Source organism: Paenibacillus tyrphae (assembly GCF_024158745.1).
Lineage (GTDB): Bacteria > Bacillota > Bacilli > Paenibacillales > NBRC-103111 > Paenibacillus_G > Paenibacillus_G tyrfis_A.
The window spans coordinates 288358-345088 of record NZ_JAMZAW010000005.1 but is presented as its reverse complement, the minus strand read 5'-3'; the positions used below and the strand labels follow the sequence as shown (position 1 = coordinate 345088).

56 protein-coding genes, 1 pseudogene and 4 riboswitches (2 of these 61 running past the window's edge) are annotated in these 56731 nt (G+C 53.8%); of the genes and pseudogenes, 17 read left to right on the top strand and 40 right to left on the bottom strand.

All coding sequences use genetic code 11. The features are described from left to right. Both NI000_RS10365 and NI000_RS10360 read left to right on the top strand, forming a co-directional pair. Positions 1–523, top strand: the 3' portion of a protein-coding gene (locus NI000_RS10365) for an alkaline phosphatase family protein (RefSeq protein WP_253410141.1). 296 nt of this gene lie to the left of the window's left edge; only the last 523 of its 819 coding nucleotides appear in the window; the start codon falls outside the window, past its left edge; its stop codon occupies positions 521–523. Between the two features lie 495 nt (positions 524–1018). Then, positions 1019–2056 carry a glycosyl hydrolase family 18 protein gene (locus NI000_RS10360; protein ID WP_253410139.1) on the top strand — a complete coding sequence of 346 codons (1038 nt, stop codon included), beginning with the start codon at positions 1019–1021 and terminating at the stop codon, positions 2054–2056. Positions 2057–2117: 61 nt separating this feature from the next. Here NI000_RS10360 and NI000_RS10355 read toward each other — a convergent pair whose 3' ends face one another. Both NI000_RS10355 and tdh read right to left on the bottom strand, forming a co-directional pair. Then, the gene (locus NI000_RS10355) at positions 2118–3296 is read right to left on the bottom strand and encodes a glycine C-acetyltransferase (protein ID WP_253410137.1); all 1179 of its coding nucleotides are present in this window, start codon (positions 3294–3296) and stop codon (positions 2118–2120) included. Continuing rightward, a complete protein-coding gene (tdh, locus tag NI000_RS10350) occupies positions 3268–4374 on the bottom strand; it encodes an L-threonine 3-dehydrogenase (RefSeq protein WP_253410134.1) in 1107 nt (368 codons plus the stop codon). Before tdh ends, NI000_RS10355 begins: the two co-directional genes overlap by 29 nt. A gap of 216 nt (positions 4375–4590) precedes the next feature. Here tdh and NI000_RS10345 point away from each other — a divergent pair, with 216 nt between their 5' ends. After that, positions 4591–5151 carry a helix-turn-helix domain-containing protein gene (locus tag NI000_RS10345; protein WP_025849811.1) on the top strand — a complete coding sequence of 187 codons (561 nt, stop codon included), beginning with the start codon at positions 4591–4593 and terminating at the stop codon, positions 5149–5151. A gap of 107 nt (positions 5152–5258) precedes the next feature. Here the strand turns inward: NI000_RS10345 and NI000_RS10340 are convergent, their stop codons facing one another. From NI000_RS10340 to NI000_RS10325, 4 genes are all read right to left on the bottom strand, one after another. Continuing rightward, entirely contained in the window at positions 5259–6299 is a 1041-nt protein-coding gene (locus NI000_RS10340) for an NADH:flavin oxidoreductase (protein WP_253410132.1), read from the bottom strand. A 194-nt stretch (positions 6300–6493) separates the two neighbouring features. Next, positions 6494–7075: a TetR/AcrR family transcriptional regulator gene (locus NI000_RS10335; protein ID WP_253410130.1), complete on the bottom strand. Its 582-nt coding sequence runs from the start codon at positions 7073–7075 to the stop codon at positions 6494–6496. Positions 7076–7229: 154 nt separating this feature from the next. Then, the gene (locus NI000_RS10330; RefSeq protein WP_253410128.1) at positions 7230–7841 is read right to left on the bottom strand and encodes a DUF4304 domain-containing protein; all 612 of its coding nucleotides are present in this window, start codon (positions 7839–7841) and stop codon (positions 7230–7232) included. Between the two features lie 469 nt (positions 7842–8310). Continuing rightward, the gene (locus NI000_RS10325; RefSeq protein ID WP_253410126.1) at positions 8311–9270 is read right to left on the bottom strand and encodes an ABC transporter substrate-binding protein; all 960 of its coding nucleotides are present in this window, start codon (positions 9268–9270) and stop codon (positions 8311–8313) included. A 271-nt stretch (positions 9271–9541) separates the two neighbouring features. Between NI000_RS10325 and NI000_RS10320 the strand changes: the two genes are divergently transcribed. Beyond that, on the top strand, positions 9542–10102 hold the full coding sequence (locus NI000_RS10320; protein WP_253410124.1) for a TetR/AcrR family transcriptional regulator: 561 nt from the start codon (positions 9542–9544) through the stop codon (positions 10100–10102). Between the two features lie 8 nt (positions 10103–10110). On the opposite strand, the gene NI000_RS10315 is transcribed toward NI000_RS10320, so the two are convergent. From NI000_RS10315 to NI000_RS10250, 14 genes are all read right to left on the bottom strand, one after another. After that, positions 10111–10914, bottom strand: coding sequence for a carbohydrate ABC transporter permease (locus NI000_RS10315; RefSeq protein ID WP_253410122.1), 804 nt, complete (start codon positions 10912–10914; stop codon positions 10111–10113). 14 nt (positions 10915–10928) lie between these two features. Further along, positions 10929–11858 carry a carbohydrate ABC transporter permease gene (locus NI000_RS10310; protein WP_253410120.1) on the bottom strand — a complete coding sequence of 310 codons (930 nt, stop codon included), beginning with the start codon at positions 11856–11858 and terminating at the stop codon, positions 10929–10931. Between the two features lie 42 nt (positions 11859–11900). Further along, the gene (locus NI000_RS10305; RefSeq protein WP_253410118.1) at positions 11901–13268 is read right to left on the bottom strand and encodes an extracellular solute-binding protein; all 1368 of its coding nucleotides are present in this window, start codon (positions 13266–13268) and stop codon (positions 11901–11903) included. A 22-nt stretch (positions 13269–13290) separates the two neighbouring features. Continuing rightward, positions 13291–14202 (bottom strand): amidohydrolase family protein, encoded by a 912-nt coding sequence (locus NI000_RS10300; protein WP_253410116.1) that lies wholly within the window; start codon positions 14200–14202, stop codon positions 13291–13293. 25 nt (positions 14203–14227) lie between these two features. Next, complete coding sequence (locus NI000_RS10295; RefSeq protein ID WP_253410114.1) at positions 14228–14386, bottom strand: hypothetical protein; 159 nt, start codon at positions 14384–14386, stop codon at positions 14228–14230. Between the two features lie 189 nt (positions 14387–14575). After that, a complete protein-coding gene (locus NI000_RS10290) occupies positions 14576–15457 on the bottom strand; it encodes an ATP-binding cassette domain-containing protein (RefSeq protein ID WP_253410112.1) in 882 nt (293 codons plus the stop codon). Then, complete coding sequence (locus NI000_RS10285) at positions 15454–15804, bottom strand: GntR family transcriptional regulator (RefSeq protein ID WP_309247884.1); 351 nt, start codon at positions 15802–15804, stop codon at positions 15454–15456. The genes NI000_RS10290 and NI000_RS10285 overlap by 4 nt, the downstream gene beginning before the upstream one ends. Positions 15805–15920: 116 nt before the next feature. Continuing rightward, positions 15921–16667, bottom strand: coding sequence for a hypothetical protein (locus tag NI000_RS10280; protein ID WP_253410110.1), 747 nt, complete (start codon positions 16665–16667; stop codon positions 15921–15923). Then, the gene (locus NI000_RS10275; RefSeq protein ID WP_253410108.1) at positions 16668–17150 is read right to left on the bottom strand and encodes a small multi-drug export protein; all 483 of its coding nucleotides are present in this window, start codon (positions 17148–17150) and stop codon (positions 16668–16670) included. A 173-nt stretch (positions 17151–17323) separates the two neighbouring features. Further along, entirely contained in the window at positions 17324–18799 is a 1476-nt protein-coding gene (locus NI000_RS10270) for an alanine/glycine:cation symporter family protein (protein ID WP_253410107.1), read from the bottom strand. 510 nt (positions 18800–19309) lie between these two features. Then, entirely contained in the window at positions 19310–20221 is a 912-nt protein-coding gene (sdaAA, locus tag NI000_RS10265) for an L-serine ammonia-lyase, iron-sulfur-dependent, subunit alpha (protein WP_253410106.1), read from the bottom strand. Beyond that, complete coding sequence (gene sdaAB / locus NI000_RS10260; protein WP_253410105.1) at positions 20218–20901, bottom strand: L-serine ammonia-lyase, iron-sulfur-dependent subunit beta; 684 nt, start codon at positions 20899–20901, stop codon at positions 20218–20220. Before sdaAB ends, sdaAA begins: the two co-directional genes overlap by 4 nt. A gap of 81 nt (positions 20902–20982) precedes the next feature. Beyond that, positions 20983–21381 carry a glycine cleavage system protein GcvH gene (gene gcvH, locus NI000_RS10255; protein ID WP_253410104.1) on the bottom strand — a complete coding sequence of 133 codons (399 nt, stop codon included), beginning with the start codon at positions 21379–21381 and terminating at the stop codon, positions 20983–20985. Positions 21382–21416: 35 nt separating this feature from the next. Continuing rightward, a complete protein-coding gene (locus NI000_RS10250; protein ID WP_253410103.1) occupies positions 21417–21572 on the bottom strand; it encodes a hypothetical protein in 156 nt (51 codons plus the stop codon). 179 nt (positions 21573–21751) lie between these two features. Then, positions 21752–21871: riboswitch (glycine riboswitch) on the bottom strand. A 149-nt stretch (positions 21872–22020) separates the two neighbouring features. Continuing rightward, positions 22021–22121, top strand: a riboswitch (glycine riboswitch). A gap of 3 nt (positions 22122–22124) precedes the next feature. Then, positions 22125–22242, top strand: a riboswitch (glycine riboswitch). 113 nt (positions 22243–22355) lie between these two features. Between NI000_RS10250 and gcvT the strand changes: the two genes are divergently transcribed. From gcvT to gcvPB, 3 genes are read left to right on the top strand one after another with little or no spacing between them, the layout of a single operon-like run. Continuing rightward, on the top strand, positions 22356–23465 hold the full coding sequence (gene gcvT, locus NI000_RS10245; protein WP_253410207.1) for a glycine cleavage system aminomethyltransferase GcvT: 1110 nt from the start codon (positions 22356–22358) through the stop codon (positions 23463–23465). Positions 23466–23501: 36 nt separating this feature from the next. Beyond that, entirely contained in the window at positions 23502–24860 is a 1359-nt protein-coding gene (gene gcvPA / locus NI000_RS10240) for an aminomethyl-transferring glycine dehydrogenase subunit GcvPA (protein WP_253410102.1), read from the top strand. Then, on the top strand, positions 24857–26314 hold the full coding sequence (gene gcvPB / locus NI000_RS10235; protein WP_253410101.1) for an aminomethyl-transferring glycine dehydrogenase subunit GcvPB: 1458 nt from the start codon (positions 24857–24859) through the stop codon (positions 26312–26314). The genes gcvPA and gcvPB overlap by 4 nt, the downstream gene beginning before the upstream one ends. Before the next feature lie 281 nt (positions 26315–26595). On the opposite strand, the gene NI000_RS10230 is transcribed toward gcvPB, so the two are convergent. Both NI000_RS10230 and NI000_RS10225 read right to left on the bottom strand, forming a co-directional pair. Further along, on the bottom strand, positions 26596–27132 hold the full coding sequence (locus tag NI000_RS10230; RefSeq protein ID WP_253410100.1) for an RDD family protein: 537 nt from the start codon (positions 27130–27132) through the stop codon (positions 26596–26598). Positions 27133–27274: 142 nt separating this feature from the next. Continuing rightward, positions 27275–28465, bottom strand: coding sequence for an MFS transporter (locus tag NI000_RS10225; protein ID WP_253410099.1), 1191 nt, complete (start codon positions 28463–28465; stop codon positions 27275–27277). Positions 28466–28578: 113 nt separating this feature from the next. Between NI000_RS10225 and NI000_RS10220 the strand changes: the two genes are divergently transcribed. Then, positions 28579–28890, top strand: a complete 312-nt coding sequence (locus NI000_RS10220) for an ArsR/SmtB family transcription factor (RefSeq protein WP_253410098.1) — start codon at positions 28579–28581, stop codon at positions 28888–28890. Between the two features lie 76 nt (positions 28891–28966). On the opposite strand, the gene NI000_RS10215 is transcribed toward NI000_RS10220, so the two are convergent. Next, the gene (locus NI000_RS10215; RefSeq protein ID WP_253410097.1) at positions 28967–29314 is read right to left on the bottom strand and encodes a hypothetical protein; all 348 of its coding nucleotides are present in this window, start codon (positions 29312–29314) and stop codon (positions 28967–28969) included. 217 nt (positions 29315–29531) lie between these two features. Here NI000_RS10215 and NI000_RS10210 point away from each other — a divergent pair, with 217 nt between their 5' ends. The 4 genes from NI000_RS10210 (at position 29532) to NI000_RS10195 (ending at position 34289) form a co-directional block, all read left to right on the top strand. Then, positions 29532–31136, top strand: coding sequence for a LytS/YhcK type 5TM receptor domain-containing protein (locus NI000_RS10210; protein ID WP_253410096.1), 1605 nt, complete (start codon positions 29532–29534; stop codon positions 31134–31136). Between the two features lie 5 nt (positions 31137–31141). After that, entirely contained in the window at positions 31142–31885 is a 744-nt protein-coding gene (locus NI000_RS10205; RefSeq protein ID WP_253410095.1) for a LytR/AlgR family response regulator transcription factor, read from the top strand. Positions 31886–32005: 120 nt separating this feature from the next. Then, positions 32006–34093, top strand: coding sequence for a carbon starvation CstA family protein (locus NI000_RS10200; protein WP_253410094.1), 2088 nt, complete (start codon positions 32006–32008; stop codon positions 34091–34093). Further along, positions 34086–34289 carry a YbdD/YjiX family protein gene (locus NI000_RS10195; RefSeq protein ID WP_010493609.1) on the top strand — a complete coding sequence of 68 codons (204 nt, stop codon included), beginning with the start codon at positions 34086–34088 and terminating at the stop codon, positions 34287–34289. The genes NI000_RS10200 and NI000_RS10195 overlap by 8 nt, the downstream gene beginning before the upstream one ends. Before the next feature lie 37 nt (positions 34290–34326). Here the strand turns inward: NI000_RS10195 and NI000_RS10190 are convergent, their stop codons facing one another. From NI000_RS10190 to NI000_RS10180, 3 genes are read right to left on the bottom strand one after another with little or no spacing between them, the layout of a single operon-like run. Next, entirely contained in the window at positions 34327–35049 is a 723-nt protein-coding gene (locus NI000_RS10190; protein WP_253410093.1) for a DUF5643 domain-containing protein, read from the bottom strand. Continuing rightward, entirely contained in the window at positions 35009–35404 is a 396-nt protein-coding gene (locus NI000_RS10185; protein WP_253410092.1) for a DUF4179 domain-containing protein, read from the bottom strand. Before NI000_RS10185 ends, NI000_RS10190 begins: the two co-directional genes overlap by 41 nt. Further along, complete coding sequence (locus NI000_RS10180) at positions 35391–35939, bottom strand: sigma-70 family RNA polymerase sigma factor (protein ID WP_309247881.1); 549 nt, start codon at positions 35937–35939, stop codon at positions 35391–35393. Before NI000_RS10180 ends, NI000_RS10185 begins: the two co-directional genes overlap by 14 nt. 444 nt (positions 35940–36383) lie before the next feature. Between NI000_RS10180 and NI000_RS10175 the strand changes: the two genes are divergently transcribed. Next, entirely contained in the window at positions 36384–37361 is a 978-nt protein-coding gene (locus NI000_RS10175; protein ID WP_253410091.1) for a cation diffusion facilitator family transporter, read from the top strand. Positions 37362–37447: 86 nt separating this feature from the next. Here the strand turns inward: NI000_RS10175 and NI000_RS10170 are convergent, their stop codons facing one another. Together NI000_RS10170 and NI000_RS10165 are read right to left on the bottom strand one after the other, a co-directional pair. Continuing rightward, entirely contained in the window at positions 37448–38581 is a 1134-nt protein-coding gene (locus NI000_RS10170) for a glycoside hydrolase family 88 protein (protein WP_253410090.1), read from the bottom strand. Between the two features lie 51 nt (positions 38582–38632). Then, entirely contained in the window at positions 38633–39697 is a 1065-nt protein-coding gene (locus NI000_RS10165; protein ID WP_253410089.1) for a LacI family DNA-binding transcriptional regulator, read from the bottom strand. A gap of 247 nt (positions 39698–39944) precedes the next feature. Between NI000_RS10165 and NI000_RS10160 the strand changes: the two genes are divergently transcribed. After that, on the top strand, positions 39945–40346 hold the full coding sequence (locus tag NI000_RS10160; RefSeq protein WP_253410088.1) for a LytTR family transcriptional regulator DNA-binding domain-containing protein: 402 nt from the start codon (positions 39945–39947) through the stop codon (positions 40344–40346). A gap of 4 nt (positions 40347–40350) precedes the next feature. Here NI000_RS10160 and NI000_RS10155 read toward each other — a convergent pair whose 3' ends face one another. The 5 genes from NI000_RS10155 to NI000_RS10140 form a co-directional block, all read right to left on the bottom strand. Then, positions 40351–40692, bottom strand: coding sequence for a LytTR family transcriptional regulator DNA-binding domain-containing protein (locus NI000_RS10155; RefSeq protein ID WP_253410087.1), 342 nt, complete (start codon positions 40690–40692; stop codon positions 40351–40353). Between the two features lie 154 nt (positions 40693–40846). Next, positions 40847–41368 carry an accessory gene regulator ArgB-like protein gene (locus tag NI000_RS37085; RefSeq protein ID WP_369077324.1) on the bottom strand — a complete coding sequence of 174 codons (522 nt, stop codon included), beginning with the start codon at positions 41366–41368 and terminating at the stop codon, positions 40847–40849. Positions 41369–42204: 836 nt separating this feature from the next. Then, the gene (gene sdhB, locus NI000_RS10150; protein WP_054972867.1) at positions 42205–42972 is read right to left on the bottom strand and encodes a succinate dehydrogenase iron-sulfur subunit; all 768 of its coding nucleotides are present in this window, start codon (positions 42970–42972) and stop codon (positions 42205–42207) included. 2 nt (positions 42973–42974) lie between these two features. After that, on the bottom strand, positions 42975–44735 hold the full coding sequence (sdhA, locus tag NI000_RS10145) for a succinate dehydrogenase flavoprotein subunit (protein WP_253410086.1): 1761 nt from the start codon (positions 44733–44735) through the stop codon (positions 42975–42977). A 15-nt stretch (positions 44736–44750) separates the two neighbouring features. After that, positions 44751–45407 carry a succinate dehydrogenase cytochrome b558 subunit gene (locus tag NI000_RS10140; protein ID WP_054972865.1) on the bottom strand — a complete coding sequence of 219 codons (657 nt, stop codon included), beginning with the start codon at positions 45405–45407 and terminating at the stop codon, positions 44751–44753. Between the two features lie 262 nt (positions 45408–45669). Here NI000_RS10140 and NI000_RS10135 point away from each other — a divergent pair, with 262 nt between their 5' ends. Next, positions 45670–46578 (top strand): LysR family transcriptional regulator, encoded by a 909-nt coding sequence (locus tag NI000_RS10135; RefSeq protein ID WP_253410085.1) that lies wholly within the window; start codon positions 45670–45672, stop codon positions 46576–46578. 17 nt (positions 46579–46595) lie between these two features. Here NI000_RS10135 and NI000_RS10130 read toward each other — a convergent pair whose 3' ends face one another. The 3 genes from NI000_RS10130 to NI000_RS10120 are packed head-to-tail and all read right to left on the bottom strand — an operon-like array spanning position 46596 to position 49914. Then, positions 46596–47831 carry a cation:proton antiporter gene (locus tag NI000_RS10130; protein ID WP_253410084.1) on the bottom strand — a complete coding sequence of 412 codons (1236 nt, stop codon included), beginning with the start codon at positions 47829–47831 and terminating at the stop codon, positions 46596–46598. A gap of 54 nt (positions 47832–47885) precedes the next feature. After that, a complete protein-coding gene (locus NI000_RS10125; RefSeq protein WP_253410083.1) occupies positions 47886–48548 on the bottom strand; it encodes a potassium channel family protein in 663 nt (220 codons plus the stop codon). Between the two features lie 13 nt (positions 48549–48561). Beyond that, positions 48562–49914: a TrkH family potassium uptake protein gene (locus NI000_RS10120; protein WP_253410203.1), complete on the bottom strand. Its 1353-nt coding sequence runs from the start codon at positions 49912–49914 to the stop codon at positions 48562–48564. A gap of 67 nt (positions 49915–49981) precedes the next feature. Beyond that, positions 49982–50129: riboswitch (cyclic di-AMP (ydaO/yuaA leader) on the bottom strand. Positions 50130–50362: 233 nt separating this feature from the next. Between NI000_RS10120 and NI000_RS36925 the strand changes: the two are divergent. Continuing rightward, positions 50363–51829 (top strand): annotated as a pseudogene (locus NI000_RS36925) (CPBP family intramembrane glutamic endopeptidase); the annotation flags it as partial. A 130-nt stretch (positions 51830–51959) separates the two neighbouring features. On the opposite strand, the gene uvrC reads toward NI000_RS36925, so the two are convergent. Next, positions 51960–53915, bottom strand: a complete 1956-nt coding sequence (uvrC, locus tag NI000_RS10110; RefSeq protein WP_375540961.1) for an excinuclease ABC subunit UvrC — start codon at positions 53913–53915, stop codon at positions 51960–51962. Positions 53916–54110: 195 nt separating this feature from the next. After that, positions 54111–54428 carry a thioredoxin gene (gene trxA, locus NI000_RS10105; protein WP_253410081.1) on the bottom strand — a complete coding sequence of 106 codons (318 nt, stop codon included), beginning with the start codon at positions 54426–54428 and terminating at the stop codon, positions 54111–54113. Positions 54429–54645: 217 nt separating this feature from the next. On the opposite strand from trxA, the gene NI000_RS10100 reads away from it, so the two are divergent. Next, complete coding sequence (locus tag NI000_RS10100) at positions 54646–54795, top strand: hypothetical protein (RefSeq protein WP_010493655.1); 150 nt, start codon at positions 54646–54648, stop codon at positions 54793–54795. Between the two features lie 107 nt (positions 54796–54902). Here the strand turns inward: NI000_RS10100 and dnaI are convergent, their stop codons facing one another. Further along, on the bottom strand, positions 54903–55859 hold the full coding sequence (dnaI, locus tag NI000_RS10095; protein ID WP_253410079.1) for a primosomal protein DnaI: 957 nt from the start codon (positions 55857–55859) through the stop codon (positions 54903–54905). 88 nt (positions 55860–55947) lie between these two features. After that, positions 55948–56731 carry the 3' portion of a helicase DnaB gene (locus NI000_RS10090; protein ID WP_253410199.1) on the bottom strand. Its footprint extends 716 nt past the window's final position, so 784 of the gene's 1500 nt are visible here — the last part of the coding sequence; its start codon lies off the right edge, out of view; the stop codon is at positions 55948–55950.

The window sequence follows — 56731 nt, the reverse complement described above, 5'->3', positions numbered from 1 at the left end:
CGCATTCAGCGCGTGGTCCCCGATCAACGACGGCATTATCGAACCTTCCATCGGCGTCCATAAAATATCGATGAAGGACCGCGATCTGTCGCTAGCCGCAGCCGCTTATATCCGGGAGCACCCCGAACTGAAGCTGATGTATGTCCAGCTGGATTTGCCGGACGCGGCCGGTCACCGGCACGGTTACAATACGCCCGAACAGCTGCGGGCGATCGAAGAAGCGGATGAGCATACGGGATTTATCCTCGATGCGCTCGAACAAACGGGGCTTTTGGACGATAGCTTGCTGATCCTCGTATCCGACCATGGCGGCGGCGGAGCCGATCCGCGGGATCACGGCAGCGATCACCCGATGGACAAGACGATCTTCTGGGGCTGCGTCGGTCCGGGCATCGGGCGCGGCGCTTCGTTTCCGGGCACGATGACGATTACCGACACGGCGGCCGTCGTCGTCCGGGCGCTCGGCATCGAAGCTCCCGCATCGTGGGAAGCGAAGCTTCCGGAAGGACTTTTCGCGAAATAATTTCGTTTGCTTGATCACCGTTTCCAGGCTCGCCGTTTTGAAGGGCCCCCAAGGCTTGATCGCCTTTGCCACGGGGCCCTCAATCACAAGGAAATCCACATCGATTCCATGGAAAAGCGCCCGCCAGATGAGTTCGTCGCCAAAGGTCATTCCGCCCATAGTTTATCGATTCCATGTAATCCCATCCCCCCCCAAAAAAATTCCTGCTGAATAAAGCTCCGTTCTCTATAAAATTCTAGCATACCTGGATATCTAATAATTGCGACAAGACGCGAGGTGCAAATATAAGGAACATGTCGTTTTTGTGAAGCTATAAACTATTCGTCAGGTGCTGTCGAAATATATTTTAGAGTTAAAATAATGGATAATAAAGGAATTCGGTAAAAAGGTTAGTTTAACTTTAACAGGAGGTGATGTGCTATACATTTGTAGCAGAGCCCGTACGCCCCACATCTGAACAGCAAATCAAGCACGATAATAGAGGAGGAAAATGATATGAATTACAGAAAGGCGCTTAAGGCTCTTGCCGTCACGGCTTTATTAGCATCCACGCTCTCCGTCAGCGTGACAACATCTTACGCGGCGGCCCCAACGGTTCTCGGTTATTATACGGAGGATTCTACCGAAGCTTTTCCTAAGTTTCACAGCTACATGAATCAAATTTCCACAGACACGTTTAATACCGATATCAACGGAAATATTGTCGGCAAGGTACCGACGCAAGCCGTGAACTACGCCAATTCGGTGAAGGTGCTGCCTTACGCCCTGGTGTCCAATTACCGCGATCACGATTGGGACAGCAATATCGCGCACAATGTCCTGACGAACCCGACAGCCAAAAGCAACTTGATCAAAAATATGCTCAATCTGGTGAAAAAAAATAAATACAAAGGGATTAACATCGACTTCGAAGCGGTTTTGCCGGAGGATCGCGCGGCGATGACGAAATTCGTTCAAGAGGTTGCCGGCAAAATGAAGGCAAACGGATTCCTGACCATGGTCTCGGTTCCCGCCAAGTCGGAGGACGATCCGTCGGATTCGTGGACGGGCGCTTTTGATTTTGAGGAACTGGGCAAAGCGGCGGACGTCATCCAGGTGATGACCTACGACGAGCATGGCGTGTGGAGCGATCCGGGGTCGGTCGCGAGCAATCCGTGGATCGAAGCCTCCCTCCACTTCGCGATCACGTATGTTCCTTCGGAGAAGGTGCTAATGGGGATTCCGGCGTACGGCAATGACTGGAACTTGTCCGACCCGACGAACAAAAGCAATCGATTAATCGAATGGAAAGATATGCCCAAGCTGCTCGCTTCCACCAAAGCAACCCCGATACGGGATGCCGTTACGGGTTCAATGTATTTCAACTACACGGATACGGACGGAGCGAAGCATGTCGTTTGGTATGAGGACGAGGCATCGATCAAGCAAAAGACGCAATATACCAAAACCTACTGGCTTGCCGGCGTATCAATATACGCTATGGGAATGGAAGATCAAAGATTTTGGGAAGCCGTCTCGGCGGGACTGAAATAAAATAGCAAAATAGCAAGCGGCCGCTTCTCCTCTGAGAGACGGCCGCTTGCTATTTCCCCTTTTACCCCAGCAATCCCAACTGCTTGCCCGCGCGCTCCAGCGCGTTCAACGCGAAATCGAGATCCTCCTGCGTATGCCCTGCGGTTACGATAAACCGTACCCGGCCTTTGTCCATCGCAACAGTCGGATAGACGATGCCTTGTGCGAAGATGCCTTCCTCCAGCAGCAGGTCGGAGAAGCGCATCGTCTTCGCCGGGTCCCCCACGATGACCGGAACAATCGGTGTCTCGCTTCCGCCCGTATCGAATCCGAGCGCCTGCACCTTCGAGCGGAAATACGACGCGTTCGCCCACAGCTTCTTGATCAGCTCGTCGCTTTGCTTGAGCACTTGAATCGCCGCGAGGCAGGTGGCCGCCACCGCAGGCGTCTGCGACGTGCTGAACAGAAACGGACGGGCTTTATGAATCAGATAATCCTTCAATACCTGGTCGCACGCGACGTAACCCCCGACCGCGCCGACGGCTTTGGACAGCGTGCCCACCTGGATGTGTACCCGCCCGTGCAGCCCGAAGTGGTCGGTCGAGCCTTTGCCGTTCTTGCCGAGCACGCCGCTCGCATGGGCGTCGTCAACGTAAACGAAGGCGTCGTATTTCTCCGCCAGCTCCACAATGTGCGGCAGCGGGGCAATATCGCCGTCCATGCTGAATACTCCGTCCGTCACGACGACGCGCTTTTTAAACCCTGTGCTTTCCTTGAGCACGGCTTCCAGTTGGTCCATATCTTTGTGCGCGAATATTTTCCGGTGCGCTTTCGTCAGCCGGATGCCGTCGATGATGCTCGCATGGTTCAGCTCATCGCTGATGACGACATCGTCGGGACCGAGAATGGACGCGAGCACGCCTTGATTCGTCGTAAATCCGGATTGGAACACGAGCGCCGCTTCCGTCCCCTTAAACCGGGCCAGCTCCTGCTCCAGCCGGTCGTGAATGTCGAGCGTACCCGTAATGGTGCGCACCGAGCCGCTGCCGACGCCGTACTGCTCGATGGCCCGGATAGCCGCTTCCTTCAAGTCCGGGTGATCGGTCAGCCCCAGATAGTTGTTCGAAGACATCTGCAGCAGCCGGCGGCCGTTCAGCGTCATCCAAGTACCCGAGCGGCTCTCCCAGACCGTAATCGGACGATACCGTCCTTCCTGCTTCGCCTGCTCCAATTCATCCCGCAGTGAGTTCCAATTGACCATGAACGAGCTCCCCCTTATTGGTTGATTGTGTATCTGTGTCGTGGTGAAATACGATTTTGCCGCATTGACCGGAAGCCGCGAGCGCAAAAGCTTCCTCATACTGATCCAGTGTAAAAGTGTGCGAAATGAGCGGCTTCAGATCGATCCGCGCCCGGTCGAGCAAGCCCTTGAGCTGGTACCAGGTCTGGTACATGCGCCGGCCGGTGATGCCTTCCACGCGAATTCCCTTAAAAATAATATGCCGCGACAGGTCAAGCGAAACCTCCCGGGTCGGGATGCCCAGCAGCGAGACGCGGGCTGCCGGAGCTGCCGCTTCGAATCCGCCGCGGATCGCGTCTGGATGGCCGGACATTTCCAGCACTACCTCCGCCCCTTCCCCGCCGGTATGCTCCATTATCGCCTGCACCATGGACGTCTCCTTGCTGTTGATCGTTACGTCCGCTCCCATCGTTCGGGCCAGTCCCAAGCGGTAAGCGTTTACGTCCACCGCCATCACCGTGCCCGCTCCGCACGCTTTGGCCACCGCTACCGCCATCAAGCCGATCGGTCCGGTGCCGATGACTGCGACCGACTTTCCGACGATGTCGCCGGAAAGCACTGTCTGTACGGCGTTGCCCAGCGGGTCCTGCAAGCAAGCGAGCTCGAAGGGCAGCTGCAGGTCGTTGTGAATCACGTTGGTCGCTTTGACGACCGCATAGTCGGCGAAGCAACCCGGCGCCGTAATGCCGAAGCTTCTCGTGTTCGGGCAGACGTGCGCGTTGCCGGTCCGGCAGGCCTTGCAGACGCCGCAGACGATATGCCCTTCCGCCGAGATGCGGTCCCCGAGCTTCACGTTCGTGACCCGGCTGCCTACGGCTTCTACAACGCCCGCGAACTCATGGCCGAATACGTTAGGCGTGACCACCGTTTGCTCGGCCCAGGCGTCCCATTGGTAAATATGTAAATCCGTACCGCAGATTGAAGTCGTTTTCACCCGGACCAGCACTTCATCGGGACCGCACACCGGAACGGGAACCTCCTTCAATACCGCGCCGAACGCCCGCTTTTCCTTCACAAGCCCTATCATCGTTGTTCCCATCGTGCATCCCTCCGCCGGATGTTGTATAATATAATAAACCATTGTGCGCTATGATGTACTTACACTATATTATACATATGTACGTGATATTGTACATAGGTTAGATCGGCACCTTGGAAAAAAATTTTTCTTCCCTCCGGCAAGTCCACACGGAAACGTTGTGCGCAACCACCGTTCGTTTATAATGGAGAGAGTAAAGCAGCATGGGAGGATATCATGGAGCACGAACAAATTCATAAGAAAATCGGCAAAAGCCTTCAGGCCATCCGCAAGGCCCGCTCGCTGAGCCTCGACCAAGTAGCGGAGCTGACGGGGGTCAGCAAAGCGATGCTCGGACAAATCGAACGCGGGGACTCGAATCCGACGATCTCGATTCTGTGGAAAATCGTGAACGGGCTGCGCATTTCGTTTACGTCTCTGATCGAAGAAGAACCGGCCAAGGTGACGCATTTCCGCTTTGAGAATTTGGAGCCTTTTGTGGAGGAAGAGGGCCGGTACCGTGCGTTCCCGCTCGTTCCGTTCGACCAGCAGAAGCGCTTTGAAATTTATACGGTAGAGATGGAAGCGAACTGCACCCACATTTCGGAGCCGCATAACGAGGGGATCGAAGAGTACATTTTGATGATGCAGGGCGAGCTCGACATCACGATCCAGCAGAAGACGTACACGCTGAAGGTGGGGGACGCGCTGCGGTTTACGGCGGACCAAAGCCATATTTATACGAATAAAACGGATCAGAAGACGATGTACCATAACATCATCCTCTACCCTTCTTAATCCGTAGCAAATGAAAACGGCAGTCCGGGAAGCAGCGCCTCCTTCGGATTGCCGTTTTTGCTGCGCTATAGCAAGGACTCCTGCTCAGTATCTGTCAAAAATGTGTCTTAATGAAGTGTTTTCACTGCTTCAGTCGTAAAGGGGACCAATTCGGCTGTTCGGCCGTCGCGGATCTTGTTTGCCCAAAGAGGGTCCACCAATAATGCGCGACCTACGGCTACCAGATCAAATTCTTGTCGTTCCAGCCTCTCAATTAACCCGTCGATCTTCGCATTATTGGCTCCCTTTCCTTCGGTAAAGAGACTCATAAAATCGCCATCCAGACCAACCGATCCGACCGTAATCGTCGGTTTCCCTGTCAACTTTTTTGTCCACCCGGCAAGATTCAGATTGGAGCCTTCGAACTCCGGCTCCCAGAAACGGCGCGTTGAGCAGTGGAAAATATCAACACCCGCGTCGACCAAGGGCGCCAGGAACTGTTCCAGTAGCTCCGGCGTTTCAGCCAATTTCGCTGTGTAGTCACTCGCCTTCCATTGCGAGAAACGAAACACGATTGGGAATTCCGGTCCGACGGCACGGCGGCAAGCTTCGATAACCTCTACTGCAAAGCGGGTGCGCGCAACCATGTCGCCGCCATAGCTGTCGGTTCGCGTGTTGGTTTTCTCCCAGAAGAATTGGTCGATCAAATATCCATGCGCACCGTGGAGCTCGATGCCGTCGAAGCCAAGCCGCTTGGCTTCGGATGCTGCCTGTGCGAAGCCTTGGACGATTGCGGCGATTTCCGATTCCGAATAATCGCCTACATGGCCTCGCGCTCCCATATGCCAAATCTGCGGTATAATCCGTCCGCCCGCCTCGTGTACCTCAGTCACTACGTTTGCCCAACCGTTTAATGCAGCTTCGCCATAGAAATGCGGTACGTTGGCGGAATTGGACGAATCCGGATGATTGATCACCGTACCTTCCGTCACGATAAGTCCGACACCGTTTTCGGCCCTGCGGCGGTAATAGGCGGCCACCTCCGAGCCTGGCACACCGTCCGGCGAAAATTGCCGGGTCATCGGTGCCATCACGATACGATTAGACAGAGTCATTTTTCCGGCTGCGAACGGTTCGAACAAGGCTTGAACAGATTGAGAATTACTCATAACAACCTCCAAATTAAATTATATTTTGTTAAATTATGTTAATGTGTTAACATGTTGGCATCAGCGTTAATAAAGCTACAAACAGCATCTTGAATTCGGATTTTTATTCATGTATTTGGATAATCCCGGAGAACCACCTCCTTCAATCTCATTCCTTTATTGACTACGTAGTCAAAAACTTCGTAAAAAAAAGATCAAGGTTCGAGCATCGCAAAAGACGTACGCAAGATCGCATCGATCTGCTCTCGGGAAGCACCTGATCTCTCCATTATTTTCGCGCCGAGAAGAGCGTTGTTCAGATAAGCGGCTAGCTCTTGGCTGGTATGGCGGGTCGTAATGAGCCGCTGCTCCTGACCGCTGCTGATGATCTTCTCAAGTATTTGTTCGACCTTGGCGAACATCAACTCTACTTCGCGGGTTACTTCCTCGTCGTCGGTTCCGAATTCCAGCGCGGAATTGACCACGAGACATCCTCTATGAATGGTTTCGTTGCCTTGACATAACGCAGTATCGCGTATAGCCTCCAACTTTTTCAAGGGGGACACTTCCCGGGAGGCCAGCTCTTCCAGCATCGATATACTCTGTTCGCGATACAGCGCCAGCGCCTTTAAAAACAAGGCCCGCTTATCTTCAAATACGCAATACAAACTTTGCTTCTTAACCTGTGTCGTACGGGTCAAATCCTCAAAGGAAGTCGACTTAAAGCCTTTCGTCCAGAACACTTCCATGGACTGGTGCAGTGCACGATCGACATCAAATTCTCTAGGTCTGCTCATAGGGCCATGATATCAATTCTTGACCGCGAAGTCAACAATCGTTCGCCGGTGCACCTCTAACAACTCGAAGATCGTTCACCGCGCTTTACTGCTCGTCAGTTAATCAAGTTTTTTTGTCACCACATCATTTCTCACTTACGTTCACTATGCTGACTTATAGCTTATCAAATTCCACTCCATATTTATTGAAGATGGTCTTGTATTTATTTTCGAATATGGTCCACCGCTTTTCTGTTCCATACTTTTCCTGCAAAGCCTTCAAATAATGTTTAGCCGCTGTTACATCATTGGATTGTAATAGTAACTGAAAGCTCTCTTCGCCCAGATGTAAAAATGGACCTGAAGTATAATAATCAACAATGGATCTGGCACTGGTCATCGTATCATAGAAATGAATAACCTCTTCTAATCCACTTAGCAGCGTTTTTCTTAAATCATCCATATTCGTATCAGGAGTGATTAAAAATCGATCTGGAACAGACTCAACAATTTCCCCAATTCTTGCTCTGAAGTGACACTGCGCTTCTTGGGGTGCTGTCAGAATCTCTCTCGATTGTATCTGTGCCAACTCCGCTGCATAAATACCGCAGTTCACATAAAACATGACATTGTCCGCTGAATTGCCAGAGGATTTTTGGAAATTGAACATGTAGATGAGGCTTTCTGTTATCTTACTGAAATTCAAACTCTTCTTTGCGAAGCCACGCTTGGAAAGGAACGGCTTTACGTCCTGCTTAATCATATCGCTAAAGAGCTGCTGCAACATGATCCCTCCTGGAAGATTACTATAGATTTTTTTATTGGTACTTCTAAAACATACTAGCTCGCATTGCTTAGGAATATATGTTTCGTCCATATTATAACATTTATCCGGTAGCTTTCTCACTATCCTGCCCGTTCGCAATTGATCAAGACCATAGTTCATGGTGCGGTTAACCGTAATACAGGTTCTTTATTTCGACATCATGGTCCTTCTCTATAAGGTGCTTATTCCAAAACAAAAAAACTTGCCTGATGTTTGGCAAGTTTGGCTTTAGTGTTAAGGCAAAAGTGCAGTGCCATTAAAATGGAGTGCCCCAAATCTATAATCGAAGTCCAGGAATATGCCGGCTCCATGCCTACTACGGGGCTTCCCTAGAGGTCACTACACCAATAAATACTTCAACATCCATACGATGATTTCCTGCAATTTAAAAGAATGTGATCCAGTTTCCCATCAAAACTCCTGCGCAAACCTACAGACTGTCGAACCGCTTGCGAATGTCCTCAAGCAGCAGCTTGGCCGCTATAATGCCGCCGGACGTATTCCAGATCGGCTCGTTCACGACGAAGGCCCGTTTCGTTTTGACGACGTTCATGTTTTGCGCGAGCGGGCTGCCCAGCCATTCCTCGGCCGTTTTCTTGGCCCCGGTGTCCCCTTGACGGTCCGAGACGAAATAGAACATCACGTCTCCGTCGAGCACGGTCATTTGCTCCTGCGTAATGTCCGCGGAGAAATCGTCCTTGTTCTGAGCGTCCGGACGGGCAAAGCCGAGCTGGCTCAAAATAATTCCGGCGAAATTGTTCTTGTAATAGACGCGAACCTTGCCGGGCTGGAAGCGGGCCAGCGACACGCGCATTTTCGTTTTGTCGCCCAAGTGCGCTTTGGTCTGCTCGACCGCTTTGTTGTAATCGTCCAGCACGGCCTTGCCTTCGGCTTCTTTGTTCAGCGCCGCGGCATACAGCTTGAAGTTGTCGATCATGCTGTCGCCCAGATTTTCCGTAAAGACCGTAGGCGCGATGGCCGACAGCTGTTGGTAAATTTTCTCCTGGCGCACCTTCGTCCCGAGAATCAGATCCGGCTTCAGCGTCGCGATGACCTCGACATTCGGCTGCGTCTCGTCACCGATCATCTTCACGTCGGCCATCTGTTCCTTAATATGCTCAAACCACGGATCTCCAATCCAGGATTTCACAGCGGCTACCGGCTTAATGCCCAGCGCCAGCAGCGATTCGGTGCCCTGATTTGTCAGAACGACGACCCGCTGCGGGGTGCCCGTGATTTTCGTCTCCCCCATAGCGTGCTTAATCGTCCGGGACGCCGGTTCCTGCGAAGGCTGCTGCCCCGCCTCCGGCTTCCCGCTCCCTCCGCCGCCGCAAGCCGAAGCGACCAAAGCAAAAACCAAAACAACGGCGAGCGCGGAAATCTTTTTCAACCTGAATCCCCCAAATCCCTTGAACAACAACGATAACTACTCCTTTCAGCAATTCATAAGCTGCATTTTTTTTGATAATGATTATTATTATCAATCAAAGATTCAAAAAAAGCTCCCGTTCCGACGGGACCAAGCCGATAAACCAAACAAGCGTTACAATTGTTACTTGTGTTACACTTGTAACATTAAACGATATCGTCCGGTTATGCAATAACCTCGACGCTCTCCAGGGGCGAAAATGGACAGATGAAAGGAAGTGTCACACTTGGGCGTGGCTACGGGCAAACTCTCCTTGCGGTCGCAGGAATGGATTCAGACTGCGCTGTTTCAATTAATGGAAAAAAAGCCCTACTCTCTCATCTCCATTACGGAGATTGCAGATAAAGCAGGACTTGCACGCCAAACGGTTTACCGGAACTTTCAGGACAAAGACGAAATTTTATTGAATTATTTGACCCGGCTGATGAGCGGCGTGTGGCAACATATCGATGGCGGGCAGCCGTATACGGAAGCGATGTTCGTGCTGCTGTTCCGCACCTGGAAGGACAACATTCCCCCGTCGCTGATCCTGAACATCAAGGGCCAGGACCGCAAAATCCGGCAGCTTATTTTCCGCAGCATCTGCGATTACCACGATGAGCTGTTTATCGACGGAATCCGCAGCGGGAGCGGTACGCAGTCCGATATTTACCGCCTGTACGGGCAAAAATCGTTCTCGGCCCTCCTGCACATGATGCTGATCGAGTGGACGCTGCAGGAATTTCATCTGTCTCCCGAGGAGATCGGCAAGGTTGTCAGCGAGCTGTCCGCTTCGATGCGGAAGTTTCTGTGAGCTGCCGCCTATTTTAGCCCGGTGAGTGCGATGCCGCGGACAATCTGCTTCTGGAAGATGACAAACAGCAGAATCAGGGGCAGCACGGAAACGGTCGCTCCCGTCATGATCAGCACCCAACCGCTCGTATCCTTCAGCTCGCTCGAGAAGAACGCCACGCCGACCGGAATCGTGAAATGCGTCTCCGTCTGCGTCACGATCAACGGCCAGATGAACGCGTTCCAGCTGCCGAGAAACGACAGGATCGCCAACGTCGCAAGAGCGGGGCTCACCAGTGGTACGGCGATGCGCAGCATGATGCCCCATTCGTTCATGCCGTCGATCCGCGCCGCGTCCAGCAGGTCCGAGGGCAGCGATTCCATGAACTGCTTCATCAGGAAGATGCCGAAGGCGCTGACGAGCCCCGGAAACAGGACGCCGATGTACGTATCGACCCAGCCGAGCTTGGCGGACAGCAGATACCACGGAATGATCAGCATCTCGGTGGGCACCATCAGCGTGCTGAGAATGGCGATAAAAATGAGCCGTTTCCCGGCAAACGTAAATTTCGCCAGCACGTACCCCGTGACCGTATCGAACAAGCATACGCTTGCCGTCATAATTACCGCGATCATGAAACTGTTATACACCCAGTCCGTAAACGGCGTCGTGGCGAACAATTCCGCATAATTGGCCAGCGTCACGCGATCGGGCACGAGGCTAAGCGAGAAGACGTCCTGCGGCGTCTTGAGCGAAGTGGCGACCATCCATAAAAATGGAAATAGCATCGCGAGCATGCCCGCGGTAAGCAGCGCATAGCTTCCTAGCCTCATCGGTCATCCCCTCCTTAATATTCGATCTTCTTGCTCAGCACCTTGAGCTGCAGCAGCGACAGGACCAAGATCAACGCGAAAAGCACGACGGTAGCGGCCGCCGCCTGGCCCATGTTGAAGTGCTTGAACGCGAGATTGTAAATGTACAGCACGAGCGAGACGGTCGAGTTGAGCGGACCGCCGGACGTCATGTTGAGCACCTGCGTGAACGACTGCAAATAATCGATGCTGCCGATGACGACGGAAAACACAATCACCGGATTAAGCAGCGGCAGCGTGATGTGCACGAACCTCTGCCACGCTCCCGCGCCGTCGATGGCGGCCGCATCGTAGTACAGCCGCGGGATGCCCTCCAGCCCCGTCAGGAAGATCAGCATTTGAAACCCGACGCCCTGCCAGATCATGGCGGCTATGACCAGATAGATCGCCTGGGACGGCGAGCCGAGGAACAGCTGCGGATCGAGCCCGAGCGAGAGCAGAATGCCGTTGACAACGCCGTTCTTCATCAGCATCCAGCGGAACACCCAACTGACCGCTACCACGCTGGTGACGTACGGGATAAAATAGACCGTGCGGAACAAGCCGCGCAGCCGGCCGATGCGCTGCAGCAGCAGCGCAACAGCCAATCCGGCGGCGATCTGCCCCGGCACACCGGCCAGCACGTAGACGAGCGTATTTTTCAACGCCTGCAGGAACACTTCGTCCTGGAACAAGGCGATGTAATTGTCGAGCCCGACAAACGGCTTCTCTTCGGACAGCATATCCCATTCCCGGAAGCCGACGTTAAACGAATACAGGATCGGCAAAATACGGATGGAGACGAAAAAAAGCAGCGGCACCAGCAGGCAGGTGTACACGAACACATACCGCTGCTTTTTCACGCCGAGCCCCCGCCTCTGGGGAACCCGGCTTCTAGCGGCCGACAGCGCTTCGGCACGCTCCATAGGTTCTTCCCTCCTCGTCCTTCTTGCAGCGCGCACGCCGCCTTATTTTTTATCCTGCTTCGCCCAATAATCGTCGAACAGCTTCTGCGTCTTCCTCACCAGCTCGTCGTACGCCTTCTCGACCGGCACCTGCTTCAGTACCACTTGATCGACCGCTTCGACGAAGTAATCGCGCTCCAGCTTCTCGTCCACGAAGAAGTGCGCATGCGCATAAGGCAGCTGCTGGATGAACGGACCGAGCTTCTCGTCCTTCGCGTATTTGTCCTGCAGCGCGACCTCTCGCTTCGCCGGAAGCTCCCCAACCTTCTCCACCCACTGCTCCTGCACTTCCTTGCTGGTCAGAAACTTCAGGAATTCGGTCGCCGCCTCCAGCTTCTTGCCCTTCACACCCTTCGTAATCGAGTTGGCCCAGAAGGACACCTGCGTCGCCTTGTCCTTGTACGAAGGAAGCGGCGCAATCGCATACTGGAGGTCGGGCGCGTCCTTCTTGATCCCGCCGAGCTGGAACGATCCGTCGATATTCATCGCAGCTACGCCCTTCTTGAAGGCGGTAATGTCGTCGTTATAGAAATCCTTGGTGCCGACCTTATGTACCAGCGACAGGTCGATCAAATACTTGAACGCTTCCAGCCCGGCCGGGGAATCCGCCCACAAAATTTTGCGCCGGTCGTCGCTGATATCTTTGCCGCCCGCCTGGTACACAAGCGCGTCGCGGTACCAGTGGTGGAGCTGCGCGTTCGGCTGCCAAGCCAGCCCTTCGACGACGTATTGCCCGTTCTTGTCCTGCTGCGTCAGCTTCTTCGCGGTGTCGACCAGCTCGGTCCAAGTGGCCGGCGGCTTGCCCGGATCGAGCCCCGCTTTGGTGAACAAATCCTTGTTGTAAAACAAGGCGAGCGTCCGCACGGCGGTCGGGATCGCGTAATATTTGCCGTTCAACTTGGCCGTATCGACGAACGGGAAAAACTCCTTCTTGATCTGCTCCTCGGAGAAGACGCTCTCCGGCAGCGGCTGCAAATAGCCGGACGAGACGTATTTCGGCAGCCAGCCGTAATACAGGTTAATAATATCCGGTCCCTTCCCGGCGGGCACGAGCGTCGCCACCTTCTCGTTGTACTGGTCATACGGGAAGTTCGTCTGCTTGACGGTAATATTCGGATGCTTCTTCTGAAACTCGTCGATCAGCGCCGCGATCAGCTCGACCTTCGCCGGATACTGGTACTGCCAGTACTCGATGGTAATCTTCTCCTCTTGGCCGGATTCCGTCGTCTTCTGAGCGCCTTCTCCCGATTTGCCGTCTCCCGCCGGCGCCTTGGAGCCGCCGCAGGCGGACAGCCCCACGGCTAAGCTAAGCGCAAGCGCCACGGCGCTCCAAGGCGTATAACGATAACGCTGACGATAAGTGCTCTTCATGGTTTTCCAGTCCCCTTTTTTTCTATACTAAGTTCAACAGTCTTCTCGCGTTGTTCCCAAAAATGTTCTCGATCTCCGTCTCGTTCATCCGCAGCTCGCGGCAGGAGCGCACCTGATCCTGCAAGTAGCGGTAGACGAACCCCCGCGGGAAGCTGCTGGAATCCGTGCCGAATATAATCCGCTCGGGACCGATCAGCTCGTAGCATTTGCGGAACAGGATATCCAGGTTCAGCTCGTACGGCGTCCAGCGCATCCACTGATTCGACCCGGATGTATCGATGAAGATATTCTGGCAGCTCCAGCACAAGTGCAGCAGCTCTTGAAAATAGCCCGCACCGAAATGCGGAATGATGAACGGAATATCCGGGTATTCCCGGGCCACGTTAAAGATCGCCAGCGGATTGATGTTGAGGTGCGAGGCGATCCCGCCGGTATGTCCGAGCAGCCCGAAATGAATGAGCACCGGCAGCTTCCGCTCGGCGAGAAACCGCCACACCGGCGTCAGCTTCGGATCGTGAAACGGGATTTCCACGAGCGGGCCGAACAGCTTGTAGCCTTTCAGGCCAAGCGTGTCCACGGCTCTCTGCAGCTCCTCCGCCGCATTCGGCTCCTCGATGGAATGATGGGCGAAGCCGGTAAACCGGCTGGGGTATTTGCCGATCTGCTCGGCCAGATCGTCGTTGCTCCAGGCGGTCAGGAAATTGATTCCGCCAATGCCGTAGCGGTCCAATTCGTCTGCCCAACGGTCGATGAGCGGCCGGTCCGCATCCTGATCCTCCTCCGCCGGAGGCTCCGGGAAATCCCACGTCAACCGCATCCGTTCGGAACGCAGCGCGTTCTGGCTTCGGATCACCGGATTAGCCGACATAAACGGCAGCGGATAAGGCAAATGGGCATGAATGTCGAATACTTGAAAGCCTTCCTTGAACAGCATCGAGGTTCCACCTTCTGTCTTTAGGTTAGCAAGCTATAAGCAGATACGCCTTATTGACCTCAAGCATCGGCGCCAGCAGCTCCGCCTTGGTTTGCTCGTAGGCGGGCTCCAGCACGACTTCGGCATACGTTTTGCCCGGAAAGCGGTCCCCTTCCGCCCGCAGCCATTCGTCTTTTTGCGCCAAGCAGTACGCCCCCTTCGCCGGACGACCGTAAAAATAAAAAAGACACATTCCGCCCAGCAGGCGGTACGTGTCTCCGGTAGTCCGGTAGATTTCTTGACTATTCCCATAAAATTACTATGCTTTAATCGAAATCATACCCCCGAACCCCGGGAATGTCAATAGAAAAATCGGGGTTCGCGTATGATTCGTCTAGCGCTCGTTTTTCTCCAGAAGCCGGTCCAACAATTCGTCCAGCGGCAGCGGCTGCTCCTTCGTGACTTGGATTCCGTTTTCGGACAAGAAAATCAAGGTTGCCGTACGGTCGCAGGTGACCAGTTGAGGAAACGGGCTCTCACTCCAATCGACCGCGCCCGGGATATCCGCCAGACTGGGCAGCGCTTCTCCGGTTAACCAGAGCCGGCGCCACGAGGCGACCAAGGCATCTTTTTCGTAAGGGCCTTCCAAAGCGCCGTTTCTCAGCAAAAGAATGCAATCCGCAAACTGCCGAATATCTTCGACCGAATGGGTGGATAGCACGACGGTCCGTTCCACGCTCTCCGCATCCTCGACAAGCATCTGCTTCAGACGATTGCGGCTGGCGATATCCAGACCGTTCGTCGGCTCATCGAGCAGCAGCAGACGCGCATGCGTACTCAGCGCGAGCGTTAACGCCGCCTTTTTCCGCTCCCCCTGCGACATCTTGCCGTACCTTTTGTCCAGCGGAATACGAAAAGACGCCGCGCGCCGGACAAAATCGTCGTCGTCCCACGATGCGTACCAGCCGCCGATAAAATCCCTCATCTCCCGCAGCGTAAAGGGCTCGCAGCCGTCCAGCGGATCGGGGACAAAAGCGATCTGCGTCTTGATAGCCTGCTCCTCCCGCTCATACGTATGGCCGAAAATTTCCAGCTTGCCTGAGGTCGGCTTCATCAGATTCATAAGGCACTTGAGCAACGTCGTTTTGCCCGAGCCGTTCGGGCCTACCAACGCATACGTCAGGCCGGGCTCCAGAACGATATCGATCGGTCCCAGCCGGAAGTCATCTCGCTGTTTCACGAAGCGCTCCAGCCGAAGAGGACTTGGGGAAGTCATCCGCCTCGCCTCCTTTCTTGCAGCATTTCCGCCAGGATCTGCTCAAACGTCTGCCGCGTTTGCTCCGGATCGTTCTGCAGCCGAAAGCTCATTTCAATCGCCGCGCGGAACGCTTGGTGCAGACTGGCGTCCGCGACCTGCTTCTTCTCGCCCTCCTGCACATCCGCTACGAACGTTCCTTTTCCCTGCACGGTCTGAATGAATTTGCGCTGCTCCAAATTTTGATAAGCCCGGTTCACCGTAATGACGCTGCAGGCCAGATCGCTGGCGAGCGACCGGATCGAAGGAAGCGGCGTGCCCGGTTTAAGCTGACCGCTTACGATGAACGATATCAGCTGCTGTTCAATTTGATGATAAATCGGCTCCCGGCTATGTTCCGAGATGTGTATCGGTAGCTGTATCGCTGCCGCCTCCTTTCTGACAAGTCAGGTGAACCCCCGGCCGCTGTGCGGGCGGACCGACCCTAGGGAAGATCCTTGCGCGCAAGCCGGTAAATTAAGGCCCGGTAGAACCCCGCCACCCCAAGCACGGCCATAAGTACGGACAAGATCATGGCAACCGGCGGATTTCCCCGCGCCAATTCAAACACCCATAAATAAACCGGTTGTCCAAAATGCGAGTAGAACATTAAGATTCCCGCAACGATCAACATCAGGGCCGTAAAGGAGCCGATCAGAATCGCTTTGCCGTTCGTTCCGAATTCCAGATACGGATTGATGCCGCTGACCGCAAAGGCATAGCCGACCCAGACGAGCACAAAGGCGGCATACTCCGCCATGGACAGCACGCCAAGCAAAGCGGACCAACTTGACGCGACAAAGACGCCGACAAAGACGAGCAAGGACGTTCCCAGGCACATCATCATATACAGCATCCGGCTCCAGGCTACGACCTTGAGCGGAATGGCCCACATCCGGAAAAAGCGCAGCCGCTTCAAAAACGGATCCTCCGACACCAAGTAACTGAAAGATAGGTATTCTCTGGAAAAGGCAAGCGCGCCGAGCGTAGGAACAACGGCAATTAACCATAAATCCACGGGAAAAGAAACGCCCGGCTGCATACTGCCGCGCTCGTCTCCCCCCAGCGTGCGCACCATATCGTGCGCCAGAAAGAACCCGATCAAGGCCGAGAACAGAACGTTGGCCAGCAGCGCAACATATTTATGTTTTAACTCATTCCATGCAATCCGGCAAGCATCACGCAATTCCACTCACGCTCCAGATGATTGATTCATACGGGTCAGACCGAAAAGATCGACGCCGTAAGCGGCGGCAGCGGCGAACAGGATCGTCCAGAACGCCAGCGAGCACGTCATCCAGAACAGGACGGGGCCGCGGGGCGCTTTGAACAGCATGGCGAAGCCCGCCGCAATCTCCGTCCCGATCAGGATGGGACCGAGAAAGGCAAGACCCGGCAGCCCGTACCGGACAAATAGGCGGTAGGCCCGCTGGCTTCGTTTGCTTTCGCTTGCTCCGCTGCGTTTGCTGCGCCATGCGTTCCAGCGGTCGAACAAGAAAACGACGAGCAGCACGGTAATCCAATTCCCCAGAAAAGCCAAAATCGTTGTGGCAACCGGGTTTAAGTCAAGCATGGCGATACCTAGCACTACGACAAAAGCCGATTCCACCCAAGGCAGCGCCGCAAGAACGAAGACGGCAAGATAAGACCATTCTTTCAGAAATTCAGCAATCATGCAATACTCACTCCTCTGAAGGTGTATAAGTGTATATATTAATATATACAGTATATCACCACTTGAAGCTTGTCAACGATCTTCCGCCCGGGAACCAAAAAAAGACACGTCCCGCGCTCAGATGGTACGTGTCTTTTATCCGGCAAATTCAATTTATCGTATCAATGTCGCTGTTATACGTTTTCCAGCCGCTGCGTTTGGTGACCGACAGGCATACCCGAAGGTTGAACTTCAGGTGTCCGGGAAACCGGCGGACGTTCCTCCCAGCACTCGGCGTTGGTGAGGCCATCAATGCTGTCTCGATAAAATACCGGATCAAGCCCGGCCTTCTTCTGCTTGACGTAGTCCTGCAAAGCTGCGAAGGCGATTTTGGACAGCCAGAGGATCGCGATCAAGTTTACGATAACCATCAGGCCCATAAATAAATCGGCCAAATCCCATACCAATTGAACCTTTGCGATCGAGCCGAATACGACCATGGCGATCGCTCCGATTCGGTAGACCATCAGCCATGTTTTACTTGTGTGAAGAAATCGAATATTCGTTTCCCCGTAGTAATAGTTGCCAATCAGCGAACCAAAGGCAAACAGGAAGACAAAAATAGCAAGACAGCCTGATGCCCAAGAGCCAATGTGCTCACTTAATGCCGCTTGTGAAAGCGCAATGCCGCTTAGCCCCGGTTGTTTGTACGCATCGGAGAGCAAAATAATAAATGCCGTGCTCGTACAGACGATGAGTGTATCCGTTAATACGCCAAAGGCTTGAATAAGTCCTTGTTTCACCGGATGACTTGTGGTTGCCGTTGCGGCAACGTTCGGAGCGCTCCCCATACCGGCTTCGTTCGAGAATAAGCCCCTTTTGGTTCCATGCATGAGAGCGGCACCGATGGAACCGCCTGCTATTTGCTCAAGACCAAACGCGTTTTTAACAATAAGCGAAAGAACTTCCGGCATTTTCGTAATGTTGGTAAGCACGACAAATAAGGCAACGCCAATGTATAAGACAGCTAGAATCATAACCTTATATTCAGCCATTTTGGCAATACGCGTTACACCGCCAAAGATAATCACGGCGAAAGCGATGGTCATGAGAATTCCCATCGTTAAACGATCGGTGCCGAATGCGTTCTCAAAGGCGATGGTAACCGTATTGGATTGTACGGAGTTGAAGATAAGACCGAACGTAACGGTAATTAAAATCGCGAAGAAAACGCCCATCCAACGTTGCTTTAAGCCTTTCTCCATATAATAGGACGGGCCGCCGCGGAAGCCGTTTTTATCTTTCGTTTTATAGACCTGCGCTAGCGTACTTTCAACAAAGCTGGATGCCGAACTAATGATAGCAATAATCCACATCCAGAAGACCGACCCCGGACCGCCTAACGCGATGGCAATGGCAATCCCCGTAATATTGCCCGTCCCCACGCGAGCGGCCATACCAATAGCAAACGCTTGAAATGGGGAAATATCGTCTTTAGAAGCGGACTTCCCTTCTTTTAAAACGCGAACCATTTCTTTCAGCATGCGGACTTGCAGGAATTTCAATTTGAACGTGAAATAAAGTCCCGTACCGACAAGTAAAACAATCAACAATTTCCCCCAGAAAAATTCGTTGATTTCGCCAACAATACTCTGCAACAGTTCTTGCATTTCTTCACCTCATATCAAATGAATGTAGAGCTTCCATACGGTTTTGCGATATCTCCAATCAAATGCATTTCCCCGTTCCAACCGCGGCTTTATCGAAAACGCTTTCAGCGTTTTTCCGAAACTGTGATTTATTCTACTTTTCGGACTACAAAATAAAACCAAAAACTACAATGTAACACAAATTATCTTTTGGGATTGGAGGAAATGGATGACAACGCAATTCGGAGCCATAAGAATATATCTGGGGAAGAAGGTTTGCACGACAAAATAGACGCAGCCCGCTCCTCGCGAATGCGCCTATCTCTAATTTGAAAACCTATACATTTACATTTCTACCCTTTTTAAGGGTATAATAGATGTAGCGCCAAGGAATAAATCGCAAGCTGATTCTCGCATTCCAAGGAGGAGCCATTCCATGTCAGACTATCAAATCCGCTTATTGAAAGCGTTCTTCCTGCTATTGTTTCTTCTATTGGTGATGGGCATCGAATATTACAGCCAGCTTCACGGTTAGACAGGCTCCTTCTGCTCGTCCGTCCCGCTTCGATTACGGGCACGCAGCTGTTCCGTCAGCTTCCGCCCCGTCGGCGTCTGCGCCAGCCCGCCAAGCGCCGTCTCCCGGTGCTCGCGCGGCATCGCCCGGCCAACGGACAGCATGACGCCGATCACTTCGTCCGACGGAATGACGCTGCGCACACCGGCCAGCGCCATGTCGGCAGCGGCGAGCGCGTTGACGGCGCCGAGCCCATTGCGCACGATGCACGGAATTTCCACGAGTCCGGCAACCGGGTCGCAGATCAGGCCAAGCGTATTTTTCAGCGCCAAGCCGACCGCATGCATCGCCTGCTCCGGGCTGCCGCCGCGCATTTCGACCAGCGCGCCCGCCGCCATCCCGATGGCGGAACCGACCTCGGCCTGGCAGCCGCCCTCCGCTCCGGAAATGGACGAGTTGTTGGCGATGACATATCCGATCGCTCCTGCGCAAAACAGTCCTTCAACCAGCTTCTCGTCCGGCCAGCCGAACCGTTCCTGCGAGCTGACGAACACGCCGGGGATAATGCCGCAGGAGCCCGCCGTCGGCGTCGCCACTACGCGGCCCATCGAAGCGTTCACTTCCGATACGGCAAGCGCGTAGGCCATCGCCGTGCTCGCTTCGCGGCCGGAAGAAGGATCGCCGCTCGCCGCGAAGGCAGCGACCCGGCCGGCGTCGCCGCCCGTCAACCCGCTCCGCGAAGCCGTGGGCTGTTCGATGCCCCGCCGCACCGCTTCTTTCATCGTTTGATAATACTCCGCCATCTGGCGAATGACCTGCTCCCTTGTCTCGCCGGTTTCTTTCACCTGCTCCTCAATCATGAGGCGTGCGACCGTCGTCGATTCCGAGCGGCATAGTTCGGCCAACTGCCGCAGCGTTTGAAATCTCATGCTCTCCCGCTCCTTTGTGCCAAATCGATGATCGTCGCATCCGCCACGTCCGGCAGCAGACGAATGGACGCCAGCATACCCTCCGGCGGAGCCGAGTCCATCTCGATAACCGTCATCGCTTCGCCTTGACGACCCTTGCGGTCGACATCCATAAAGCCGATATTGACTCCCGCCTCGCTGACGACCTTCGTAATCGAAGCGAGAATTCCCGTACGGTCTGAATGCTTGATCACCAGCATCGGATACTGCCCTGTGCAGCTGACGTCAAAGCCGTTCAGCGAATGAATCTCAATATTGCCCCCGCCGATGGAAGCGCCCAATACCTCCGCATAGCGATCGCCCGACCACAGCTCGATTTTGGCCGAGTTCGGATGAGGCGCGGCTCCGGTACTCGGCTCGAACGCGATCTCCATGCCGAGCGACCGGGCTTCGTCCAGCACATGCGGAATGCGGGGATCGTCCGTATCGTAGTCGAGCAGCCCTCCGGCGATTGCCAGATCCGTGCCGTGGCCCCAGTACGTCTCAGCGAACGATTCGTACAGGAGCACGCGTGCTTTTTCCGGCCTGCAGCCGAGCAGCTGCCGCGCCACACGGCCGATGCGAACCGCACCGGCCGTGTGGGAGCTGGACGGACCGACCATCGCCGGCCCGATAATCGTAAATACATGCTTAAAGCGCATTGGACATACCCTCTTTCAACGGTTCGTCCGCTTTGACCGCCGGTTTTTGTTCCAAACGATTCTGCCCGCTTTGCCGGACGATTAGTCCTGGCTTGCGACGAATTCGCCGTAAGCTTCGGCGGTAAGCAAGCTCTCGAGCGCTTGGCCGATCTCCCCGTCGACTTCCACTTCCACGATCCAACCGGCTCCGTACGGCTCGCTGTTGACCAGCTCCGGCGAATCCAGCAGCGCTTCGTTCACCTTCGTCACCGTCCCTGCTACCGGGCTGAACAGATCGGATACCGTCTTGACCGATTCGATCGTTCCCATCGGCGCATGCGCCTCCAGCTTGGCTCCGAGCTTCGGCAGCTCGACGAACACGATGTCCCCAAGCTGATGCTGGGCAAAATCCGTAATGCCGATCCGCACGGACGTCGCCCCGGTCTTTTCCGCCCATTCATGCTCTTCCGTATAACGCAATCCCGCTTTTACTTCACTCATCGTCAGCACCCTTTTCTCCTGGAATAAATAGATCCCTATCGCTTTGAAAACGCGGGCAGCAGCATGACGGCAGCTCTGCCCTTATCGTGTTTCCGCTCCGCCTTGCTTGCTGTCCGGCAAAGCAGCTTGCTTCCTCTTAGCGTATCCGCCAATACCGGCGCTTTATCCGCGTCAGCCGAATTGCCAGCCACGCCATGACCGAATTGAAGCGCTTCCACTCAGACTATCCGGCTTCGCCTGCGTGCTCGCAAACGCCAAAAAAGGACAGGAAAAGGCATCTCGCCTTGTTCTCTGTCCCGGGTACCTGAGAGTTTAGGGCCGCTCGTCGCGCCGTTACCCCTTTGGTGGCTTACGCTCTCTCCAGAGGCGCGTCGGATGGCGGTACGTTTACCTGAGAGATTAATCGCCATTCGGCAGGTTTGGCGACTTGCTCCTTCGGTGCCTTACGCGGGCTTATCGCGGCCGCTCCGGTCTCTCCCAACCATCGTCATTCGCTGTATTTCACATCTCCTTCAAGAGTAATTCAACCGGATAGGGATGTCAAGAATCCGCATCAAAATCTTGGCTGACGTTTGCGGTTGACACAGCCTGCTCTTTAGAGTATTAATGAATATAGAGCTATGCAACCGAATAACGCGGATGAACGTAAAGGGAGAGATTACCGGAACGTACGGTAGCGCCGAAGGAGTAAACCCGCCGAGCCGGGTGAATCTCTCAGGCAAAAGGACCTCTACCGGACGCAACTCTGGAGAGCACCCTCCTTGCTTTAAGCAAGCTCAGGGTCACCCAAGGGGAAACTTGTACGGCCGCTTCCATCCCGGAAGACGGCTGCAAGGTAACTCTCAGGTACAAAGGACAGAGCGAAAAGACAGCGCAGGCATGCGATTTTGGCATGCTTTAGTTGCCTTTTCGTCCTGTCCTTTTTTGGCATGAAAACGTATTGTAAACCCAATACCACGACCGAGGTGATTCGATTGAATCCGTCATTGAAAAGAACGCCGCTGTTCCCTTTGTATGCCGAATACTCCGGCGCCCGCTGCATCGACTTCGGCGGCTGGGAACTGCCGGTCCAATTCACCGGCATTGGGCGCGAGCACGAAGCGGTCAGACAGCAGGCCGGCTTGTTCGACGTATCGCACATGGGCGAATTTCTCGTGACCGGCACCTTCGCGGAGACGTTCCTCCAGCGGGTCACGACGAATGATGTCTCGCGGCTTGCCGACGGCCAGGCGCAGTATACGCTGATGTGCTACGAGGACGGGGGCGTCGTCGACGACCTGCTCGTCTACCGGCTGTCGGCTGATCAATTTATGCTCGTCGTCAACGCCTCCAATATCGACAAAGACTTCCGCTGGCTGGAATCGAACCTGCTCGGCGACGTCTCCCTGGAAAACAAGTCGGATGCGACGGCCCTTCTGGCGCTGCAAGGTCCGAACGCCCTAGCGATTGCCGCCCGCGTCACGGACGCCGATTTGAATGCGCTCTCACCGTTCCATTTTATTCCTGAAGCCAAGGTATGCGGTGTGCCCGTGCTCGTCTCCCGCACCGGCTACACCGGCGAAGACGGCTTCGAGTTTTATGTCGCCGCGGATGACGCCCCCGCGCTGTGGAAAGGGCTGATGGAAGCGGGCGAACCGCTCGGTCTGACGCCTGCTGGACTAGGCGCGCGGGATACGCTGCGGTTTGAAGCCAAGCTGCCGCTGTACGGGCAGGAGCTTTCGGACAAGATTACGCCGCTGGAGGCGGGCCTCGGCTTCTTCGTCAAGCTGGCGAAGGACGACTTTATCGGCCGGGACGCGCTGCTCCGCCAGAAGGAAGAAGGCGTGCCGCGCAAGCTCGTCGGCATCGAGATGATCGACCGGGGCATTCCCCGCTCCCATTATCCCGTCTATGCCGGCGACCGGCAGATCGGCGAAGTGACCACCGGGACGCAATCCCCCACGCTTAAGCGAAATCTAGGTCTGGCGCTGGTTCAAGCGGAGTATGGCGAGCCGGGCACCGAAGTGGAAGTGGAAATCCGGGGCAACCGGTTGAAGGCCGTTATCATCAAAGCGCCGTTCTATCGTCGAAACGTAAAATCCTAACAGAAGCGAGAACCGACAAGGAGTGAAACCCATACAATGAGCGTCAAACACCGGTATTTGCCTATGACCGACCGGGATCGGGCCGACATGCTGCGCACGATCGGCGTCGACTCGGTCGAAGAGCTGTTTCGAGACATTCCCGAACCGATCCGCTACCGCGGCACGCTGCCGATGTCCGGCGCGCTGGATGAAATCTCGCTGTTAAAGCATATGAAGCAGTTGGCTTCCCGCAATGCGGATACGAGCCAATACGCCAGCTTTCTGGGCGCGGGCCTGTACGATCATCACGTGCCCGTCGTCATCAATCATATGATTTCCCGTTCGGAATTTTATACGGCCTACACGCCGTATCAGCCGGAAATCAGCCAAGGGGAGCTGCAGGCGATTTTCGAATTCCAATCGTACATTTGCGAGCTGACCGGCATGAAGGTCGCCAACGCCAGCATGTACGACGGCGCGACGGCGCTGGCCGAAGCGGGCGCTCTCGCCAGCGGAGCCACGCAGCGGAAGCAGATCGTCATCTCGCGGACCGTCCATCCCGAGGCGCGCGAAATTATGCGCACGACGGCGCGCGGCCTCAACCTGAACGTGGTAGAGGTCGACTATGCGGACGGCGTGACCGATCTGGAGCAGCTTAAAGCTGCTGTGACCGACGATACCGCCGCCGTCATCGTGCAGTCGCCGAACTTCTTCGGCTGCATCGAGGATCTGGCGGCGATCGAACCGATCGCTCACAGCCGCAAAGCGCTGTTCGTCGTCAGCACGAATCCGATGTCGCTCGGACTGCTGGAAGCGCCCGGCAAGCTCGGCGCGGACATCGTCGTGGGCGATGCCCAGCCGCTCGGCATTCATCCGGCGTTCGGCGGCCCGACCTGCGGATTTTTCGCCGTCTCCGAGCCGCTGATGCGCCGCATGCCCGGCCGGATCGTCGGCCAGACGGTCGACCGCGACGGCAAGCGCGGCTTCGTGCTTACGCTGCAAGCCCGGGAGCAGCATATCCGCCGCGAGAAAGCGACCTCGAACATTTGTTCGAACCAGGCGCTGCTGGCCTTGTGCGCCTCCATCTACCTGTCCACAATGGGCAAGGAAGGAATGCGCGAAGTGGGAAGCCTGAATCTGCAGAAATCCCACTATGCCGCGCGCGAGCTGGCGAAACTCGAAGGCCCGTCGCTCCCGTTCACGGCGCCTTTCTTCAACGAATTCGTCGTGAGCCTTCCGGCGAACGGGAATATTGCAGACTTGAACGAACGGCTGCTGGAAGCCGGATTTATCGGAGGGCTCGATCTGGGCCGCTATTATCCGGAGCTTCAGAACCATATGCTCGTGGCCGTTACCGAAAAACGGACCAAAGCCGAAATTGACGAATTTGCAGCACGATTGGGGGAACTCGTATGAAACCGGAAAAAGCGCTCATTTTCGAGCTGAGCCAGCCGGGGCGCGTCGCTTACTCGCTGCCCGCCTGCGACGTCCCGGAGACGGAAGCCGCCGAGCTGGTTCCGTCCCACCTGCTTCGCAGCGAGCCCGCCGCCCTGCCGGAAGTGTACGAGGTCGACGTCATCCGGCATTACACCGAACTGTCGCGCCTCAACTTCGGCGTAGACAACGGCTTTTATCCGCTCGGCTCCTGCACGATGAAATACAATCCGAAGATTAACGAAGATACGGCGCGTTTCCCCGGGTTCGCCGGAATTCACCCGTATCAGCCGGAATCCAGCGTTCAAGGGGCGCTGGAGCTGCTGTACACGCTCCAGAACGATCTCGCTACACTCACCGGCATGGATCAGGTGACGCTGCAGCCGGCCGCGGGAGCGCACGGCGAATGGACGGGGCTCATGATGATCCGCGCTTACCACGAAAGCCGGGGCGAGACGCGGACCAAGGTCATCGTGCCGGATTCCTCGCACGGGACGAACCCAGCCAGCGCGACCACGGCCGGCTTCGAGACGCTGACGATCAAGTCGAACGAGCAGGGCCTCGTCGATCTGGACGCGCTGCGCGCGGCGGTCGGCCCGGACACGGCCGCGCTCATGCTGACAAATCCGAGCACGCTCGGCTTGTTCGAGGAACACATCGTGGAGATCGCGGAGATCGTCCACGAGGCGGGCGGATTGCTCTATTATGACGGAGCCAACTCCAACGCCATCATGGGCATTACGCGCCCCGGCGACATGGGCTTCGACGTCGTGCATCTCAACCTGCACAAAACAATGAGTACCCCGCACGGGGGCGGCGGTCCGGGCGCAGGGCCGGTCGGCGTGAAAAGCAAGCTCATTCCGTTCCTGCCGAAGCCGATCGTAGCCCGCCGCGAGGACGGCACGTTCTATCTCGACTCCGACCGTCCGGACTCGATCGGACGGGTGAAAGCTTACAACGGCAACTTCGGCATTCTCGTTCGGGCGTATACTTACATCCGCACGTACGGTCCGGAGGGACTCCGCGAAGTCTCGGAATGCGCCGTGCTGAACGCCAACTACATGATGCACCGGCTTGCTCCGTATTACGAGATGCCTTATCCGGGCGTCTGCAAGCACGAGTTCGTCATGTCCGGACGCGGTCTCAAAAAGTACGGCGTGCGAACGCTCGACGTCGCCAAGCGCCTGCTCGATTTCGGCTATCATCCGCCGACCATCTACTTCCCGCTCAACGTCGAGGAATGCATCATGATCGAGCCGACGGAGACAGAAAGCAAGGAAACGCTCGACGCGTTTATCGATACGATGATTCGGATCGCCAAGGAAGCCGAGGAGCAGCCAGATCTGCTGCTGAACGCCCCGTACACGACCGTCGTCCGACGGCTCGATGAAACGCTAGCTGCCCGCAAGCCGGTGCTGAACTGCACCTGCGGGTAAAACCCGAGCTTTAAAAATAGCACTCCCACTGCGCCGAAAAACCAAAACCCCGCCCGCCTGCGGAAGTCCGTTGTTACAGGACCTCCGCCGAAGCGGCCGGGGTTTTCTGCGTACCCGCCTTCCGTTCCGATCTTACGGGCTGTGACCCTACCCCGGAACGACCCGGAGAATTGACCGTCGGACCGTCGGCAGTCCTGAGTCATTTGAAAAAATTTACAAACTATACTGATGCAGCCGTGAGAACAAGGTGTAGGATGATTCGGTCCAGCAAAGCTTCACATTCAAATTTGCGTCACATCCGCATTCCCATAACCGTTCGCCTGGAGTTCGAGCACATTTTTATCCACCACATAAGTCTTTGCAATCATATCGTGCAGCGCTTGTTTTTTCTGGGTGAATCCGGCCATGATGAAGCCGACGTACAGAGTGCAAACGGAAATCAGCTTGCTCCAATATCTGCCGCTCGCCCGCGCGAAAGAGATCCTTTCGTTCCTTTCATCCACCACGACGCTGCCTGTCGCAAGCTTTCCTAACGTTGCCTTCCATTTCGACGATTCCATGAAGGCATAGTACAGCCATCCGGTAACAACAATGAGCAGGCCCCTGAATCCCAAGGTAACCCACACGATGGAATCGGTGAATTGAGTCAAATTAAGGGCGAATGGAATCATAAGCAGGTATTCAAACATGGTAAATACGCTGCCCAGAATCACACTGGCTACATAAAGAATGATGCCATCAATAATATAAGCGCACAATCGTTTCCAAAATCCCGAATACACTTTCCCTCTTCCTCCCATTTCTCTTCGGATTGCCATAATATCTGACGATTTGATCCTGCGATTTCCAAATTATTATCGGCAGAAGGCCCGATTTTTCTTATACTTTAGGAAAATTAAGAGCATTCATCCACGAAAATGTTCAGAAATTGTTCGAGAGGTGAAAGCGAAACTCGTATGCTTATTTCATAACGGCGGCACTGCGAGATTCGCTTCGCGAACGGGCTGGCAATACCCCGCTTCGAAGAAACAAGAGCAAGGAGACGATAAAACAAAGAACGGTAAACAGGCTGACCGAAACAAACCCATGAAGACGAGTGTACAGAACTCCGGCCACAGACGAAGCGAGCGTAGCTCCGAAATACATGGACGAGTTCGCCAAGGAGGAGATCGTTCCGCGTGCCGTAGAAGACAATCCTTGCAGCAAGCTCATCATGAGCGGGAAAAGCAGGCCCATAATAAAATAAATCAAAAAGTAAGCCAGCTTTATATATGTAATACTTTCCATAAAGGAGAGGCTTGGAAAGATCAGGACGAGCACTGCCATCCCCAAAATAAACGAGCTTCTCCCCCCCATCCTCTGTATCACGCTGCTGCCAAAAAAGCTGCTGAGCGTATTGCCCAGGCCCAGAAACAGCAGCACCGTTCCAATCTCAGCGACGCCAAGTCCGAATTTGTCCGAAAGCCAGGTTCCGATAAAGGAAAACGTGGCAAAGTTCCCGAGCTGAAACACAAAATAAGCGAGAAAAGCTTTTTTCGCCCTGGATTCGCGAAGCAGCGCACGATAGCGTCCGACAATGGAAGGAGCTTTCCCTTCGGCAGGCGGCGCCGGAATCGACGGCAGCACCAGAGCAATAAGTATCATGATCATAAACGAGGCGACCCCGATCGCGATAAACGGAGTATGCCATCCGAATGCGGCAAGATAGCTGCCAATGGGTACTCCGAGCATTTGCGCAACTGCAAGTCCGGCGGTCGCGATCCCCATCGCTTTTAATACTTTGCCGGATGGAACGATTTGCGGGATAGCTGCCCATACCTGCGGCGATACAAACGCACCGCTAACCCCCGCCAAAAAGCGGAAAAGAAGCATGGTCCAAAAGTCGGCGGCAACCCCGCAAAGCAGCGTAAACACACCGAAGCTGGCCATCCCCGCGATCATGACTTTTTTCCGGTTCCATCCGTCCGAGAGAGGTCCGGCAACGAGCGCAAACAACGCATAGCCTAAGGCGTAGGCGGAAACGATCCAGCCGGAACGTTCGACCGAAACGCCGAAGGCTTCTCGAAGCGTCGGCAATAAAGGCGAAGCGATAAACGTATCGGTGCCGATAATAAACATCATACAGAAAAACAACGCAATGACCCTGTTCAAGATCCATAACTCCTTTATTTCGTTATTTCGAAAATATTCGAATAATTGAAATATAGCACTCCCTTTGGTATAATTCAACTACCGAAAAATTTTTTTATGGAAGGCGATCGATCTTGAGGAAGCTTTTTCACCCGCAAGTTGACGAAATCAATTTATCTACCGTGCTCTATGCGCTCAGTGACGACATTCGGCTCCAAATCATCAAAAGCCTCGCGGATCACGGGGAACAAGCCTGCAACCAGTTTGACATCCCGCTTCCGAACTCGACCCTCTCCCATCATTACAAGGTGCTTAGAGAATCGGGGGTTACACATACGCGAATCGAAGGTACCCAGCGGTTTGTCTCTCTGCGCTACGATGATTTGAATGTTCGCTTTCCCGGTTTATTGCAGGCCGTTCTTCAGGGGTTGGAGCCCCGAGAGTAACCGCTATCCCTGAACGCAAACAGGCCAGCCTTCACAACGAAGGTGGCCTTTGCTTTACGCTGAATTAGCTCATTGCCTAATCCCAGTCCATGTAAAAGGTCGCCGTCAGCTTGCCGCCGGCACACTTGGGACAATCCAGCCGAACCGTCCTCGGATCGTCCAGCACGGGATGCATCGCTTCCCCGCATTTCCCGCAGGAATAGGCGGTGACAAAATAATCGCGATCCGACTTCATCTCAAGATAAAGCTCATTCCGGAGCGAACGGCATGCCGTACACCGGTACAAGGCGTCGTAAGCCTCGTATCTTGTGCTCGGTTCCTTCTCAAACTCGACAATCCGTTTCTTAAGCGCGGCGTCCTGCACGAATGAAGCGATGGAATGCAAATACACGTACATGAATCCGATTCCTACAAAAACGTTCATATGATAGCTGCAATTCGCGCAATCCAATTTATACGCTTCGCCCATATCTCCTCTACTCCCTTCTCCGGAAACCGAAACTACTCTATTATAACAAAAAAGAAAAATACAATATTTTCAAAATAACCCCTTTTTTTCATCGACTCGGCATTCAATACACAGCAAATGCGATATAATAGACTACAAGATAACGAGATTCCTCTAAAACGGATGTGTAAGGATGCTGCATCTTTTTGTCGATATGCTGGAACGCGTCGGCTTCCTGATTGCGCTGGCGTTCGTCTTCTCTCGAAGCCGATGGATGCGAAGCTATATGAGCTACCAAGGGGAGCAGGCCCATCAGTGGCGCTTCGTCGTTTTCTTCAGCCTGTATGCGATTCTCGGTACGTATTCCGGGGTAACCGTGACCCCACATTCGTACCAGCCGGCGCCATGGATCGGCGAAGTCTCCCCCACAGCCGCCATCGCCAACTCGCGGTCGATCGGGGTCGTCATCGCCGGATTGCTCGGCGGGGTGAAGAGCGGGCTGGTCGTCGGCGTCATTGCCGGCCTGCACCGCTACAGCCTCGGCGGCTTCGTCGCCGTCGCCTGCATGCTGGCGCCTGTCGCCCAAGGCATCCTGTCAGGCTTATGCCGCAATGCCGTCAAACGGCGGTTCCGGCACGCGGCTTCGGCCAAGCCGGCGTTTGCCGTCGGCCTGCTCGCGGAAGCGGTTCAGATGGGTTTGATCCTGCTGCTAGCCAAACCATGGAACGAGGCGCTCGGTTTGGTCTCGCTGATCGGAATTCCGCAAATTGTTGCCAACGGGATCGGGGTATCTCTGTTTTTCGTCGTATATCATACGATGGAAAGCGAGGAGGACCGGATCGGGACAGAGCACGCGCGCAAAGCGCTGCATATCGCCGATTTAACGATGCCGCTGTGGCGGTTGGATTTTGACCGGGCGGTCCGGGAAGTTGCGAGAACGCTGCATGAGGAGACGAAGGCCGTCGGCGCTTACTTTTACAAAGCCGATACGGAATGGGTCAAAGAAGGCCGCAAAACGCCATATTGGGTCGATTTGCCGATGGAAATGCAAAATAAAAAGCTGATCGGCCGCTTCCGGTTGTATTACGAGCGGAAGCAGGAGGATTCCCCGTCCCGGCGGCGGATGTTGACAACGCTGGCAAGGCTTATTTCGCAGCAGTATGCTTTCGTGGAGGCGGAGCGGCAGGGACAGCTGTTGGCCGATGCCGAAATCCGCTCGCTGCAGGCGCAGATGAACCCGCACTTTTTATTCAACGTATTGAATACGGTCAAATCGTTCATCCGCACGAAACCGGAGGAAGCGCGGCAGCTCATCACGCACCTGTCCAAATTCCTCCGCAAAAATATGAACGGCAGCAGCAAAACGCTGGTCTCGGTCCGCGACGAGCTTGAGCTTGTTACGTCCTACCTAAGCTTGACCAAGGCGCGGCTCGGCGACCAGTTGGAGTTTGTGACGGATATTGACGAAGCGGCGCTGGACTGCCGTATTCCTCCGTTTACGATTCAGCCGCTGGTGGAAAATGCGATTGTCCACGGGCTCCAAAACATCGGCAGACCCGGCATCATCCGCCTCGGCGTGAAGCAGGAAGCGTGCGGCGGACAATATCGCGCCCGGATCACGGTGGAGGACAACGGCACAGGTATGTGTCTGGGCGTGGCGGGGGCGGCGGACGAGCATGCAGGCGTCGCGCTGCGCAACATCGTCCAGCGGCTGAACTACCATTACGGTATGGAGAAGCCGCTGCAGATCGATAGCATACCTGGGAAAGGCACGAAAGTTAGCTTTTGGGTGAGGTGAAAGGAATGGGCTGGAATGTGGTAATTGCCGACGACGAAGCGCCTTCCCGGGAGGAGCTGGCCTATTTGCTGGAGCAGATCGCCGACGTGTCGCAGGTGACACAGGCGGTCGGCGGAATGGACGCGATCCGCAAGGTAAAGGAGCAGACGCCGGACGTGCTGTTTCTCGATATGGAGATGCCGGACCTCAGCGGACTGCAGGTCGCGCAAATCGTAGGCGAGCTCGACCCGGGGGTCAAAATCGTCTTTTCCACCGCTTACGATCATTATGCGGTCGACGCCTTCAAGCTGCGCGCGTTTCATTACATATTGAAGCCGTATGACGAGGACGATCTCGGTGCGGTCTTTCGTGAATTGCGGCTGGCCGCTGAGAAAAGTCTTGCGCCGAATTCGCGCAAGCCCGCGGCGGGAGACGCCTGCGTGAAGCTGGCGCTTGAATTGGAAGACGGCATCAAGTACGTATCGCCGAAACATATCGTTTATATCAGCAAGGAAGGCAAACGGGTTCAAATCCATACGATCGACCAAGCTTACGAGGTCTCCTATACCTTGCAAGAGCTGGAACAGAAGCTATCGCCGTTCGGTTTTTTCCGCTGTCATAAAAGCTACCTGGTCCGGCTGGAAGCGATCTCGGAATTGAAGTCGTGGATCAACGGAGCTTACGACGTACGGATGGACGATACGGTCCACAGCCGCGTTCCCGTCAGCCGGAATTATGTGAAAGAGCTGCGTTTGAAGCTGGAAATCTGACATCTTGAACCGGGTTCCGGACATCATGCGATCCAAGCGGTTTCCCTTGGGCAAAAGAGCGTTTATACTTGTTTGCAAACGCTGCCAATATGGAAGCAATTCACAGGTGGAGGGAACCGCATGGCTAAAAGCTTGAAATCCATAGGTTTGTGGGGACTCGTATCGGTACTCGGCGCCTTCGGATTCGCGGCGATTGCGCTGAACCGAGGAGAATCGGTCAACGCCGTTTGGCTGATTGTCGCCGCCGTTTCGTGTTATGCCGTCGCTTACCGCTTTTACAGTAAATTTTTGGCCCGCAAAGTGCTCGGCTTGGACGACAACCGCAAGACGCCGGCCGAGATCAACAATGACGGCAAAGATTATGTGCCGACGAACAAATGGGTATTATTCGGGCATCACTTCGCCGCTATCGCCGGCGCAGGGCCGCTCGTCGGTCCGGTGCTCGCGGCGCAGATGGGCTATTTGCCCGGCACGCTCTGGATTGTGATCGGCGTCATTCTCGGCGGAGCCGTGCAGGACTTCATCATTTTATTCGCTTCGACGAGACGGGGCGGCAAATCGCTCGGAGAAATGATCAAGGAAGAAATCGGCCCGACCGCCGGGGTGATCGCGATGGTCGGCATTCTCGCCATTATGGTCATTCTGCTCGCCGTGCTGGCGCTCGTTGTCGTCAAAGCACTGATCGGGAGCCCTTGGGGGATGTTCACCATCGCCGCCACTATTCCTATCGCCGTCGTGATGGGAATCTACATGCGGTTTATTCGCCCGGGACGGGTCGCCGAAGCTTCGCTGATCGGGCTGGTGCTGCTCCTGGGCTCGCTCGTAGGGGGCAAGTACGTGGCGGAAAGCCCGGTGCTCTCCGGCCTGTTTACGTTCAGCGGCGAGACGATTGCGCTCATGCTGATCGCTTACGGCTTCATCGCCTCCGCGCTGCCGGTCTGGCTGCTGCTGGCTCCGCGCGATTACTTGAGCACGTTTCTGAAAATCGGCACCATCGTAGGACTCGCGCTCGGCATCCTGTTCGTCATGCCGGATCTCGCGATGCCCTCCACGACCAAGTTTATCGACGGCACAGGCCCGGTCTTCGCCGGCAACCTGTTCCCGTTCCTGTTCATTACGATTGCGTGCGGCGCCGTCTCCGGCTTCCATTCGCTGATTTCGTCCGGCACGACGCCGAAAATGCTGGAGCGGGAGACACACGCCCGGCCGATCGGCTACGGCGCGATGCTGATGGAGTCGTTCGTCGCCATTATGGCGCTGATTGCCGCCTGCGTCATTACGCCTGGCGCCTACTTCGCCATTAACTCCCCGGCTGCCGCCATCGGCACCGATGCGGTGAAAGCGGCGGCCACTTTGACGTCATGGGGCTTTACGATCACGCCGGACGACCTGACGAATTTGGCCAAGGATGTTGGCGAATCGACGATTCTTTCCCGGACCGGCGGCGCGCCGACGTTCGCGATCGGCATGGCGCATATTTTGTCCGGGGTCATTGGCGGCAAGGCGCTAATGGCGTTCTGGTATCATTTTGCCATCTTGTTCGAGGCATTGTTTATTCTGACGACGATCGATGCAGGAACCCGGGTAGGCCGGTTTATGATTCAAGAAATTCTCGGCAGCGTCGTCAAGCCGCTCGGCAATACCGAATCCACGCTCGGCAACGTCATAGCTACGGCGCTTTGCGTGGCCGGCTGGGGCTATTTCTTGTACCAGGGCGTCATTGATCCGTTGGGCGGCATCAACTCGCTCTGGGCGCTGTTCGGGATCGCCAACCAGATGCTGGCGGGCATGGCGCTCATTCTCGGCTCGACCATCCTGCTGAAAATGGGCAAGAAAGCGTACGCTTGGGTGACCCTGGTGCCGACGGTCTGGCTGCTCACCATTACGATGACAGCCGGCTGGCAGAAGCTGTTTCATCCCGACGCCAAAATCGGGTTTTTGACCCACGCGCAGCAGTATCAGGACGCGTTGAACGCCGGGAAGCTGGTGGCACCGGCCAAAACAGCCGCGCAAATGCAGCAGATCATCACGAACGATTACGTGGATGCGATTCTCTGCGGCGTATTTATGATCATCGTGCTGGCCGTGCTCCTCGTATCGCTGCGGACATGGTACCGCGTGCTGAAGGGCCTGCCCGTCGGGCTGAGCGAAGCGCCTTACATCGCGCGCGGCGCAGACGGCGTCCGGGAGGTGCCGAAGTATGTTTGAGGCCGTCAAGGACGTGCTCAAGTACCGCAGACAGTTCCTCGACTTGCTCGTCGGGGTGCCAAACTACGAGCGGTACGTCGAGCATCGGAAGGAATGCCATCCGGGCGAGCCGATCCAGACGCGGGAGGAGTTTTTCCGCGAGGCGCAGGAAGCCCGTTATAACGCCAAAGGCGGTAAAGTTTCGCGCTGCTGCTGAGAGCAAAGGCCGGTCCTTAGTGGGATCGGCCTTTTTATCATTTGCTTTCATCTTCAGGATTCTCGGGCACTGCTACGACAAGTTCCAGTTCAGGGATATATTGTTTCCCTTGCTTGCCCCTATTCAAATACGGCTTGACCGTTATTGATTTCGGCCTGGTCCGGAAAGCCTCGTAAGTATAATCCGCTTTGTGATTTTCATAGTTGTTTACTCCCCCGCCGAGCGATTTTGGAAAGTTCCCCTCATTGTCAACGATATCAAACCACAAATCTTTCAAGAGATACTCATCTGCTAAGTTGACGGTGAGACGGGTTGTGATAGGTGTCATTTCCAATTTGGCGGTTATTTTCAAGCTCTCGCCCTTATAGGTTTTCGTCTCTTCGGATGTGAGTACGGTGTGTCCGGCCATTTTGACGACCGGCACTTTTAATTCAAACGGCCGTTTATACCCTTTTAGCCCCATCTTTACCGTCAAATCGAATTGATCCGGAATATCCCCCGATAAATCGTGAAGCTGCACAAGCACGGATTCGGAAGGTTCTGTGACTAGGTTCGTTCCCAAGCTAAGGCTGCTATAATTACCGGAAGGCAACCAAACCTGAATATTATCAAAAGAACCCTTCTTCGCCTTATTATTCATGATCGAACGCAAATGATATAGCGCGCCTTCGGTACCTTCCGGAGCCGTTCTTGTTAACTCCAATGCAATTCGTATTCCGTCATAGGAAACCTTCGTAGCCGTCATGGCTTGCACTTTCATTTACGGTTGTCGTGAGGCCCTCCTCTTCGGCCTTCTGAAGCCCTAAATCCCCTGCAAGCTTGAAAATGTTCCCCACGATCGGCAATTTATTCAATGACTCGGCCATCGTCGAGGAGATCAGTACGGGACTCAGGATCAATAATCCAAGAATGGCTGCGGCGACGGCAATGACCAACCCTTTCTGAAGCGGCTTCCGCTTTTTAATTGTTTTATTGGGAAGCTTGTCTGCTGGCTTTTCCATTTCACGGATCATCCTATACGTATCGTCTAAACGGAAGCGCATCGTTGCCGTGATGTGGTCAGGGAGCTTTTTCCTGCATTCGATCAAGTTTTTATCAAGCTCATTGTGCGCCACAGCTCATCTTCCTTTCCGTACCGGTTCCTAACCAAGATAATAACTGCTTTCTTGCCCTGTGCAGGCGGGTCTTCACCGCTCCCGTCGATATACCGAGCACGTCGGCCACTTCAGAAAGAGGGAGATCTTGAAAATAATGCAGGACAATGACGATTTGCAGGTTCTCCTCCAGATGGTCCACCATCTCCCGCAGATCGATATTTTCATAATCCGCCATACCGGAAGGACGGCCGGTAAGCTCATCGCCTGTCATCAAAAGCATCCGCTTCTTCAACAGTTTATTGCACTCGTTAATCAATATCCGATAGATCCACGTCTTGAAAAAAGCCGGATCTTTTAACGTATGCAGCGACTTGTAAGCTTTCAGTATCGCCTCTTGCACGACATCGGCACAATCCGCCTCCTGCTTGACGATCGCCATGGCCATTCGGTACAAGTTCAGCTCCAATTCCTTGACCAAATAGATGAATGCTTCGCTATCCCCTGCTTGCGCTTTGAGGACGTAGTCTTCTTTCAAATCCACCAACACAGCCACCTTTCCATAAAAAACGATCCCTTTTGCAATCTTCTTCTCTCTGTTCAATTATTAGATCTTTACGGAAAAGGTTACATAAAAAATAGACCGCACCAAGCAAGGGTAGCGGTCGCAAAAAAAAGAGACCCGCCAACGGGGCGAGTCTTCAAAAGGTTTATATATTAAAAAGGGGGTCTTGCTTATTATATTACACCCCCAACATGTTAAATACGTAACAGGAATATTTCATTTATGTAACAAAATTGTAATCGCTGCCATTTTGCGAAAACGATAATCGCTTTCACTCGATTGAGAAAAGTTATCAAAAAAGTGATAAAACTTCTCAAAAACGAAGAATAAGCCCATAAAACCGATGATAAACACTATCAATTAAAGTATTTGCCAAAATTCAGAACTTGACGTATAATCCGTTACATACAGCAGCTCGAAAGGACGGTGTTATCCATGCAAGATGATCATTACGATTTCCATCATCTTCATCATGTCAAAGAACAAAGCCGGTCCAAGAAGACGCTCTGGGTTACGCTCATTTTGACCGCCTTCTTTACGATCGTCGAAATTATCGGAGGCTTGATGTCGAACTCGCTGGCTCTGCTCTCCGATTCGGCTCATATGATCTCCGACGTTATCGCTCTGGGCCTCAGCATGATTGCCATCTATTTGGCTACCCGGCCGCCGAATGCACGATTTACGTTCGGCTATCTGCGCTTCGAAATCATCGCCTCCTTCCTGAATGGGCTGGCGCTGGCCATTATCGCCGCAGGCATCTTCATCGAAGGCATCCGCAGGTTCATTACGCCGGAAGAAATCGACTTGAAGCTGATGCTGATCATCGCGTCCATCGGCCTCATCGTCAATCTGGTGCTCACTATTGTGCTCAGCCGCAGCATGAAGGAAGAAGAAAACCTGAACGTCCAAAGCGCCCTGTGGCACTTTATCGGTGATTTGCTCAGCTCGATCGGGGTTATTGTCTCGGCCATCATCATTTATTTTACCGGCTTGAAATGGTTCGATCCGCTTATCAGTATGGTCATCGGCGGCATTATTTTTACCGGTGGCGCTAAAATCATCAAAGAATCGTACCTGATTCTTATGGAATCGGTGCCCAGCCGCTACGACTTGGACGAGATCCGCCAGTCAATCCGGGATGTTGAAGGCGTCGAAGATGTGCACGAAATGCATCTGTGGGCCGTATCGACCGACCATTACTCGCTGACGGCCCACGTGTTTATCGACGACAAAATTCAACCGTTCTGCATCATTCTCGCCATCAATGAGACGCTCAAGCAAAAATACGGCATCGAGCATTCGACCATCCAAACGGAACATGTCAACATTCATCCGCATGGCGAGTACGGCAAGCAATTTTTGCGTCATAAGCAAGCGGAGAAGGGTCCATTCATGAAGCCATTGCAAAATTGATACGACGAGCCTCCCGCTTTCACGCCAAAAAACTCCCTTACGTCATCCTATGCGGATCGAATCGTAAGGGAGTTTTCCAATTCATTCTAGCTTCTTTCGTACCAATAGCCCGTGATGCCTTTTTCCAACCGAACAAGCGCTTCGAGGTAGTAATAATCGCCCCAAATCATATAATCGTCCGGCGCCGACCCGCCGCGCACGCTGTACGAGCCGTGCTCCAGCAGCCCTTCCGCATCCGGCTGTCCGATGGTGGAATAATTCTCGACCAGCGATTTCATCGAACGGTGCAGCCCGTCCTCCAGGAAGACCCGGTCGGCATCCTTAGCATCCAAATGAGACAGAAGCTCAACAAGCCCGGCCGATGCGATCGCGGATGCGGAGCTGTCGCGTTTCGTCTCCGGGGTAACCGGCGCGTCGAAATCCCAGTACACCACATCGTCTTCCGGCAGCCGCTCCAGGAAATAACGCGCCATGCGGCGGGACGTTTCCAGATACAGCGGATTTTTCGTATAGCGGTAGGACAAAGCGAACCCGTAGATGCCCCAAGCCTGTCCCCGGGTCCATGTAGAAGCATCGCGGTAGCCTTGATGCGTCCCCCCACGAATCGACTCGCCCGTTTCTTGATCGAAGTAGAACGTATGGTAAGACGAATCGTCCCCGCGGACCAAGAAACGCCGCGATTTGTCAGCATGCGTAACCGCTACGTCCAAGTACTCCTTGTTGCCCGTCTGCTCATAAGCCCAGTACAGCAAAGGCAGGTTCATCATGCAGTCGATGATGATGCGTCCGCCGTTCTCCGGATCGCCTTCCGGCCCCCAAGCTTGGATGTAACGGCCTTTCGAACGCCAACGCCGCATCATCACATCGGCCGCTTCCAGCGCCAGTTGCTTGGCAGCCGGGTCCCGCTCGATAATCCACTGCGCCTTGGCAGAAAGCGAGTACAAGAACCCGATATCGTGATGGTCCAGCACCCGATGGGCTTCGAGCCGCTTCTTGAAGCTCTCGACCGTCTGCACGGCCGCTTCGCGGAACGCCTCGTCCTTGGTATGCTCATAGCAAAGCCACAGCATCCCGGACCAGAAGCCTTCCGTCCAATCGCAATTATCGTTTAAGATATATTTTCCGTTCTCGCTGACATGGGGAAACAGGCCGCCGAATTTGCCGATATTAGCTTTTGTTTTTTGAACCGCGTCTTCAATCGCCTTTTGCCATAAACTCATGAGGATCAAGCTCCTTTTTGTCTTGTTGTCGTCTATGTAGGGCCCCGCCTGTCAGACGGACTGGGTGGACATGCGCGGAACAAGCTGCATCGGAACGCGAACCTCGTGCGCATCGGTAATCTCGACGCGATCGGCATTTCCGTCGATCCGCACCACCGTATCGCTTTCCCCGAGCTGCTCCAGCATCAAGCGGATGGCCAGTCGGGCCTGCTTGTCGTAAGGAATGTTCATCGTCGTCATCGACGGATAGCAGACGGAAGTGAACGGATCGTTATTGACCCCGACAACCAGCACGTCCTGCGGAACCTTGTAGCCATGACGCAGCACGGCAAACATGAACGCCAACGCCACATTGTCGTCGAATCCCATCACCCCGATCGGCCGCACCCCATCCGAAAAAGCGATAACCTGTTCCACCGCTTCATCCATCGTAAGCCCGTCATCCAGCTCCACGATCGTGGACGGAATTGATTCCGGAAGCCGGTCCAGCCCGTTGCGGAAACCGATCCGGCGCTGCCGGTCCGTTCCGAGCGATTTTGCTTTCGCCAAGTAAACCATCTTCCGGCTGCCCTGCTCGTATAAATGCCTCACGATCGTATCGCAGCCTTCCAGAAAATCGAGATTGACCGCGCCGGCCGCGATGTCGCTCGGCCACCCCCAAGCGTTAAACAGGACCAACGGGGTGCCATCTGATACGATCTGTCTGGTGGCTTCCTGAGACATTGCCAACCCGTGGCAAAACAACCCGTCTACCCTGCGCTGCAGCAGTACGTCCAAGTGACGCTTCTCGATCTCCGGATCGAAGCCTGCCGCCGAAAATACCGACAGATGGTACCCATACTGGTGAGCGGTACGCTGCATCTCTTCGGCGAAACGCCCATAATACCCGCCAAAGCTCGGTACGAGCATCCCCAGCTCGTAGGACTTTTTGCTGCTGAGGCTAGCAGCCATCACATTGCGGCGGTAACCGAGAAGCTCTGCCGCCGCTTCCACCTTCCGAATCGTTTCGGCCGACATCGGCACATTCCGTCGGTTCAGCACATTCGACACCGTGGCAATCGATACGCCGGCAGCCTCTGCCAGATCTACGATCGTGATTTGGCGTTTTTTGCTCATAACCGGCACTCCAATTCTTCAACATAATTTAAACGTTTAAATTAATTCTATTTTACCTTCTAACCTACCGATTCGTCAACGGAATTTTATAGATAGGCTTGGCTTATTTTGTCAATAGAGGATTTAAATTTTAAACCAATGTAAAAAAATTACTAAATCTATGTTATCCTTTTTAGTAAACAATTCCATGGTTAACCATTATTTAGTATATATTTTTTGTTAAAAAGTACACAAAAGGAGAGCCTCCATGAAATCGCCCATGTCGGTTATTCAAACTTTGCCAACGGGAGAAAGCAGACTCGCCGTTATCGATCTCCACAACGATGTTCTTTATACCGAAAAGGATAAGTCCGGAAGGCTTATTTTCCATACTTTGCACGGAGAATACCGGGCTATCGCAGATTTGGACGATCTGGAAAATCATATTGAAGATTTCTGGCAGCTCGATGGCTCCAATGTCGTGAACATGTCGAAGGTCAAAGGGGTGGGACACCATTTGAAGGCCTACTTTGACGATTTCCCGACAGAGCGAAGCAAGTTCGCTTCCATCAGCTGGATGTTCATGCATCTGCTGCAGGACATCGTTCATCAGCGCATCCACCATAACCGGTGTCAATCGATCCCCGGAGCGCTGCCGAAAAAAGACTAGCCTTTCAAGGTTGGTCTTTTTTCTTTTCCAAATGCTTTAATACTTTTTTCATGTTGGGCTCTGAAACGGGAGCGTACTTCGTATTATCCGTCGTTTCCTCCTCAAAAAAAACCGCCTTACGTACGGCATGGTAACCTTCGATCCGGTCCATTCTTACGCTATAAGATCGATCCACCTTATCGAACGACAAATCTTGATACGCTTTGCTCAGCTGGTCGAGGGTCGTCGGAACGATATATCGTTCAGTGCGGGTATGTACGCTGATGACATTATTATGAGTGGTGAAAAAAACGATCTCATCGTCGTCAAGTTCGTAACCCGAACCGTCCTCCCGAAGCACTCGCATTGTAAATCCAACTCCAAACTAAACCTTATTTTTGTCCATCAATTCTTTCGGGGCTTTGGGACTGAAGACCATTGGTTTTAAAGTAACGATAAAAACCGAAGCACATACGGCTAAAATAGCTGAAACTAGTTGCGCAATATGCTTTTTCAAAAAATTACCCCTTCCTTTTTAATGGAATGATGGTCAAACACTGGACAAAAAATGTAATAGCTAGTAACGAAGACATATATATAAAATTGATACTTACGATGCCTACAGCTAAACATTTATATATAGGACGATAAACGGCCTTCAATTTAGTTTCTTGATCGATATTTGGAGCAAAAAAAAGCAGTAAAATAATACTTGTAACATTAGCAAACGTCACAATTGAAACAGTCAATTCCGGAAGATGGGGTAACGATGTACATATGAAAACAGAAACAAGTATACAACCTATGCTAGACTTAAAATGGACTCCGCCCGAAAAAAATCTTAACCAAGCGAACGATAATAAAACAAGAGACGTTTCATAAAACTTTCCAAATATGTAACCGACAAATAAAGTAATCAACACAATCGACAACGTATTAAATAAAATACTTAATGCATATTCCATAATTTCAACAGTTGTCGTCTTCTCCGGATTCGCATTCTTTATCCAAACTGATACTGCACGAGCAGGCCTGTTAATCATCACTGCGATCCTTCTTATACGAAAAATATAATATACAGTACATAATTAGAATCAGCACAAAAAATACATAGACTAATTTCATATTATCATTTGCAAAAAAATTATAAACAAACGATAAGACAAAAACCGACAATGCGTTCATGCCTATAAACATGATATTAATTTTGCTCATTTTAACCATGACGAATTGTGAATGCGGAACAAAATCAAAGCCTTTCCTTCCTTTTTTAATCCACCATCCCAATAACCAAGCAGAGAAAGCTGTAAGGATTTGAAGAAGATTCGTTCCTACTATATTGTTCGTCAAGGTTCTAATCTCAAATATACCTATTGCCTCTAAGAAAAAATAGCAAGTAGCTTGTATGATCACATACCCCAAATATGTGCTGCATGTCATAATCCCGGCGTAAAATGGATGAACTCTGAATAACAGCCAAACAAACATAAACATCAGAAAAATTTGCACGAGAACATCTATTGATTGAATCTCATATACATTTCGATTCGTAAACGAAATAAACGACGCTACCGCGCTCGCAAATACAATCGAAGCCGGGTACATATCGAACTTGAACAAACGGAACATCAAATAATACATCGCCATTGTTTCCATTATCGAAAAGACCATGAACAATATAAAATCGACCAATGCAACCGCGCTCCCACAATGGCTATCTTAACATAATTTCCTGATTATACCTTGTATTAATATACTTCCGTTTACAATTTTCGACAAGGACATAAATTGGAAAAGATGATCTAAACTGCCTATTCTCAAACAAAAAAAATTCTCCCCTGCGATCGCACAGCAAGGGAGAATTTTATTATTAATATGATTACACGCTAAGCCATTTCTTGAACAAGTGCTTCGTCGTATCGAGATTCATCGCCGCGATCGACGTGGTGAGCGGAATGCCTTTCGGACAGGAACGCACGCAGTTCTGCGAGTTGCCGCAGCCTTCGATGCCGCCGTCTTCCATCAAAGCTTCCAGACGCTCGTGAGCGTTCATCTCGCCTGTCGGATGCGCGTTGAACAAACGTACTTGCGAGACGGCTGCCGGGCCGATAAACGTCGTTTTGTCGTTCACGTTCGGGCAGGACTCGAGACACACGCCGCAGGTCATGCATTTGGACAGCTCATAGGCCCATTGACGCTTGGACTCGGCCATCCGCGGTCCCGGACCGAGGTCGTACGTACCGTCGATCGGAATCCATGCTTTAACCTTCTTCAGAGCGGCGAACATGCGCTCACGATTGATCACCAGGTCGCGAACGACCGGGAATGTCGACATCGGCGCGATGCGAATCGGCTGCTCCAGCTTGTCGACGAGCGCGGAGCAAGCTTGCCGCGGCTTGCCGTTAATGACCATCGAGCAAGCGCCGCACACTTCTTCCAGACAGTTCGATTCCCAGCAGACCGGTGTCGTTTTATTGCCGCTCGCGTTCATCGGGTTCCGCTGAATCTCCATCAAAGCGCTGATCACGTTCATATTCGGTCGGTAAGGAACCTCGAACTCTTCCGTGTACGGTTTGCTTTCCGCAGAATCCTGACGCGTTACGATGAACTTGACCTTTTTATTCGCTGCTGCAGTTGCTTCGGCCATGATTAATGACCTCCCTTCTTCTTGTCGGTCGTGTAGTCACGTTTTCTCGGTTCGATCAGCGATACGTCAACGTCTTCCCAATCGATTTGCGGACCGTCCGGCGTCCATTTCGCCTTCGTCGTTTTCAGGAACTGCTCGTCGTTACGATCCGGGAACTCCGGCTTATAGTGCGCGCCGCGGCTTTCGTCGCGAAGCAGAGCGCCGAGCGTCATCGCGTGGGACAGCTCAAGCATGTTCCACAGCTGGCGGGTGAATGCCACACCCGGGTTGTTGAAACGGGCCGAGTCGTTGATGTTGATGTTTTTGTAGCGTTGCTTCAGCTCGTTGATTTTGTCGAGCGTTTGTTGGAGCTGCTTGTTGTAACGCACGACGGTCATGTTGTTCGTCATCCACTCGCCCAGCTCTTTGTGCAGCACGTAAGCATTCTCGGAGCCGTTCATGTTCAAGATGCTTTCGTATTTGTCCGTTTGCTGCTTTTGGTAGCGGTCGTACACCGTTGACGAAACGTCTTCGGCAAGCTTATCCAAGCCTTTGATATATTCGATGGCTTTCGGACCGGTGATCATACCGCCGTAGATCGCGGAAAGCAGCGAGTTCGCACCCAGACGGTTGGCGCCATGGTACTGGTACTCGCACTCGCCACAGGCGAACAGTCCCGGAATATTCGTCATTTGGTTATAGTCAACCCACATGCCGCCCATCGAGTAGTGCACGGCAGGGAAAATCTTCATCGGAATTTTGCGCGGATCGTCGCCCATGAATTTCTCATAGATCTCGATGATCCCCCCGAGCTTGACGTCAAGCTCCTTCGGATCTTTATGCGACAGGTCGAGATACACCATGTTCTCGCCGTTCACACCGAGCTTCAAATCGACGCAGACAGAGAAAATTTCCCGTGTCGCGATATCGCGCGGTACCAGGTTTCCGTAAGCCGGATATTTTTCTTCAAGGAAGTACCACGGCTTGCCGTCTTTATATGTCCATACGCGTCCGCCTTCGCCCCGCGCAGATTCGGACATGAGACGAAGCTTGTCGTCGCCAGGAATCGCTGTCGGGTGAATCTGAATGAACTCGCCGTTCGCGTAATAAACGCCTTGTTGATATACCGCACTGGCCGCCGTACCCGTATTGATAACGGAGTTCGTCGTTTTACCGAAGATAATCCCCGGGCCGCCTGTCGCCAAAATAACCGCATCGGCTTTGAAAGTGTTGACTTCCATGCTGCGCAGGTCTTGTCCGGCAATCCCGCGGCATACGCCGTCGTCGTCGAGCACCGCGCCAAGGAACTCCCAATGCTCGTATTTCTTGACCAGACCTGCCGTTTCCCAGCGGCGTACTTGCTCGTCCAGCGCATACAGCAGTTGTTGGCCTGTCGTTGCCCCGGCAAACGCCGTACGGTGATGCTTCGTTCCCCCGAAACGGCGGAAATCGAGCAGGCCTTCCGGCGTACGGTTGAACATAACGCCCATCCGGTCCATCAAGTGGATGATGCCCGGCGCCGCGTCGCACATCGCTTTAACCGGCGGCTGGTTGGCCAGGAAGTCTCCGCCATAAACCGTATCGTCAAAGTGTTCCCATGGGGAGTCGCCTTCCCCTTTCGTATTCACCGCTCCGTTGATGCCGCCCTGCGCGCACACGGAGTGGGAACGTTTAACCGGCACCAAGGAGAACAGGTCGACGTGAACTCCAGCCTCCGCCGCTTTGATGGTGGCCATCAAACCAGCCAAGCCTCCACCGACTACGATGATTTTTGAATTCGCCATGATCGTCCCTCCCCCTTAACCTTTCGCCATTTTCGGCAGTTGACTGAAATCCGGATTCAAAAATGCCGTCAAGGACAAAATAAACATGATGGACATCACCACGAACACGCCCATCCATACATAAGTCGAAACTCGCTGCGCGCGCGGCCCCACGGTAATCCCCCAGCTGACGAGGAAAGACCACATGCCGTTGCTAAAGTGGAACACGGCCGCAACGATGCCAATACAGTACATAATGAAGTAAATGTTGTTGCTCGCAATCTCGTGCATCCGGATGCCTATCGCATCTTGCGCTACCGTTCCGAGCGAGATTTGCAGACGCGTTTGGAAGAAGTGGAAAGCCACGAACAAGAACGTAATGACACCGGTTACGCGCTGCAAGAAAAACATTTGGTTGCGGAAATAGCCGTAGTTGGACACGTTGTTGCGCGCCGTATAAGCCACATACAAGCCGTAGATGGCGTGATAGGCCAGCGGAATCCAAATGCCGACAATTTCCAGCAGCAGCACGAGCGGCAGCTCATGCAGCCAGAACACTTGATCCAAGAAAGCCGCATGTCCGCCGCTGAACGCCTTGTAGTTCGTCAGCAGGTGCTCGATCAGGAAGAAGCCGACCGGAATGACACCAAGCAATGAATGCAGCTTCCGCGAAAAGTAAGAATTTTTAAACATTGAAACTAGTTCCCCCCTCAAATTAAGGCTTGTCACCGCTTCGTCAAAACCATTTACCATTGTACTCCCGCATATCGGGAGCGTCAACAAAAAACGCTATGCCTATTTTCGATGTTTCGACAAGCTTTTATACCGTTTGCGGCAAAAAATGTGAACAAGAAGTGACACATTCCATACTACTCCTGATTCGCTTATAATGGAAGTGCTGATTTTTTATATATGCTTATAACTTATTAACATATGAAAAGGACGGATACCCGCTATGGAGCTTATCGACGTATTTGCCACCGTCGTCGAGCAGCAAAGCTTGAATAAAGCGTCGCAGCTGCTCAACGTCTCCCAGCCCGCGCTGTCGCGTAAAATTATGCGGCTGGAGGAGGAGCTCGGCATTCAGCTCTTCGTCCGCAAAGGCAAGCGGCTGGAGCTGACCCGCGCCGGAGAGGTGTGCTACGAGTTCGCCCTGGAGCAAAAGCGGCTGGAGCGCCGGCTGCACGAGAAGCTGCAGGCGTTCAAAACAAACGTCAAACCCGCCAGCATCGTCATCGGAGCAAGCCTGACGACGCTCCAGTCGACACTGCCCGACCTGATTACGATCTATACCCGTGAATACCCGAATACGGACATCAAGGCCGTTACCGGCAAAACGCACGAGATCGTCCCACTCATCAAAGAAAAACGCGTGGACATCGGTCTCGTCGCCTCCATGATCGAAGACCCGTCCATCGTCTGCGTGCCCTTATTCGACGACCCGCTCTGTCTTGTGCTGCCCGAAGGACATTCGTTCGCCGACAAGGAGGAACTCAATATTCAAGATCTGCACGAGCTGCCGATGATTTTGTTTTCGCGGGGTACATGGTACCGCGTCCTGATGGATGAGATGTTTCACCGTTGCGGAGTCCATCCGGATGTCAAAATGGAGATCGATTCGTTCGAAGCGATTACCCGGCTCGTATCCACCTGCAAAACGGCAACACTCTTGCCCGAATCGTATTTGCGCCGCAATCTTGTCGAAGACAACGAGCTGACCGTGCGCTTCATCCCCGAGCTGGAACAAACGAAAAGAACGACCTCTCTCCTGTTCACCGAGGAAGCCGTTCTTGAACCGTCCATCCGCCGCTTCATCGATCAAGCGGTCCGGCATTACCATACGGCGGACGAATATACGTTATAAGGCGGGGAGACGAAGCGTCAAGTCTCTCCGTCCGTCTTCTCCTCCAATCCGAGCCTGCGGGCGACATACGCCGTCGTTCCGGCCTGGAGCAGGATAGTCAGCAGTACGGCAAGAAACGTGACCGACGCGATAACGTCCCCATACTTCACGCCCATCCCGACAACCATGCCCGATAACGCCGCCGGGATCACTCCCGTTTCACGCACCCAGAACATGAATACAATCTCGTTGCGTTTCCACTCGGCCTTGCGGTCGGGAAGCGCGCAGGCCAGCACCGTCAACGGGCGGGCAATCAGCATAAAGACGACAATGACAGCAAGGCTCGGCCACAAATGGTCGAGGATAACCCGGAAATTCACTTGGCTGCCCAACATAATAAAGATGAGCATCCGCATAACCACCGTCATATTTTCGGTAAAATGGGCCATTTCGTGCAGCTTGTCGTTCAGCTCCAGCTTGAACAACTCGTGATTGCCCCAGATGAGTCCGGCCACGAAGGTCGCCATAAAGCCGCTGACGTGCAGCACGTCGCCGAGCCAATACGCGCCGAGCGCCGTGACGATCAAGGCGATGGTCGCATAATCCCGCAGCCAGCCGAGCTTAAAGTGAGCCGTGACATAGACCAGCACAAGTCCAACGAGCAAGCCGACGACAATGCCGCCCACGGCAGTCTGCACAAACCCGATCACGCCGGCGCCCACCGACAATGCTTGTCCGCCCGTAATGGCCCCGAGCACCGAAAAGGTCAGGATCGAGCCCGTGGCGTCGTTGAAGGCGGATTCGCTTTCGACCGTTTCCCGCACCTTCGGACGAATGCGCACCTGTTTGAACACGGGGATGAGCGTCGCCGGGTCCGTCGATGAGATGATCGCGCCGAGCAGCACCGCGTACATCATCGGGATACCGAGCAGCCAGTGTGCAGCAAAAGCAACGACGGCGCAGGTGATCAGAACCCCGGGCACACTGAGCAGCGATACGGTGATCCATACTTTGCGAAGCCCCGACAACTTGATATTCCGACCGCCATCGAACAGAATAAGCGCCGAGCCGGCCGTCAAAATAAACTGGTTCATAAACGAGCTGCTCGGCTCGTTGACCAGATGCAGCCCTTGGCCAACGACAACGCCCGCGATCAAAAAAAGAGCGACGTCCGGCAGTTTTAGCCAGCTCGCCACTTTTCCAAAAATCATACCGATGAGGAGGATAAATATAATAAGAAAGAGTACGTGTTCGATCATAACACTATTTTCCATTTATGCCTCTTCGCCTCCCGAAAAATCGGCCCTGCTGCGATTGATCGCCCTCTTCTACCGGATAACCTCATTCTCGAACGTCTCGATCTGCTCGTTCGTGCCGATGACAACCATGACATCGCGCTCTTCCACCATGTCTTCGGCCGTCGGAGCGATGATGACGCCGCTCTTCTTATTAATAGCAACGACGCTGCAGCCGTACCGCGCTCTCGGATCGAGATCCTTCAACGAACGGCCGTTCAAGCTGCGCGGCACCGCGAGTTCGGCAATCGTATAGTCTTTGGACAGCTCGATGTAATCGAGCAGATTGGGCGAAACCAGCTGGTGCGCCACCCGGATGCCCATATCCCGCTCGGGATAGATGACACGGTCCACCCCGATCTTTTGCAGCACTTTGCCGTGCAGCTCGGACAGCGCTTTGGCTACCACCATGCCCACACCGCTATCTTTTAACAAAATCGCCGTTAAAATACTCGCTTGAATGTCATCGCCGATGGAGACGACCACGCAATCAAAATTCCGGATGCCGAGCGAGCGGATCACATCCTCGTCGGTAGCGTCCGCCACCACGACGTGCGTCAGCTCGTCGCTCATCTCCTCCACCGCTTCTTCATCCTTGTCGATGCCCAGCACCTCATAACCGAGCTTGATCAGTTCCTTAGCAAGGCTGGAACCGAAGCGGCCGAGGCCGATGACTGCATACTGACTACGTTTCATTCGTTAGCTTCCCCTATCCGATCGTAATTTTTCCTTCCGGGTATCGGTACAACTCTTTTTCCGCTTTCGGTCCAAGCGCATAAGCGAGCGTAAGCGGTCCGAGACGTCCGGCAAACATAGTGAGAGAAATCATGATTTTTCCAAAAAAAGAAAGTTCCGGCGTCACACCCATCGTTAATCCGACCGTGCCGAAGGCGGAAGTCACCTCGAACAACAGTTTCAGGAACGACTGGCTTTCCGTCGTGGTGAGCAGCATCGTGACAAAAATGACCAGAAACAAAGCGATCATCGTGAGCGTAATCGCTTTAAGAATGCGATCCTTGCCAAGCCGGTAATGGAACAGCACGATATCCTCTTTCCCGCGGATCATGGCGATCATCGCACCGATCAGCGTCGTGAACGTCGTTGTCTTAATCCCGCCGCCGGTCGATCCAGGAGACGCCCCGATAAACATCAGGATAATGATAAAAAATTGCGACGCCTGGCGCATGGCCCCGATATCGACCGAGTTCGCCCCGGCCGTCCGCGGCGAAACGGATTGAAAGAACGAAGCCAGAATTTTGCCGGACCAGTTCAGCGAACCCAGCGTCTTCTGATTCGTAAACTCGAAAATAAAGATAACAATGGCCCCAATCACGATCAGAAAGCCGGTGGCTGACAGCACGACCTTGGAATGCAGCGACAATCGCTTATGCTTCTTGTAGTCGACGACGTCGGACATGACGACGAAGCCTATGCCGCCCAATATGATCAAGCTCATCGAAACGATATTCACGATCCAATCGTCCGCGTACGTTGTCAGACTCGTGAACGGAGCGACGACGGAGCCGAATAAGTCGAAGCCGGCGTTGTTAAAAAACGAAATGGCATGGAATATGCCGAAATAAATGCCTTTGGCTATCCCCAAATCGAATGACCAGCGAATGGAGAAAATAACGGCCGCAACGAATTCGATCGTTAGTGAATAGACGATGACGCGCCGGATCAGGCGGACGATCCCTTCCATGCTCCCTTGGTTCATCGCTTCCTGCAAGATGAGCCGTTCCTTTAGCGATATGCGCTTTCGGAGCACGAAAGCAAACAGCGTCGCCATGGTCATAAAGCCGAGGCCCCCGACCTGGATCAAGGAAATAATGACAATTTGTCCAAACATGGAATAATGGCTGCCCGTGTCTACAACAACCAATCCGGTTACGCATGTAGCGGACGTGGCCGTGAATAACGCGTCGATAAACAGCGTAGGTTGTCCGCTTGCCGAGGAGATCGGTAAGGAGAGAAGAGTAGCTCCGAGCAGAATGATAACCGCAAAGCCGATCACTAAAATTTGCGGCGGCGTCAGCTCGATTTTTTTGGCGATGGATTTCATCATACACCTCTGTTAACAGGTTTCAGGCAACAAAAAAGACACTGGAAACCCTAGTGTCGTGTGTACAGGTTCCTGCAAAGAAAGCCTACGAGGTTAGCTGACGGATTCGGGTTTACAGGCACCCTATCCACAATCCCAAAAGAAAGGACTTGCGGAATTCACCCCTAAAATCATGGTTCCCCCGTTTTCGTAAAGAAATTCGGCTCTTTTATTCAATTGATATGAATTGAATTATAATCCCGTTTGCCTGGAAGTACAAAGCTGTTTTTGACGGAAATGGCACGAGAATCAGAACGTTAGGACAGATGTAAGCGCTCTTACGACCATGTCGCTTCGCTTTTCGCGTTTTTCCCCTGACATGCTCGCGATATCGATGGATTTTCCGGGAGCATGTATGCTAATTTAAAAGAATACACTGTTATTATTCCAGATCCGATAAGGAGCTCTTATGCCGAAACGATTTTATTCCGCAACTCCCCTGCCGTTGCTTGCCGTTGTCGGTCTACTGTTGTACTTTGGCGTCATCATCGTCTCTCCTTTTTTTCGGGAAACGGAGCGGGTGGACCAAGCCCCCACGAACGCACCGGAAGTGTCCAAACAGCAAGCGGCTACAGCGGCGGCCGACTTTGTGCGCAGCCGGTTCAAGCTGTCCCCGGAGCCGCAGACGAACGTGCTGTATCAAGCGTACACGGCCATTAGCGGCTATCTGCAAAAAGAACACCTGTACGAAGAATACGCGAAGCGCTACGGCGACCAATATCCGCTGGAGTTTTACGAGGTCGAGATTAACGACAAGCCGAACGGAACAACTTATTATGTCGCCGTAAATTACAAAACGCTGCAAATCTTCGGTTGGGCGCGCAGCAAATCTCCGACTGCGAAAAGCGACGCGGTAAGCTCGTCCGAAACCGATCTCGCCCGATTGGCGGAGCGCGCGATCCGGGACATGGGCTACGCACCGGAGCAGTTTATACGATCTGAGGACAAAGGCAAGGAACGTAACGGAGCTCTCGTTTATGTAAGCAAAACGGAGCAAATTGGCGAGGCGGAGCTGGAGCTGCGGCTCGACGTGTCCGGCGGACAAATAGCGTCATTTAAACCGGCTTTTCCGGTTCCGGACAGCTTTATCTCTTGGCAGCAAGCCCAAGACGAGCGGTCGGCCCTGATGACAAGAATCAGCATGGCGATGTCTCTGTTGATGACGTTTGCCGCGTTGATCGTCATTATCCGCTATCGGAAGGAAATCCGCTTCGGGCGCGGCACGGTGCTGACGATGCTGTTTTTGGGCATCTATCTGACGAACAACTTCAATATGCTGCCAGCCTTCCGCACGATGCACGGAAGCGGCCCCTCGGAACCGGAGGCCGCTATCTATTTGATCATTATGAATATTTTCATTACGCTGATGGCCGTCTCGACTTACCTTTCCTTCCTGGCCGGGCGGCAGCTTTGGCTGAACCGCGGCTGGAATGCGTGGCCGGTATGGCGCGATCCGCAGTTCGGAAGCGAGACGAGAACGGCCATGGTACGCGGCTACTTGATCTGTGTATTCATCCTTGGCGTGCAGCAAGTGCTGCTCTTCATCGCCTCCGAGGCGTTCGACGTATGGGCGGTTAGCGAACCGTCGGACTCCATCTACAACATGCGCGTACCGGGCTTATTCCCACTAATGGCTTGGGCTGCCGCGATATCGGAGGAGGCCGTCTACCGGCTGCTCGGCATTGCGCTTGTGCTCAGAATGACCCGCAGCCGGGTGCTGGCCGTGCTCCTGCCCAGCGTCATCTGGGCCATGAGCCATACGCAGTACCCGATCTATCCGGTGTACACGCGGCTGATCGAGGTGACGGTGCTCGGCCTGATCTTTGGATGGGCGTTTCTGCGGTACGGCTTCCTGACCGCTATGTTCGCCCACGCCGCTATGGACAGCATCCTGATGGGACTATCGCTTATGTATACGGGGGAGCCGCTGCAGATTGCCCTCGGAACGCTGTATCTCCTTATGCCCGCAGCGGTTGGATGGATCATTGCATGGCTCCACAGCCGGTTTAATCGGCGTCCGCCTGCCGTATCTCTTCCTGGAGCTCCCCCGCTTCCGGAGACGAATCCGGATTCCGGCCGTTTAACGCCGATAAAATTTGGCCCGCCAGCTTTTCCCCGATCCCCAGAGGCTTGAAGTCTACGACTTCGGCCTCTTTTATTTTTTTGAGCGAGCCGAAATGCTTCAGCAGCGCCTTGCGCCGCTTCTCGCCAATGCCAGGGATCGCGTCGAGCTGCGAGACAGTCATCGACTTGGCGCGGGTTTCCCGGTGGAACGTGATCGCGAAGCGGTGCACTTCGTCTTGAATGCGCTGGAGCAAATAAAACTCCTGGCTGTCGCGCGGCACCGGGACGACTTCGGCCGGATCGCCGATCAGCAGCTGGGCGGTTTTGTGCTTCGCGTCTTTGACCAGCCCGCAGACGGGAATGTAAAGCCCAAGCTCGTTCTCCAGTACGTCGATCGCTGCGGACATATGACCCCGCCCGCCGTCGATGACGATCAGGTCAGGCATTTGCAGTTCTTCCTTGAGCACCCGCTCGTACCGGCGGCGCACCACTTCCCGCATCGTTTCGTAATCGTCCGGACCTTGTACGGTACGGATTTTGTACTTCCGGTACTCCTTGCGGTCCGGCTTGCCGTTCGTAAATACGACCATCGCGGACACCGGGTCCGATCCTTGAATGTTCGAGTTGTCGAACGCCTCGATTCGGTGCACCATTCCGATGCCAAGCCATTGTCCCAGATTCTCGACCGCTTTGACCGTCCGGTCCGCGTCACGCTCGATCAGACGGAATTTTTCTTCCAGCGATACGCGGGCGTTGTCACATGCCATATCGACCATATTTTTTTTGAGTCCGCGCCGCGGAATATGCACTTTGACCTTGAGCCAGCTTTCCAGCGCTTCCTTCACATCGGCCTTGGACCCCGATCCGGCGGGATCGTCCGCTTCCGTCAGGTCATCGGCCGGCTCCGGATCGGCATCTGTGGAATACGCTGTTCCGGCTTCGGCCACCATACCTATGTGCGTATCCATCGTTGGCGCCTCGACAGCAGCGGCTGCTTCCGAGCCCGGCGCGGGCTGCTGCCCTTCCGTCCATGCCGGGAGGAACACTTCCTTCGGCAGCGCCGGATTCTCGCTGTAATATTGCGTCACGAACGTCAGGAAATCGTCATACGCTTCGCCGTAGTACGGAAAGGACGACGCATGGCGCTCGATCAGCTTGCCTTGGCGCATATAGAGGATCTGTACGCACATCCAGCCCTTGTCCACGGCGAAGCCGAAGACGTCGCGATCCACGGTGTCCGTCGTCGTGATCTTCTGCTTTTCCATGACGGTATCGATATGCTGAATCTGGTCCCGCAGCTCCTTCGCCCGCTCGAAGTTGAGCTCCTCCGCCGCTTCGTGCATTTTGCGGGTCAGCTCCTGCTTGATTTCGTTATGCCCGCCGCCGAGAAAGCGGCTAATTTCGTGCACCATCTTGTCGTACGTCTCCTGCTCGACCTCATACTCACAGGGCGCGATGCACTGTCCGAGATGATAGTAGAGGCATACGCGATCCGGGAGCGTTTTGCATTTGCGGAGCGGATATAGCCGGTCCAGCAGCTTCTTCGTCGCCCCCGCGGCGTACGGGTTCGGATAAGGACCGAAATATTTGGCCTTATCCTTTAGCACCCGGCGCGTCACTTCCAGCCGGGGATGCTTTTCGTTCGTAATTTTGATGTATGGAAACGACTTGTCGTCCTTCAGCAGAACGTTGTATCGCGGATAATATTTTTTGATCAGATTGCACTCCAGAATGAGCGCTTCCATGTTATTGGCCGTCACGATGTACTCGAAATCGACAATATCGTTTACGAGCAGTTGCGTCTTGATCGTATGGCTCCCGGTAAAATAGGACCGCAGCCGGTTGCGCAGCACCTTCGCTTTGCCGACGTAGATGATCGTGCCTTCCCGGTTCTTCATCAGGTAGCAGCCGGGCTGCTCCGGGACGAGCGACAGCTTGTTTTTGATCGCTTCCAGTATTTTTTTCCGGTCCTGGCGATCCGGTTCCCCTGCATATTCAGTCAACGAATACCTCCCCTTTCCCAACGGCAAAAAGCTCTTTTTCCAGCATAGCAGAAAAAGAGCTTTTTCTCACGCGATCCGCAGGCTGCCAAATTATTGATGGCGGTCCAATACGTTTTTCAGCGCATCTTTGGACTGGAAGCCGACGATTTTATCGACCGGCTGGCCGTCTTTGAACACGATCAGCGTCGGAATGCTCATTACGCCGAAACGGGAAGCGGACTCCGGGTTGTCGTCCACGTTCACTTTCGCGATTTTCACGCTTTCGCCGATTTCTTTATCCAGCTCCTCCAACACGGGAGCGATCATTTTGCAAGGTCCACACCAAGGAGCCCAAAAATCTACGAGAACCGTACCGGATCCTTCTACTTCAGTTGAGAAAGATTGGTCAGACACATTAACGATAGCCATGATTCAATTTCTCCTTTTGCGGAAATAATGTCAACATGTAAAGTATACCACATCGAGAGCCTTTTTCAACCGAGCCAAAGTTTGCACAATTGTCACTTTACATCCTTTACAATGGAAGGCGGTTTTGGGTATACTAGCCGTATATGAGTATCGCTAAGCTGCCTAAGCTGTGCCGTCAGGCGGCTTTGCCCGGCACAACCCTAAGGAGGAACCTTGTATGAACGACTCGACAAGAAATCCCGAACTGCACGTGTACGAAGAACAACGGAATGACTTTATCGACGTTGCTACGGGCTTCGGCGTTTTCTTCGCCATCCTGCTCGTGGTCGGCATCATCGCGACAGCGGCTTCGCTTATGATGAAGTAATAATGGCCCTGCCATTGCGAAAAGCCTCTGCTTGATCTCCTTTCCGGAGGGCGGCAGAGGCTTTTTTGTGCGTTTTCGTGCAAAGCTCAAGGAGCACGGCCCTAGGATCAGGATCGTGCTCCCCGTTTGTTATATCCGTTAACCATGACCACGTCGACAAATGGCCGAATCCGGTCCATAATGCGCCGCCCTTTGAACTCTTCGTCCCCGTCCTTGCTGGTGAAGCTGAAGTGCTTCTCCAGCGCGTCCAAATCGTGATTGGACGTAAAAAACGTCGGCTTGCGGTTCATCCGGTAGTTCAGGATCGCTCCCATCACATGATCGCGAAGCCAAGGATTCAAATTCTCCGCCCCGATATCGTCGAAGACGAGCAGGTCCGTCTCCTTCAGCACGTCGATCGTTTCCTTGAGCTTAAGCGGATCCTGGAACATCGTTTTCAAATCCTCGGCAAAATCCGGCATGTACACGATCGCCCCGCTGTAGCCTTCTTTTGCCAGCTCATGGAGCATATAGCACATCAGAAACGTCTTGCCCGTTCCGAAGTTACCAGCTAAGTAGAGGCCCGTTGACTGAAGCCCTTCCTGACGAATCTTTACAATATATTGCATAACCTGTCCGGCCGCTTCTTCCCGGTCCGGATCTTTATCGAAAATTTCGAGCGACGAGTACCCTTGGGACAGCGCCCGCTCGTCCACATAGAAGCTGCGAATGCGGCTGCGGACCGCATCCTGCGTCGCTTTGGCGATAAATTTTTTGCACGCGACTTTCTGGTCATACACACGGGTCCAATCTTCTCCGGGCTCGACGTTCAGCAACGTGTAATGACCTTCCATATCGTTCGGACACCGGTCCAGCCCCGGGCAATTGTTGCAATTGTTATATTCCGTAATATATTGGTGCAGCTTATTCAAATTCAGCTTGATCGTTTGGCTGTCGAGCTCCGGGTGTTTGGCTCTCAGCTTGACGATCAGCGGATCGGATGTAATTTCCCGCACCTTATTTTCCGCCTGCTGCAACAACTGACGGCCCTGGCCGCCCCGCAAAAGTTCCCCAAGCGACTCCATCCGCTGCACCTCCCCATTGATTGCCAGCCGGGCATCGCTGACGCTTCTCTAGTACGATTGCGTCCTCTCCAGTCCTCTCCCAGGACTTCTACAGCTTGCCGTCGAGCTGCTGCGCCATTTTTCGGAGCGCTTCCCGCTCAGCCGAAGACAGCGTTTTGGCTGCCGGCGTATCCTTGACGATCGGAATGACCGGCTTCTGCCTCCCCCGGCCTCCCCGGGCCGGAGTGCTCGCACCGCTTGCGCCTGCACTGCGACGCGCCCGCTGCTGCTCCTGATACTTCATTTGCTCGCGGATATACTGCACCGCTTCTTCGAACGTGCCGACCTGCTTGGCCAGCATGTCCGTGACGCTGAACTCGATGGACGCTCTCGACCAGGAACGCTTATTGACATACATGTAATGAATCAGCACGTTCATGACTTCCTCGCGCAGGCCGTAGTTCAAATCGACTTTGGCCAGCGTATCGAGCAGCCCGTCCGGGATCGAGCCTTGACTGAATATCTTCTCCAGCAAAAACGTATACGGCTCATTGCGCAAGATGTAGTTGTATTGATGCTGGTTGCATTCTCCTTGAAACAGATCGGGCACTTCGAGGTAATATTCCATCTCGACGATTTTGTCTCCCGCCGGTGCTGGGCTATTGCTTGCGCGGTCCGTCTCGCCGGTTTTATCCGCAATCCTCGCCATATACCGCGTCCGCTCTTCGGTCCGCTTTTTATCCTGCCGGAACACTTGGTTCGCCTTGTGCTGAAGCAGCTCGAGCACAATCCGTCCGTCTTCGTCGAACACGCCGTCTTCGTCCAAGAGCCGGCATACGTCGGTCAGGAACAGGTTGTACTTTTTCGCTACAAAATTGATCGTCGCCAGCTGC

Excerpts from the sequence above, each read along its gene's own strand:
- NI000_RS10360 (WP_253410139.1), top strand. The coding sequence starts at position 1,019 with ATGAATTACAGAAAGGCGCTTAAGGCTCTTGCCGTCACGGCTTTATTA.
- NI000_RS10355 (WP_253410137.1), bottom strand. The coding sequence starts at position 3,296 with ATGGTCAATTGGAACTCACTGCGGGATGAATTGGAGCAGGCGAAGCAG.
- tdh (WP_253410134.1), bottom strand. The coding sequence starts at position 4,374 with ATGGGAACAACGATGATAGGGCTTGTGAAGGAAAAGCGGGCGTTCGGC.
- NI000_RS10345 (WP_025849811.1), top strand. The coding sequence starts at position 4,591 with ATGGAGCACGAACAAATTCATAAGAAAATCGGCAAAAGCCTTCAGGCC.
- NI000_RS10340 (WP_253410132.1), bottom strand. The coding sequence starts at position 6,299 with ATGAGTAATTCTCAATCTGTTCAAGCCTTGTTCGAACCGTTCGCAGCC.
- NI000_RS10335 (WP_253410130.1), bottom strand. The coding sequence starts at position 7,075 with ATGAGCAGACCTAGAGAATTTGATGTCGATCGTGCACTGCACCAGTCC.
- NI000_RS10330 (WP_253410128.1), bottom strand. The coding sequence starts at position 7,841 with ATGTTGCAGCAGCTCTTTAGCGATATGATTAAGCAGGACGTAAAGCCG.
- NI000_RS10315 (WP_253410122.1), bottom strand. The coding sequence starts at position 10,914 with ATGAGGCTAGGAAGCTATGCGCTGCTTACCGCGGGCATGCTCGCGATG.
- NI000_RS10310 (WP_253410120.1), bottom strand. The coding sequence starts at position 11,858 with ATGGAGCGTGCCGAAGCGCTGTCGGCCGCTAGAAGCCGGGTTCCCCAG.
- NI000_RS10305 (WP_253410118.1), bottom strand. The coding sequence starts at position 13,268 with ATGAAGAGCACTTATCGTCAGCGTTATCGTTATACGCCTTGGAGCGCC.
- NI000_RS10300 (WP_253410116.1), bottom strand. The coding sequence starts at position 14,202 with ATGCTGTTCAAGGAAGGCTTTCAAGTATTCGACATTCATGCCCATTTG.
- NI000_RS10290 (WP_253410112.1), bottom strand. The coding sequence starts at position 15,457 with ATGACTTCCCCAAGTCCTCTTCGGCTGGAGCGCTTCGTGAAACAGCGA.
- NI000_RS10275 (WP_253410108.1), bottom strand. The coding sequence starts at position 17,150 with ATGATTGCTGAATTTCTGAAAGAATGGTCTTATCTTGCCGTCTTCGTT.
- NI000_RS10270 (WP_253410107.1), bottom strand. The coding sequence starts at position 18,799 with ATGCAAGAACTGTTGCAGAGTATTGTTGGCGAAATCAACGAATTTTTC.
- sdaAA (WP_253410106.1), bottom strand. The coding sequence starts at position 20,221 with ATGAGATTTCAAACGCTGCGGCAGTTGGCCGAACTATGCCGCTCGGAA.
- sdaAB (WP_253410105.1), bottom strand. The coding sequence starts at position 20,901 with ATGCGCTTTAAGCATGTATTTACGATTATCGGGCCGGCGATGGTCGGT.
- gcvH (WP_253410104.1), bottom strand. The coding sequence starts at position 21,381 with ATGAGTGAAGTAAAAGCGGGATTGCGTTATACGGAAGAGCATGAATGG.
- gcvPA (WP_253410102.1), top strand. The coding sequence starts at position 23,502 with ATGAGCGTCAAACACCGGTATTTGCCTATGACCGACCGGGATCGGGCC.
- gcvPB (WP_253410101.1), top strand. The coding sequence starts at position 24,857 with ATGAAACCGGAAAAAGCGCTCATTTTCGAGCTGAGCCAGCCGGGGCGC.
- NI000_RS10230 (WP_253410100.1), bottom strand. The coding sequence starts at position 27,132 with ATGGCAATCCGAAGAGAAATGGGAGGAAGAGGGAAAGTGTATTCGGGA.
- NI000_RS10215 (WP_253410097.1), bottom strand. The coding sequence starts at position 29,314 with ATGAACGTTTTTGTAGGAATCGGATTCATGTACGTGTATTTGCATTCC.
- NI000_RS10210 (WP_253410096.1), top strand. The coding sequence starts at position 29,532 with ATGCTGCATCTTTTTGTCGATATGCTGGAACGCGTCGGCTTCCTGATT.
- NI000_RS10205 (WP_253410095.1), top strand. The coding sequence starts at position 31,142 with ATGGGCTGGAATGTGGTAATTGCCGACGACGAAGCGCCTTCCCGGGAG.
- NI000_RS10200 (WP_253410094.1), top strand. The coding sequence starts at position 32,006 with ATGGCTAAAAGCTTGAAATCCATAGGTTTGTGGGGACTCGTATCGGTA.
- NI000_RS10195 (WP_010493609.1), top strand. The coding sequence starts at position 34,086 with ATGTTTGAGGCCGTCAAGGACGTGCTCAAGTACCGCAGACAGTTCCTC.
- NI000_RS10190 (WP_253410093.1), bottom strand. The coding sequence starts at position 35,049 with ATGAAAGTGCAAGCCATGACGGCTACGAAGGTTTCCTATGACGGAATA.
- NI000_RS10175 (WP_253410091.1), top strand. The coding sequence starts at position 36,384 with ATGCAAGATGATCATTACGATTTCCATCATCTTCATCATGTCAAAGAA.
- NI000_RS10170 (WP_253410090.1), bottom strand. The coding sequence starts at position 38,581 with ATGAGTTTATGGCAAAAGGCGATTGAAGACGCGGTTCAAAAAACAAAA.
- NI000_RS10165 (WP_253410089.1), bottom strand. The coding sequence starts at position 39,697 with ATGAGCAAAAAACGCCAAATCACGATCGTAGATCTGGCAGAGGCTGCC.
- NI000_RS10160 (WP_253410088.1), top strand. The coding sequence starts at position 39,945 with ATGAAATCGCCCATGTCGGTTATTCAAACTTTGCCAACGGGAGAAAGC.
- NI000_RS10155 (WP_253410087.1), bottom strand. The coding sequence starts at position 40,692 with ATGCGAGTGCTTCGGGAGGACGGTTCGGGTTACGAACTTGACGACGAT.
- NI000_RS37085 (WP_369077324.1), bottom strand. The coding sequence starts at position 41,368 with ATGATTAACAGGCCTGCTCGTGCAGTATCAGTTTGGATAAAGAATGCG.
- sdhB (WP_054972867.1), bottom strand. The coding sequence starts at position 42,972 with ATGGCCGAAGCAACTGCAGCAGCGAATAAAAAGGTCAAGTTCATCGTA.
- sdhA (WP_253410086.1), bottom strand. The coding sequence starts at position 44,735 with ATGGCGAATTCAAAAATCATCGTAGTCGGTGGAGGCTTGGCTGGTTTG.
- NI000_RS10140 (WP_054972865.1), bottom strand. The coding sequence starts at position 45,407 with ATGTTTAAAAATTCTTACTTTTCGCGGAAGCTGCATTCATTGCTTGGT.
- NI000_RS10135 (WP_253410085.1), top strand. The coding sequence starts at position 45,670 with ATGGAGCTTATCGACGTATTTGCCACCGTCGTCGAGCAGCAAAGCTTG.
- NI000_RS10130 (WP_253410084.1), bottom strand. The coding sequence starts at position 47,831 with ATGGAAAATAGTGTTATGATCGAACACGTACTCTTTCTTATTATATTT.
- NI000_RS10125 (WP_253410083.1), bottom strand. The coding sequence starts at position 48,548 with ATGAAACGTAGTCAGTATGCAGTCATCGGCCTCGGCCGCTTCGGTTCC.
- NI000_RS10120 (WP_253410203.1), bottom strand. The coding sequence starts at position 49,914 with ATGAAATCCATCGCCAAAAAAATCGAGCTGACGCCGCCGCAAATTTTA.
- uvrC (WP_375540961.1), bottom strand. The coding sequence starts at position 53,915 with ATGAAGAACCGGGAAGGCACGATCATCTACGTCGGCAAAGCGAAGGTG.
- trxA (WP_253410081.1), bottom strand. The coding sequence starts at position 54,428 with ATGGCTATCGTTAATGTGTCTGACCAATCTTTCTCAACTGAAGTAGAA.
- NI000_RS10100 (WP_010493655.1), top strand. The coding sequence starts at position 54,646 with ATGAACGACTCGACAAGAAATCCCGAACTGCACGTGTACGAAGAACAA.
- dnaI (WP_253410079.1), bottom strand. The coding sequence starts at position 55,859 with ATGGAGTCGCTTGGGGAACTTTTGCGGGGCGGCCAGGGCCGTCAGTTG.